Below are 54,364 nucleotides of genomic sequence, written 5' to 3'. Positions count from 1 at the left end.
AAAAAACTAAGGAGGCCAGGACTTTTGTCCCAGCCTCAACAAGTTTACTGACACTCAATGGTTAGACTGATTTTGACAATTGGCTTGCCTGGCGTCCGCTTGGTCCACCAGTCTTTTATGTGGAAATAGCTGAGCAGGGCAAGCAGGATTAGGTAGGCAGTTGACCAGACACTGATGAGTGCGTGGAGTTTTGAGACTTGAAGTACCAGCGATTCCTTGCTTGCCAGCAAGAGGCTGTTGTCACGAATATAGTCTTGAATGCTGTCAAACAAGGCTTGCACATCACCGATTTTCGTCAGAGGAGTTTCAACTATCAGAGCCTGAATGTCTGCCCCAATCATCTGAAAATCCAGTTCTTGCAGGACTTGGATATTTCTACATAAGTCCAGACCAGTTGAAAGGCTAGTCACCAAACCAAAGATAATCAATGCTATTGATCCCCAGAACAAGAGGCAGTAGCCCCCAAGAATGAGCTTATTAACCTTGCCATCCATGAGCTTGAAGGTCTTGATGAGCTTGCCAGTTAGGAAATAGAAGAGAATGATTTCTACTAGGCAGATGAGGACCATGACAAGTAGGAGCAGGATTGCCCGTCGTACCCAGCCCTGGACCAGCTGGTCTTGGATCAGATTGCTGATGTTTTCTAGGTCAAACTGGAAAAGACCTTGGATTAACTTGTTAAATAGTGGCACTTGGAACAAGAAAATCAACCAAGATACTGTCAGGTAGATTGCACTCCAAGCAAATGGAGATAGAGATACTTTTTTCAAATGTTCAAAACCTTTCTAAATGGTAACGTTTGCGTACGAGGTATTGTAGCATAGACTGCTCGAAAATTCAACCCAGTCAGTCTGAATAGACTTGAATATCTTTGTCTAATTTGATATACTAAATTTATCAAAAACTAGGAGGGTCTTCTATGGAAAAGACACGGATCATTCAGGATGTTTTGGCTCTCATTCAAGACTTGGATCGGGCCTTTCAAATAGAAAAAATAGGAACAGCAGATGAGCAACGACTCCAGCATAACCTGACAGAGACAACACGCATATTGTCGGAGGCCAAGTCGGTTACCAACTCTGAGCTGATTGCGATTGAGAAATTTTATCGTTCGACCAGCTTTTTGGTCGGACTGGGTGATCTGCGATTGGGTGAGACTAGCAGGCAGGCATGGCGGGCATTTGATCGCTATTACTACCAAACAATCAGAGAAGAACTCAAACTCTATGGTGGCTCTGCCATTGCTCAAGTGTAAAAGATGAAGGAGAGGGTGAAAACCCTCTTTTGTGCTATAATAAGTAGTAAGAATACAGTTGTTAGGAAGAGAAGAAGCGAGGTGTACCATGTCCTATATCCAAGTCAATCAGTCTTCAAAATATTATCAGATGGGCGATGCGACCATTGTGGCCAATGACAGCGTGTCCTTTGAGATTGAGCAGGGTGAGTTGGTCATCATTCTAGGCTCATCTGGTGCGGGCAAATCCACTCTGCTCAATATCTTAGGTGGCATGGACAGCAACGATGAGGGGGAGGTCTGGGTTGACGGTGTGGACATCGCCAAGTTGTCTAGTCATGAACTGACCAACTACCGCCGAGACGATGTGGGCTTTGTCTTCCAGTTTTACAATTTGGTTGCCAACCTGACTGCCAAGGAAAATGTAGAATTAGCTGCAGAAATTGTCAAGGATACCATGGATGCTGAAGAAGTCTTGACTCAGGTCGGTCTGGGGCACCGCCTCCATAACTTCCCTGCCCAGCTTTCTGGCGGAGAGCAGCAGCGGGTTTCCATTGCCAGAGCGGTTGCCAAGAAGCCCAAAATCCTCCTCTGTGACGAGCCGACAGGTGCTTTGGACTACCAGACTGGCAAGCAGGTCTTGAAAATCCTGCAGGATATGTCCCGAGAAAATGGAGCCACCGTCATTATCGTGACCCACAACAGTGCCCTGGCCCCCATTGCAGACCGTGTCATTCGGATGCGGGATGCCCGTGTGCATTCGGTCGAGCTCAATCCAACACTGCAGGACATTGCCAGCTTGGAGTACTAGGAGGAGCCTATGAAACGAAAAATCTACTGGAAAGATGTGGGGCAAGCCCTCCTGTCTTCCAAGGGGCGATTTTTGTCTATATTTAGCCTGATGATGTTGGGAGCTATTGCCTTGATTGGCCTCAAAGTTACTTCGCCTAATATGGAAAAAACGGCCCAGGCCTATCTGGGAAAAACTCAGACCATGGATTTGGCGGTTATGTCAGACATGGGCTTGGATGAGGAGGACATAGCAGAGCTGGACAGTATCGAGGGAGCCCAAGTTGAAACGGGGTACTTCAAAGATGTGACCTTAGAAAAGAACCAGCAAGCAGTGCGTGTCTTTTCCAAACCGAGCAAAATCTCCCTCTACCAAGTCCAGTCAGGCCGCCTTCCCCAATCAGATGATGAAATTGCCCTATCGCCCTCCTTGGCTCTGGGCTACAAACTAGGGGACCAGATTAAGCTGACCGATCCTGATAAGACCGGAACAATCCTGACCAAGACCAGTTTTACCCTAGTCGGCATCATCACCTCGCCAGAAATCTGGGACAATGTCACCATGGGTCTAGCTTCCAGTGGCAATGGTCAGCTAGCAGGTTATGCCCTGGTGGAGCCGACCGTCTTTGACTCCGAGGTCTATATGATTGCCCGCCTGTCTTATGACGATTTGGATGACCTAGCCTACTACCAAGACAGCTATGAAGTCAAGGTGGCAGCCTATCAGAAGGAGCTGGACCAGCTCTTAGCCGATAATGGTCAAGCTCGTTTGACTCGTATCCAAGCACAAGGCCAGGATGAGATTGCGACAGGTCAGGAGGAGCTAGACACAGCTCAGACTGAGCTAACAGAGGTTGAAGCACAGTTGGAAAAAAGCAGAGCAGACATCCAGTCAGGTCAGGAGCAGTTGGAGAATGCTCACATCCAGCTACGAGAAAAAGAAGTCGAATTGGCTCGGGCAAAATATACCTTGGACCAGACAAAGGAAAGTCTTAACCAGACCAAGAGCCGCTTAGAGACTAGCCATGCTGAATTAGAGCGATCAAGGGCTTTCTTAGAAGCCAGCAAAGCAGAGCTTGATCAGGCAGCAAGCGAGTTAGAGCAAGCCAAGTCCATTCTGGCATCCAAACAGACTGAACTTGACCAATGGGCTGGCAAAATTAATCAGGCGCAAGCAGACTGGTTCCAAAAACAGGAAAGTTTGAAGCAAATTATTTCCCAAACATTGGGCCCAAGTCAGTCTTTAGCGGACTATCCAGATTTACTAGCCCAGCAGACCGGATTGGACCAGGTCAAGGCAGGCATTGACCAAGAACTTCAAGCCTATAATCAGGCCCAGTCGGATTATGAGGCAGCAAGAAAGCTGCTGCAAGAAAAAGAAACAAAGTACCAGACAGGTTTACAAGATTATCAAACAGGTCTGACTCACTACCAAACAGGTCGTAGTCAATATGATGAAGGCTTGGCTCAATACCAAGCAGGGCTTGCCCAATATGAAGCAGGCTTAGACCAATATCAAGCGGGTCAAGAACAGCTGACAGCAGGTAAAAACCAGTTACAGGTCGAATCGGCTCAGATTTCCCAAGCGGAGAGCCAACTAGCTCAGGCTCAGACAGACTTTGACAAAGAAAAGGCCAAAGCAGAAGCGGAAATCAGCCAAGCCCAAAGCGACCTAAGTCAAGCCCAGTCAGACCTAGACAATCTGGAAGAGCCTAGCTACCAGACCTATACCCGCTCAACCCTGCCAGGTGGCGACGGCTATATAACCTATAAGAATGCCACAGGCAGTATCGCTGCGGTTGGAAACATCTTCCCAGTCGTACTCTATCTGGTCGCAGCCCTTGTCACCTTCACCACCATGACCCGCTTTGTTGACGAAGAGCGGACTAGGGCGGGTCTCTTTAAGGCTCTAGGCTATACCGACCGTCAGATTATGACTAAGTTTGTCCTCTATGGACTGGGTGCAGGACTAGCAGGAACCATAGTGGGCATTCTGGCAGGGAACTTTGTCCTCTCGCCCATGATTGCTACCATTATCACGGAAAGTACCGTCATCGGTCAGGCCCAGCTCCACCTCTATCCCCTCTGGATTCTACTGGCTCTGGTCTTTGCCCTGCTTTCAGCGGTCCTACCAGCCTATCTGGTCGTCCGTAAGGAACTAAAAGAAAAGCCAGCCAGTCTCCTACTTCCCAAACCTCCCGTCCAAGGCTCCACCATTCTACTGGAAAGACTTCCATTCATCTGGAACCGCCTCAGCTTCACCCACAAGGTGACCGCCCGCAACATCTTCCGCTACAAGAAGCGGATGTTCATGACCATTTTCGGCGTGGCGGGCTCCGTCGCCCTCCTCTTTGGAGGTCTGGGCATCCGTTCCTCCATATCAGGCGTGGTAGATAGCCAGTTTGGCGACATCATGCAGTACGATATGATTGCGGTGGACAATAGCAGAGCTTCTGAGGCAGAAAAGAAAGCAGTTGACGACATTCTCACTTCTAAGGCAGTTGCCTCCCATCTCTCTATCACCTATGAACAGCTGACAGAGGAGATAGACGGGCTCAACCAGCCACTGACCGTCAGCCTCTTGGTCACTGAGAAAATGGATGTGTCCGACTATATCCAACTCCGTCAGGCAGAAAGTGGAGAAAAGCTGAGCCTGACCAATACAGGCCTTATCCTGTCTAAGAAATTAGCCAGTCTCTATGGAGTTACTGCAGGGGATAGCTTTACCCTGACCATCGACCAGCAAACTGTCACCGTTAAGGTAGCAGGAGTATCGGAACTCTACGCAGGTCATTTTATCTACATGACAGCGGCTTATTATGAGGAACTCACAGGTCAGGCCTATCAAGCCAATGCTAGCTTGGTCAAGGTCTCACAGTCTTCTGCCAGCAAGAGTCAAGACTTGGCAGCTCAGCTTTTGTCCCAAAAAGGTGTTGCAGCCTTGGTGCAGAATCGCTCCTTGATTGCTATGCTGGAGACGGTGGCCAGCTCCCTCCAGTCCATTATGGTTATTCTGGTGGTTCTGTCCATTCTGTTGGGGCTGGTTATTCTCTATAATCTGACCAATATCAATGTGGCTGAGCGGATTCGGGAGCTGTCGACCATTAAGGTGCTAGGCTTCCATAACCGCGAGGTGACCCTTTATATCTACCGCGAGACCATTGTCCTGTCGCTGATTGGCGTTGTGCTGGGGCTGGGTGGTGGTTTCCTCCTGCACCGAGTCTTGCTGGAGATGATTGGCTCGACCGCCATTATCTTTAATCCAAGTGTGACGGTAGAGGTTTATCTGATTCCTATTCTGGCAATCGCAGGTATCTTGACAGGTCTGGGCTGGTATGTCAACCGTAGCTTACGCAAGGTGGATATGCTGGAAGCACTCAAGTCAGTTGATTAAAACAGCCTAGGGATAGGCTGTTTTAACCCGAGCCTAGAAATGCGAAAGCGAGGCAGCCTGGGGATAGGCTGTTTTAACCCAATCCAAAGAACGGATAAGCAATGATAGAAGGATTTAGTTTTGTATCGTCAAAGCTAGATCCTTTTTTTCTATGACTAAACATTGTAATTCTTAGATGGGATGTGATTTTTTCTGTTTTAGAATAGGATATTGCTTGAATTTTTGTAAGAAAACAAGTAAAATTAGTATAATGATATACTGCGAATAAAGGAGGATAATATGGTTCCACATCCATCCAAAGAAAAGGTCCAGCGCTTCTCATTTCGGAAGTCGTCTTGGGGACTTGTCTCTGCTACAGTTGCCTGCTTGTTTCTGGCGATTCCCTACCTACCCAAAACGAGCGTTGCTGCCCAAGGAAGTGAGGTTCAAGTTGACTATCGCTACGTAACAGAAGCCGAGTTAACCAGTCAAGAGAAGAAATTGGTGACGGAAGCCTTACCAGGCTTGGCTAAGGAAGGAGATAGGGTCTACTACCTCATCTATCGTCCGACAGCCCAAAGCCTGCCGAAGACTGGACAGAATGGTGTACTTGCCAGCGGTTTGGTCCTAGCAGGAGCTAGCCTCTTGGTCTATGCGGTGAAAACAGGTCGAAATGGTAAGAAGGCCTTGTTAGGCTTCTTTATCTTAACAGCGACAGGTGCGGTAGCAGTGTCGCCGACTGGTCTTGCCATTACTAGTCAAATTCTTTCTCATTACAACCATACTTTATCTGTCAGTCAGGGACAAGAATTACCAAAACCATTGGATATTGCTGGATATAGCTATTTGGGTTACATTGAAGAGGAAGTGGCGTCACCATCAACTGGTCAGTCTGTGGAAGACTCGGCAAAAGATGTAGCACTTCCAGAAAAAGAGGGTCAGACTGAATTAGCAGAGCTGCCACAAGAATCAGCTTCAACTCCTGGTCAAGAGGCTGGGGAAGTGGTGCTTGAAGAGGAGCAGCCAACGACTCCGACAGAAGAAAAACAAGAAACCAAGCCAGAAGCAACTCCATCAGTACCACCGGTTTTACCAGTAGAAAATCCAGCAGATGAGCCGGTGGGAATCGAACCAGATCCATCTAAGGTAGAGGATGTAGTGGAGGAAACTCCCGCCCAATCTGTGGAAACTGAGGAAGAGCAGCTTCCACCGGTCGCAGGAGACCAGACAAGTCCTGACACAAGTGGTGCGGAAGGAGTTCCAGACACAGCTTCAGAACTGCCCGTAGACAAACCAGTTGACGAGCCTGTGGGTATCGAACCAGATCCGTCCAAGGTAGAGGATGTGGTGGAAGAAACTCCTAGCCAACCAGGGACGACTGAGACTAACCCAGATCAACCAGAGCCAACGACTCCAGATCCAGTACCAGGAGAGGTTACTCAACCGGTTCAACCAGAAACGACAGAGCCCCAACCAGTCCCAGAGGCGCCAACACCTGTTCCAGACGAGGTTACTCAACCGGCTCAACCAGAAACGACAGAGCCCCAACCAGTCCCAGAAGCGCCAAAACCAGCACCAGAGGAAGAAACTCCTCCAGTTCAGCCAGTAGACCCTGGAACGATGCCCGAACCAGTTGAACCAAATCAGCCAACTGAGGGAGAGGAAACTCCTGTGCAACCAGTTACTCCATCAGTAGAAGCAGAGCCAGTCACTTCCAAGCCGGACAAGTCGATTTACCATTCGGTACCGAGTCTCGAAATTGTGGAAACTGAAACCAGTCGTCTGGAGTCAGTGCCTTTTACTGTCGAAGTGGTGCAGGATTCCAGCCTACCAGCAGGTCAAAGACGGACCCAGCGCCAGGGTGTCAATGGACAACAACGGATCCGCACAAAAATTTACACCGTAAATGGTCAAGAAATCAAGCGTCAGGATCTTGACCCAGAATTGATAACTGCTCCAACCAAGCAGATTGACCATGTAGGAACAGGTGTTTTGACTGTTCCAAGTTTGACCATTACAGAAGTTCGTCCTGATGCACTTGGACGAGATGCAGACCTGCATTTTTCTTTGATAGACAGCAGCTCCACCTTCCGTTCTGCCAAAGCCTTCATCTATAAGGATGGTCAAAAAGTAAAAGAAGTTTCCATTACAGACCCGAGTCAGGCTGTGACGGTGACGGGCTTGGAACACTTTACAAATTATCAGGTGCGAACAGAAATTACCTATGACATTGGTCAAGGTAATCAGACTAAGCTAGAAGAATCAACTAAGAACTTTATCCTTGAACTCAAGAAAATTGAAATTAAAGATGTCGATTCAGTTGAATTATACGGAGTAGAAGATCGCCGTTACCGCCGGTATCTGTCACTTTCTGCTCGACCTGAGCGCCTAGAAGACTACTTTGTGAAAATCAAGTCCGACCGCTTCAAGGAAATCCTCTTGCCGATTACGACTATCGAAGAGGTCACAGTTGATGGACAGGAGAAATTCAAACTAACCGCGAACTTGGATCAGTTGGTCCAAGATAGTCAAACTGGTTACCAGGAAAACTTTAGCTTCTATATTGACAAGGTACCAACTAGCCAAGCAGGAATTTACACCTCTTTCAAGACTTTGTTGACAGCCATGCAGAACAACCGAACAGGACATTTTGTCATTGGTGCAGACTTGACGGCAGATGAGGTGCAGTTGGATGCTAGTGCTACTTCGTATCTGACAGGAGAATTTAAAGGTAGTCTGACAGCAGAACATAATGGAAAAAAATATGCCATCCATCATCTAACTAATCCATTATTTGATACCTTGAACGGTGCAACTATTCAAAAACTGGACCTAGTAGATGTGAACATTAAGTCAGAGCAAGACCGTGTGGGAGCTCTGGCAAAATCAGCAATTAATACTAGTTTGACTGATGTGGCGGTTCAAGGTTCGATCACGGCTGCTGCCAATATTGGTGGCGTGGTTTATGAAGCTAGTGCAGGCAGTAAGTTACGCAACACTAGTTTTGATGGAAGCATTACAGCTACCAATCCAGCCGTCGCCCTATCCAATATCGGTGGATTGGTTGGACACTTAACTGGAACAGGATCGCAAATTCTTCAGTCACAATCACTCGTTGATCTAACTGTGTCAGCTCCAAACCCATCTTATCGCACAGGTGGTCTTGTCGGAATGATCACAGATACAGCTTCAGTTGAAAAAGTATATGTCAAAGGCAAGGTGACCAATTTTGGCAACAGTGGGCAAACAGGAGGCATCATTGGTTCAACTTGGAGCAATGGCCGTGCCAAGGACTTGTTAGCAGATGTTACGGTAACCAATGGCAATCTTGTTCATGGAGATACCAACCATGTGAATGCAACGATTCAACAAGCAGCTGTGACAAGCCAATCAAAAGGTCGTCTAGATCAGTGGTCTAGCATCTTGCAGGGACCAGAGTTCACCAGTCGTCTGACAAGTTATGGTATTTCTGCGACAACAACTGACAGTCAAGTTAAGCATGAAGGCAATAAGTATAGCGTTGATTATAGTCGCCTGTCCAAAGCAGATAGCAATAAGGCAGTTGCCTATGCAAACTTGGAAAAACTGATGCCATTCTACAATAAGGAATACATCCTTGAGATGGCGAAACACCTGCCAGCCAACCACAAACTCAACAGTAGCCTGTTAGTGGATGTGGTACCAATGGTAGGCGAGCAGGTTGTGACCGATTTGAACAATCAAAAAACGGCGATTAACCGCCTCATGTTACATTTTGCAGATAAGACCGTAGCTTATGAAAGCCTACGCTTTATGCAAGATTTTGCCAACAGACAAATCGCTGAATACCAGCTTGGCAATACAGGACTTATCTATACTCCGGAATCATTCCTGTCTGCATTTACGAATCCAATTACAACTCTAGTCAATGAACTAAGTCGTGTAAGTTTCCAATCAGATGAGGTCCGACGGGTCTTAGGAACGGATCGTTCGTCAGTAGCAGTTACCATGAAACCAGAAGATGATAATTCTTCTCGTTGGGCCATGGATTTGGGTGTTAAGCAAACGGATGAACAAAGACCGCTTTGGGCCTTGTATTTGGAAGATAGTTTCAATCAGGTACAGTCAAGCATTGGTGAGCAATTGCGGAAACTATTGAGTTCGGACAAGGCCATTAATTCCGTAGGTCTGTCGGTTGAAAATTACTTGATTGACAAGATTTCGAAAAACAAGGAAGCCTTCTTGCTTGGCTTAGCCTATCTTAATCGTTGGTATGATGTCAATTACGACAAACTTAACATTAAAGATTTGTCCATCTTTAAGCTAGATTTCTTTGGAAACACAGAAGCTTCTGCCCTCGATACCATCATCGCTCTAGGACAGTCAGGTTACGACAATCTTCGTCCTAAGAATAATGTTACAACCTTTGCAGGTTTCTTGGCTGACGCCAAAGCACAGTTGGACCTCTTTACCTACCTTGAATCCTATCGCCAACTCTTCTTGCCAGGCTTGTCCAACAACCAATGGTTCAAACAAGCCACAAGAGCCAAGATTGAAGAAGTGGAATCTGGTATTGAGGAAGTTGCTCAATTGCAGCGAACTGCAGAAAAACATAGTAAGTACAATCTTGGTGTATATGACCGCATCACCAATCCAAAATGGCAGTACCGTAACATGGTTCTCCCACTATTGACCATGAAAGATCCAAGCGTCTATGTTTTGTCTACCATGTCCACCCTTTCCTTTGGAGCCTTTGAGCGTTATCAGTTTGATTCCAAGGATAAGGAGCAAACATTTGAGCAGTATATGGCCCAGAAAGTTGCTCAAGCAGGTCGTTGGCAGGCAAATTACTTTGACTTCTGGTACCGAGTTTTGGACAAGGAAAACAAAGAGAAACTCTTCCAGAGCTTTATCAACTATGACGGCTTTAATTTCCAAACACCAAATAAAGGCGTGACTTGGGTGAGTTTGAAAGATACTCAATACAAGTCTATCAAAGACTTCTTTGGACCAGTTGGAAAATGGTACAACTTCATGGGTTCTGGAGCTTATGCAACGGGGCATTACACTCATTTCGAAGTGGATAGGATTCTTGACCAGTACGGTAGTTCCATCTTTACCCATGAAATGGTTCACAACTTTGACGGAAATATCTATCTGATGGGCCACGGTCGTCGTGTTGGCGAAGGGGCGGAAGTCTTCTCAGAAGGCTTATTGCAAAACCCAACTGGACTGACATCTGCTATCTTGGGAATCAACACCATGTTCACAGGTGATGCAAATGCCACAGACCGCTTCCACACAGCAGATCCAACCAATCGCTTTAAATCAGTAGAAGATTTGGAACAATACATGCGTGGTATGATGGATACGGTATACTTCTTGGATTACCTTGAAGCAAATAGTGTCCTCAAGAAGAATGCTAAATTCAAGCAGGATTGGTACCGCCAAATTGGTAACTGGTATGATTTGGACAAGGATCAGAAAGTAACTACTGCTCTGGCAGGAAATTCCATTCAACCTCTAACAGGTGATATTGCCAGCCGATTAAATACAATCGGAGACTTGGTTGACAACAATATTATTACGAGACGAAATTATTGGGATCAAAAGGATAAGTTAGAACGAAATTCCTACTACACTATCAAACTTTTCTCTCCAATTTACGCAGCCCTATCCAATGAGGTAGGTGCACCAGGTGATATCATGTTCAAACGGATGGCCTTTGAACTGCTAGCTGAAAAAGGCTATGTTCATGGCTTTATCCCATATGTAAGTAATCAATTGAGTCAAGTAGCCGCAGATCAAGGCTACAAGTATTTTGACAATTGGTACGGAAGAGAAGTAGGTTTGGTAACGGATAAGATTGTCTTTGACCATGTCTTTGAAAAAGACAACTATCAAGATTGGGCTGCCTTCAAGAAAGCTATGTACCAACGCCGAATCGATCAGAAAGATAGACTCATCGACATCACGATTGAATACAAGTTAGGAGAACGTTATTCAAGCGAGTCAGTTCATATTCAATCCTTTGAACAATTGGAAAGACTGATGACTGCTGCAGTAGATTATGACTATGCAAACCGTGAAAAAGTAGAAGCGGATCCAAGTCATAGCTGGGTCAATATCCTCAAAGAACGAGTTTACAATGCCTTACTACGGCAGACTAATGATTTCAGAACCTCTATTTTTGAATAGGCAAGAGCATCTCCGTAAGGAGATGTTTTTGTCATAGACTATCCATGCAGAATCGTTAGAAATTTGTGATTTTCAGTCCAAAGCCATCTTGTTTATGCTCATCCATGCTATAATAGACCTTTATATTCATTTGTGAAATTTTGTTGTCAAAAATGCCTGTATTAAAGCAATCTTGTTTGTGAAAAAACTGTTTTTAAAAAAATACTACCCCTTTAATTACCCTAATTTTAGCATTTCCATCTTCTGTTCAAATATGGAAGCAGTCTGCTTTAGCGTTTCCTCTGACAAATGGGCATAAATATTCATGGTTGTTTCAAGCTTTGCATGGCCCAATCTGAGTTGCAGTTGTTTGTATTGCACACCAGCATTTAATAGCAAACTTGCATGCGTATGACGAAAAGCATGGAATCCAGCTTTCTCAACTCTTATTTCATCAAGCATTTTATATAGTCGAGTTCTTAGTGTCGCTCTAATTGGATATGGTCTGATTATTGTAGAGAATACTGTCCGTTCATTTTTCCCAAATTTCATAGCTTCTATTTGTTGTGCTTTTTTGAATAGAGCGAGCATTGAAATTGTAGAGTAGTCGACATCGACAACACGATTACTTGATGTCGTTTTTGGAGCGTTTACTTCTCCCTTGCTATTCAATGTTTTATTGACTGTTATTGTCATAGCCTCAAAATCAATATCAGTCCACTCTAAAGCACAAGCTTCACTAATTCGCAATCCTGTAGCTAGTAAGAGTTTAACTAAGACGTTGAATAATTTTTCGATGTAAGTGCTATTATGGTTCTCTAAATAGTTAAGTATTTTTTTTAATTCTTCATCGGTGAAGAAGAATTTCTTACTACTTTCTAACTTTGGTATCGATGGGACCTCAACAGTATCAGCAGGGTTATCTTGCAAAAGGTTCAGCTTAACTCCATATTTCAAAATCTTTCGTATGTATGAGAAGATGAGAGCGTAGTTCTGGTAGACACCAGTAACTTTTTGATTGCTGAACCGCTTTTCATGGGCTTTAATTGCCCATTGATTGACAGTTGTTTGGATCATGATAGTAGATATTTTATCAATCCTGACATTGCCAAAATTTGGTAAGATATAATTCTTTTTGATATTATTGAAGACACGGATAGTGTTATCTTTTTTTCCTAATTTGTAGGTATCGAACCACATTTCAACAAGTTCGTGGTAATAGGTTATTGTGACCTCTTTATAGACTGTCCCTCCAGATTGTTCAAACTCTGCTTTCTTTTGTTTGGCTTTTAGCTGCACTCCCTTCTTGGTCTTAGCAGTTATAGTGGTACGGACTTTCTTGCCTGTTACGCTATCAACTCCCAGATATAGACTTGTCTGGTAGACAATCTGACCGTTTTTCTTTGTTTTTTGTGTGATTTTCATTTTATTCCCTCCATTTTTTGTTCATTCGGCAGGCAAGATGAATTTACAAAATCTGTGAGATTTGATAAAATGAGTATATTAAAAACTGTTCAAAGTACTTACTTTGAATGGTGGTAATGTACCCTACACTCAAGGTTTGGCGACGGAGAGTGTGGGGATTTTTTTAGGCTCTTTGTCAACTGTAGAAATTATAGAGCCTTTTTTTATTTGTTTTTTTGAGGGAGAATTCATAGAAAAAACCTCTGCTCGATGAACAGAGGTTTCAAATTGTCCTCAAGGGACGAAATCATTTATTTTGTCGTCTAGCGACCTTATGATTCAATTGTAACCTTTGTTCTTATTTTTGTCAACAGATATTATAAAATATTTTTGAGTGCATCGTCGATTATGTCAAGAGTTTCAGCAGACAAGGTTATATCTGTCAGCAAAGATTTCTTGTTAATTGGGTCCAATAGTCTTAATTTGCTGATTGTTGTTACTTGGTTCAAAAGAGCAATACTTCCCATTTTTAAATTTTTGATTTTGTTAATCAATTTTTCAAGATATTCTGATTGTGCAGTCATATCTCTGACGATTTTATCTACCTCTTGTTGCTCAGAAGTCACATTGGATAGTTCGTTCTCGAAGTATTCTTCAAATCTTGGGTTTAAATCCTCTGAAACTACCTGATCTTTTAATATTGACTTGAGTTCGGCGATTTTCTGATCTATTTTTTCTTGCTTTTCTTCAAAAATAATCTTTTTTTCAGCGATTAACTTGATATTATTCTGTGCTTTCTGAATAAGCAATCGATGGATTTCATTAGATAATGATAATTGGTAGTATTTAAGATTGTCTACATCTGTTGTTTCTTTTATTGAAGTAAGCGGAAGAATATGTAAGAGGGTGTTATTTCGTGAATCTTTCTTGTTTAACACAATGGCGTAGTGAATGCCGCCGTATTCGGTGCCAACATTGAAACCTAAATCTACGTAAACAATGCTACCGCGTTTAAAAGCGGGGATGCTTCTAGGATTGAATTTCTTTTCCTGTTTCAAATATTTTGTCCAAGACTCAACCCATTGACTGATTTTGTCTGCTCGAGCATCATCCGGATCACCATTCTTAGTCAAATGATGAAGATACTCCTCTAATTCTGTAATCGTTTGTGCGACATAAAGTGCAATTTCGTCATTTGTTCTGCCGCTAGCCATCTGTTTCTCCTTTCAATTAACTAAATCTAAATATTCTTCCATCACCATGGTCTCATTGACCGTGGTTTTTAAGTCGTATTTTTCCATGAAGCGGACATAATTAAATTCGCTAATATCGTCCATTAGGGCTAGTTCTTCTTTGACCAGGTAGTGGATCATATTTCTGTCTGCTTGTAGCTCATACTGTTCGCGTCTGCGGTCGTATTGGGACGGGTCGTGGTCTTCATGGCCCATTTCATGGTAGATAACTTTCTTATGCTGGATTTCATCCAAATAGGCGTCAACTGCAATCATGTTCGCACGCTTGTTGTATATGCCTTTCTTGTCCGTATCTCTACCGTCAAAATAGACCAAATCAATGCCACGCTCGGCGCAGACTGATTCTGGTGTCATCATAGGCAATTATTCCTTATTTCTACTCTTCATCCGTGTTTCTAGGATAGAGGCAATGAGGTCAATATCTTCATCGTTTAGAGGTTTCCCATCGTAGGACATGGACTCGGCTGCCATTTCCTTGAAGTCGATGGTAGGGGTTGGTTGGTTTGTGGGGGAGTTTCGAGGTTCGACAAGGTCTGACTTTGAAACTCCGAAATAATTCGCTAAAAGCTCGATTTTATCAATCCTTGGATAACTTTTCGCATTTATCCAATCAGAGACGGTCATATACTTCAAATCCAAATCAGCACACAACTGATTACGGTCAACGCCCTTCTTATCCATGAAATGTTTTATATTTTCAGCCATTATTTCTTTGTTTCCTAAAGCCATGGTTTTCTCCTCCTTATATAGTACATTTTACGCTTAATCCGTAAAAAAATCAAGAAAAAACAAAAAAAACACGAAAAAAACAAAAAAAGTTATTGACAACACGGAAAAACCGTGATAACATATAGTCAGAAATACGAAAGGAGGCGATGCCATTGAAACAATGGACCTTAAAAATGCTACGAACAAGAAAAGACCTCACTCAAAAAGAAGCTGGGAAACTTGTTGGTGTAACAGGAGATACTTGGGCTAATTGGGAAAATCACAAAACATTCCCTGATGTCCAAAAAATTGTTGAAATTGAAAAAGCGTTTGATGTCTCTTATGATGACATTAAATTTTTACCAGAAATCACGGTTTAAACGTGAATTTCTGAAACTACCAAAACCGAACTAGGAAGGAGAAGGGGAATTGAACGCAAAGGTAAAAGTAGAATATGAGTTTTTCATTCAAAAAGAGGATGAAGCTATTGATATAAAAAACAAAATCATCGCCAATACACTTGACGATGAGGACGTTATTATTCGATTTCGCCATACCAAACAGTATTGATGTGACTAAAACTTATGGTGGTGATGTAGTCGCTATTTCATGTTACGAAGTAGGGCTGCTGTGGACTGACGGATTGCGCTAGCAGTGTCATTTTCGTTGCTTGTATCTGGTACTTGGTACAAAAGGGAAGCATAGATGTCAGGGTCTAATTTGAAGGAATCTTTGTATTTCTTTTGGTGTTGGTCATGGTACTCAATGGTTAGGGTAACTATACCGTGGAAATCCTTCTGAATGACAGATGTAATAGATTGTCCAGGAGCTAGCATATTGCCGATTAGAGATTGAAATTTTAGTTTTCTATGATTTTCATCTAAGGTTCCATCTATCATTATTTTATCAATATAAGCTGGCGAATTTCCAAAGTTTTTGAAAACATAAACTCGATAATCAGATTTTATTGCATAGGCATCGACATAAACATTTACATATGGCTTTGCCATATCTTCGGTTGCTTTCTTCGTTTGCCATAGAGATATGATGTTGAAAATAAAGCCTAGTATGGCGATGATAACAGTTGCGTAAAGTGTCAAAAGTTGAATTTCTAATTCGGTTAGTTGTGGCACAATCTTACTCCAATCGTTTTTTGTTTTTATTATATCAAATTTTAGAAAAGTAGAAAGGAGGAGGGGATGAGACCAAAACGGTATCCGTATAGCGGACAAATGAAAAAGTCTATCGGAGCATCGATAGACTTGTCAATAGACTCAAACGCTATTCTTCAATCGGCTGTTCGTAATTGCCAATCGAAACACCAAGGATTTGATCTAAAAATAAGCAAACATAAGGCATTTTGAATGGACCAGCAATTGAAGAGGTCCGAAGTTCAACGTCTACCATAGAGATTGCTGTTGGATTTTTTTCATCGTACTTAGATAGACGACTATCATTAATAATTTGCCCAATCTGCGATACATATTGATAATCCGTATCTGAGGGATTGTAGAGTTTACCAACGTACTGTCCAGCTGCTGTTTGGATTATCAACTTGTAGTCTGTTTCTTTGGTTATGATGTCGTGTGCAACTAGAATATCAAGTTTTGCTAAGTTATTGATCATGTATTATTCTCCTTTCCTTACTATTTGACGCACAGGAGAAAATCACTAGATTTGGTAGTTAAAGTTGGATTCATTTTCCTGATTGTCATAGGTAGATGGTATCAAATATATATAGAAAGGTCTATATATAGAAAAAATATCAGTCTAAAGACGGATATAAAACTATATGTAGTGGTTGTTGAAGTGTGGGGAAAAATTGAAGAGTTGGCTAATCTCAAAGGATTAACTATTTATGCTTTAGCAAAGAAAGCAGGTGTGAATTATCAGATGCTGGCTGAGTTGAAGTCGGCAAGAAAGAAGGACATGATGTTTAGCAACGTCGTTAAGATCGCTGATGCTTTGGGTGTCAGCACAGAGGAATTTAGATAATAAAAAAGCGGCTGAAAAATCAGTCGCATACCAAAAATATCAATTAATTATACCAAAAGTGAATTCGGCAGGCAAGATGAATTTACAAAGGAGGGGAAAATGAAAGTTTTTGAAAAGGTAGTAAGAATTAGTGCCAAGGCTTATGAATTTGTTGTTGACTTTGCCAACAAGAACGATATTAAGATAAGCGAGGCAGTTAGTTATTTGATTGAATACTGTGCGACTAAAAATCTCCAGTTGAAGCAGGCTCATGTTGAGGTGGTGGAAGTGCAGAAGATGGTGGAGGATGTTCATGAATGATATGTTTCGTTTCCAGGGGCAGGTTGTTCGTACTGTAACGATTAACAATGAGCCTTGGTTTGTTGGTAAGGATGTGGCTGATATTTTAGGTTACTCAAAATCACGAAATGCGATTGCACTTCACGTTGACTCAGAGGACGCCCTAAAACAGGGCATCCCTACAAGCGGTGGAATTCAAGAAATGATTATCATCAACGAATCTGGTCTTTATTCGTTGATCTTATCTAGCAAGCTTCCACAGGCAAGGGAGTTTAAGCGCTGGGTGACCAGTGAGGTATTACCTCAGATTCGGCTTCAGGGCGAGTATGTGCCAGAGAGTTTATCTGATGAGGCTTTTATCGCTTTGTTTACTGGTCAGAAGAAATTGAAAGAGCAGCAGTTGGCTTTGGCTGAAGATGTGGACTATCTCAAGAATGAACAGCCAATTCATCCTAGTATTGCTCAGGCGCTTCTGAAGAAGCGTAAGGCTCGTGTTGTGGCTTGTTTGGGTGGGATGGAGAGTCCAGCCTATGCGGACAAGCTTTTTGCTCAGTCGGTCTTTCGTGAGGCTGAGATTGATTTTAAGGACCATTTTACTATTAGTCGGTATGACATGCTTCCAAAGAAATTTGAACAACAGGCTTTTGCTTATTGGTTGACCTGGGAACCATGTACCAATACTAAGATGAAGATTTTTGAATTAAATGCTATGGATGGTGTTTGATATGGAAGAACAAGGTTTTTTATCCAGATGGTTTGAATTGAACTTGTTGGACAAGATTGTAGCTGTGGTCGAGAATTACTTGACGAGACGGCTTGAAAAGGAATTTGAATATCATACTTGTGGTTTGGTTACTCGTCAGAAATTGATGAAGGACTTGGACCTAAGGGATGAAACGTTGAAAAGGTGGGAGGATGCTGGTTTGAGACGGTATCAACCTCCTTTTGAAAAAACATCCAAAATTTACTACAAGGAATCTGATGTGGAACGGTTTTTGACAATGTAGGAGGTTGTTATGTCAGAGGAGTTACTATTGTCGACTGAGCAGGTGCTGGTTGTGATTGCGGTTATGGTGCCCATTCTCATCTGGTTGATTCGAAAGCCAGTTGTGGTTGAACTGGATGTCGTCGAGAAGGCACCTGTTGAAACTGTGCCTGAACGGAATCTACGGTATTTGCAGATTCATCGGTATTACGGAGGGTAGAATGAAAGTTTGGGAATTGATGAAAAAGTTTTTGGGCATTGACGAAGGTGACTACGTCCCTCAACATCAGCCTGAGTTTGAACGTGAGCTTGCTACTGCACGGCATACTGCCAAAGAATACAAGAAGCTGGCTTTGCTGAAAAATCAGGAATGCGTTGGTCAGGCTAGATTGATTGATGAGCTCCGGAGACGGATTGATTACTTAGAAAGTGTCAACAAGTGCCAGGCTGAGCTGTTGGCAGATAGGGAGGTCTGAGATGGTTCGTCGGCATGTTTTTGCTCATAAGGTGCCTAATCGTGTCGCTGATCAGAAAGCGAATACTGGGATTGATTATGCTATTTGGGTGCAGAATTCTGATATTGGGAACGAGGAATTGGCTGTATTGCTGGGGATTGATGTCAAGTATGTCAAGCGGATGCGGAAGCTTGATTGGATGCCTGGCAAGGCTGTGAGGGACAGGATTGATAATTTGATCTTGACAAGGAGGGAATGATGGCTAGTGAAATCAAATGGATTAAGATTGTCACGGATATTTTCGATGATGAAAAAATTCTGTTGATTGAGTCTTTGCCAGAGGCTGACACGATTATTGTGGTTTGGTTTAAGCTGCTGACCTTGGCTGGTAAGCAGAATTATAGTGGTGTCCTTATGATGAATGATCGTGTGCATTATACAGATGAAATGCTGTCTACCCTTTTTCGTCGGCCTTTGAATACTGTGAGGGCTGCTCTTCAGACATTTGAGCAATTTGGGATGATTGAGATTATCAATAATGCTATTGCCATTCCTAACTGGGAAAAGCATCAAAGTGTTGATGGTATGGATAAGGCTAGGGAACAGGCTCGGAAGCGTGTTGCGAGGCACAGGGAAAAGCAGAAATTATTGGCAAGTGGTAACGTTACATGTAACGTTACAGTAACGCAGGGTAACGCTCTAGAAGAAGAAAGAGAAGAAGAAAGAGAAGAAGAAATAGATAAAGATATATCTAGTAGTTGTTTAGATAATAAATACGACCTACAATCTTTGTTTTCAGATTTTGAGTCTTCTTTTGGTCGTTTGCTGAGTCCGTTTGAAATTGAGGATATTCAGAAGACTGTTGTGGAAGATGGTGTTTCTGAGGATTTAGTTCGTGAAGCTCTCAAAGAAGCTGTATTCCGAGCTAAACCTTTCTGGAACTATGTCCGTGCTATTCTGAGGAATTGGAAGAAGGAGAACATCCATACGGTTGAGCAGGTTCGGGATAGGAATAAAGAAATAGATATATCGAAGGAAGTTACGGCATCGCCTGAATTTTTTGATGCGATGGATCTATGGAAGGAGTAGCGATGTTTATTTTAAAGCATGGTCTTAGGGAGAAGTTGCCTTATGTTAAGGAGATTCGGATTGGTGCTACTGGTTTTGATTTGAGTTACACGGACAAGCCAGAGCTTGGTTTCTATCTTGCAAGTAGGGCTGTTGCGATTGGTGTGGCTCGGGCATTGCAATCCTATGGGAATTTTTATGCGGTTGAGGTTTCTGAATGTTTGAAGTGAAATTTATTGCGAATGGTTATTTTCCAATTAAGCTTGGGAGTTTTGGCCAGATTCAGGATGCGGTCGCTGCTATTAAGGAACATGTCAGGGTCCATTCGGCTATCTCGGTTCCTAGGTATGCTAAGTCCTGGCATGACAATCATATTCGCATTGATTATGGTGCTAAGGATTGTTATTACTTGATTACTAAGAAACTAACGGAGGAAATACAAAATGACTAGAGAACAAACGATGACATTGCCAATCAAGGAGGGAAACTTGATGATGGCCAAAGCTGAGGCACTTGATGCCCTGATTGAAAATAATATTGTCTGCAAAGAACAAATCATTGCCATTGGTAATGACGATTGGTTTGGAGATTATTTATCAAATAGATGGGGGATTGAAAATGAGTAAAACACTTGATGAAAAGGTTGAACAATGGTTCATCGACCGCAACTTACATGAAGCAAATCCAGTTAAGCAGTTCGAGAAATTGATGGAGGAAGCTGGTGAGCTGTTTGAAGGAGTTGCCAAAGGCAAGTCTGATCTGATTAAAGATGCCTTGGGTGATATGCAGGTTGTCTTGACTGGTCTTGAGTTACAAGTCAAGAATGGTGCTGACATTCGAGCTACTCCAGAAGAGCTTGAACTGTTGTTGATGGTTGCTGGTTTGGGAAATCTTGCGAACAAACTGCACAAGCATGTTTTTCATAATGAAACACAGATTCCGCTTATTCAGCCTGATTTGATGATGTTGCACAGCAGCATTCACTCGGTGGCTATTCACAATTGCACAACGGCTGACACTTGTCTAAAGATAGCCTATGACGAAATCAAGGACCGAAAAGGCAAGATGATAGACGGGGTGTTTGTGAAGGAGGGGGATTTGTGATGGAAAACTGCAAATTTAGTACATATATGGAGGAAGTTGAGTGAAAGAGGCTATTAAATTTTTGATGATAATGCTGGTTTTGACTTTTGCTATAAGTATGTCTGCTATCTACAAGTTAAAAAAGCAAGTTGAGCAACTAGAGGCAAGAAAACCAGTCATCATCTACCAAGTAGACAACGCTGGCACGGAGATGTTCGGCAAGGTCACCGCTAAGGATGTGCTTGACGGACGATACTATGTCGAGGTCAAGCCGTATGGGAAGTTTATGGTGACCAGGAAACAGTTTCACGAAATCGAAATCGGGCAGGAGATGCCTGAGTATTTGAAAGGGCGGGGGAGCTGATGACAGATAAAATGTGCATTAAGTGCCACAAGGATAACCAGTGGTTTCGCTCAGAATTTTGTTTTTCTTGTATGAAAGATGAAAATGAGAAACAACTCACTGACCGCATCCTTTCTGGAGTAGTAGTTGAAACTGAATATGAAGACGATATTGTTTGCCCTTGGTGTGGCGCTCGGTATGATTCGTTTGATGTGGATGAAAACCATTCATTCATGGATGAGGGAGAGCACGAAACGCATTGTTATGAATGTGACCATGATTTCACATACCAAGCTGATGTATCTATTACGTTTTCGACAAGGAGAGAGTAATGCCGAAAGTTATTTATAAAAAAGAAATTGGAGTGAATATGTTGGGTGAGCTGGAGTATTCTGTTACCCCAACATGTCCAGTGTGTGGTGAATGGACTTATAGCGAAGACACCTGTCCATTTTGTCGTATGAATGGAATGCTGACCGAATTAGAGTATAACGGTGCTAAAGCTCCAGAGTTTTTTGACGAAAAAGGAAATAAGGCTAAATGCCATTGCGGAACTTGCGGAGGAAACAGATGAATATACAGGAAGCGATTGAAGAATTGAAGAAGTACAAAGTGGGATTTGGAGAGGCTGCCGCGGTAAGATTTGACCGAATTGTATCGGTTATCACCCAAATCCACGAACCGCAGAAGGTTGTGGTGCCGAAGTTTGTGGCGGAGTGGATTGAGGAGTGTAAACGCTCTGGCTGGCACTTGCAAAAAGTTCTTTCTAACCTGGATGATGATGAGAAGGTCGGTGATTGGGCATATGATGGGAATGATGACTTGATTCCTGAGAAGGTTGAAATGATAGCCCGTGCCTGGCTGGACGGCTTTGAGATTGAGCAGGAGAAACTGTACACGGTGGAATTGTTTAACAGGCAACCGCTTGTTGAAGCGAATAATGTTTTGTATTTTAGTTCGAACTTGGCCGCTTCAAATGCCCATGTGAGTAAAGACAAGCTTGAAAAAGCTGGCTTTGGTTGGGTATTTGATTGCAGTGGTGTGAAGGTTGTGGAGGCGGACTAAATGCCAGAATTTTATACTACAGAAGACTTTACAAAACCTATTGAGTGCTTAACAATGGCGCTAGAGTCCATACAATGTCTTTACGATGAGAAACGCATAGAAGACATAGAAAACGCTGAACAACTTATCGATTCGCACAAATACGCTATTGAATTGTTGAAGAAAGCAGAGGCGGAACTATGAAAAAATATCATATTATTTTTCCCAACCCGAACGGAGAAGGGAATAGGATTTATGGACTAGTAAGAACGGAGACTATGGGTCTTAGAATGGCTCGAATGGGCAGGAAAGCGTTTTTCTTCTCACACTTAACAAAACTCACCGAATCCGAAATCAAACAGGATTTTGATTGGGCTTGGGATGCTGGGTTTGCGAAAGAGGTGGAGTGATGAAACAATTATTAAGGTCTTTTGGATTTATCCTGATAATTTATTTGTTTCTTCCTAACATCATCCACGAGATGACGCTTGCTCAAAAGATAATGTTTGGATTAGGCGCTAGTTGGCTATTTTATGAAGGAGGAAGAAAATGATTAAGAAATATCATCGGGTTAAATGCAAACTTAATGACTGGCTAAATTGCTATTACGATTATGACCAAGATAAATTTTCGCCCGTCGAAGCTATTAGCGATTTTATTTATTCAATAATTGACGATTTTAAAATAAAAGCAGAAGATGTCACGGTTGAAACAGTTGAACGGTCTGAGGTGGAGTGATGGCTAAAGACATTGAGCTACTTAAAGAATTAAAAAAGCAATTCGTTGAGGCGATGACGATAGAAAGCCAAAGACCGCTATTGGATGTAAATGCCATAAATAAGTGTGGCGGGTATATCAGAGCTTTATCAAATGCCATAGAAACGATGAAGGAGGCAGAAAATGATACCGAAAATTGAGACCTGCGAAGAATGCGGGTGTAAGTACAAAGAGGGCACATTGGACTATGGCAGTATCTTTCAGACAGGTTACTGTGGTGATTGTTTGGTCAAGCGTGTAGAGAGGTGAAGAATGGTAGTACCAAAATTTAGGGCGTGGGATAAAATGCACAATGAATGGTCTCATGGTTTCTTTATATATTCCGAAGGCGGATTATATACACCGAATTACGGATTTAATCGAAAACATTTAAAAAACCGGACAGATGTTTATCCAATTGTCAAGCAAGAACGTTTTATCCTCATGCAATCCACAGGGGTGGTCGATAAAAACGGTAAGGAGATTTTTGAGGGCGATGTGGTTAGAATGAACTCAGGCGAGCTTTTACCAGTAAAGCTACACCACGGCATGTTCGAACCTGTTTGTTATTACATCAGCAATGTCTATGAAGGGGTTGGGAATGTTTTTGAAAATCCTGAGTTGTTAGAACATCCAGATTTTAGGGAGGAAACCAATGACTAAAAAACTAGGCGTGCTACTGGTCGATGTGCCAGAGCCAGCGTACTGGAAATATACTTTTTTAGAATACGGTCAAGGGACTTACGGTGTATTTTACACTAACGATTTTGATTTTTTAGAGTATATGGCTCATAAATGCACCAAAGAAGAAGCAAAAAAATACCCACAATTTAAGTGGGTAGCGTTGGAGGAACTTAAATGACATTTGTTGAGCACAATAACAGAAAGCGTGCAAATAAATTTGCCGAGTATATTACCAGTCCTGTTTTACGGCAATATTTAGCTGATAAAGTAAAGAAGTATTGCGGCGATAGCGTGTCAGTGTTTGATGGTGCGGCAGGTTCTGGGCAGCTGGAACAATTTATCAATCCATCAGAATTTCATGCTGTGGAAATCCAACAAGAGGCCTGTGATGCTCTGAAAGAAAACTATGAACACGCCATCGTCCACCACATGAGTTTCTTTCAATACCAACAAGATATTCTTGTGGATGCCATTGCGATGAATCCGCCTTATTCTATCAAATTTAAGGATTTACCAGAAGATGATAGACAGGCAATCCGCAATAAATTCCCTTGGAAGAAGTCTGGTGTGGTAGATGATATCTTCTTGCTGAAATCACTCGAGTACACTAAGCGTTATGGTTTTTACATCATGTTTCCCGGTATTGCCTATCGTGGAACAGAGAAGATTATGCGTCAGACTATTGGAAATCAATTGGCAGAGTTGAACGCTGTTCGAAACGGTTTTGAGGATACTGGTATTGAAGTTCTTTTCTTGGTCATTGACAAGGAAAAGACGAACCCAGAGGTATACAGAGAAATCTATGACGCTAAATTGAAAAAGGTAGTATATACGGATGGTTGTCAACTATCAGATGACTACCACTGGGAAACACCTCGTGAGCCTCAGGTCAAGGAAGAGATAGACATTGATGCGGTCAATAAGGAATTGGATGATTTAGCGGTTAATCATTTGGAAAAGCATTTGATGAGCAATCTGCTGATTATCCAGCATTTTCAAGCAGACATTGACTATCTCGCTTTTATCCGTAGGTGTAGGGACTTGCTAGACCAATACGAAACTTATTATCGATTTGGAGCGCCTGCATGATGCCGAAAGAAGTAAAGAAATATAAATTGCTTGAGGTTTGTGAACTTGTAGCAGGAAGTCGAGCGACGAAATCAGAAACAGGCATCTTTCCGATTTATGGCGCTGGTGTAAACCCAACAGGAATGAGCGATCGTTCAAATTGTCCAGCTGGCAGTATTCGGCTGACCAGAAAAGGAACTATTGGAAATGTTTACTTGCATGCTGAGTCATTTTGGGCAGAGGCTGATTGTTTTATCGTTGAACCTAAAAAAGTGATTGACAAGGTGTATCTATTTCACTGGCTACTGATGAAGCAGAAGGAGTTAGCTGCGTGTGCTGAAGGGACAATTATGCCCGGACTAGGTTTGCATAGGCTGAGTCAATTGGAGATAGAGGTGCCTGATATGGAATACCAAAAGCAAGCTGTGGCTTTGCTAGAGGAGATTTTGGATAGGTCAGAATGGTTTATCCAATCCATTCCAGCAGAAATCGACTTGTTACAAAGCAAATCACAAGGTTATTTTGAGGAGTACATGAATAAATTGAATAATACCCACAATTTCGGTGGGTAGCGTTGGATGATTTGTCTTAATTTAAAATACAAAAGGAGTAGAATATGATTTACAAAATTAATGTTGATGGGAACGAAATTGAATACGGAGCGTTGGTTGAAAAATCAAGCTTTACAGAGAAAGAGTGGTCAGCAATCTATGCAGAGGTTGTAAAACAAAATCAACCAGGAGTTTATGAGCAGAAAAAAGATGATGCTGATTATATCAATGTATTCGGAGCGCTGATTTCACTCGAAGAACGCTATGAAGCCTTGCTGGACTTACTGCCGCAGGAGGAATTTTCATACGCTGGGACACATCCAAAATGGGTAGCTGATGCAGTTGAAGAAAATACTCTCGATAAAGAAACAACAAAGGATGATGTTGCCTCTTTGCTAGAACAATGTGAAACGCTTGAAGATTTGAAAGAGGGGTTGGTTGACTATTTCGAGCTGGAGGACATGAATGACTAAATTCGGAATACAAACGGTCCGACTGCCTGGCCCATCTAAATATATCTATGTCTTGTGCCTGGATGATGAGGACAACTACCGCATCCGAGAGATTGAGCGGTCTAGGTTGCAAGACCTTGTCAAACTAGGGCAGGTAGTATTCAGACGGTACGAGGAGCGGTTGGAAGGTTATGATTGGTACGATGTGGAGGGGATATGATTAAGAAGAAGTGGTTAGACAAACACGCACCGAAACTCGAGTCAGAACCGTATGCAGAAGGTACGGTCAAAGACTTACGGTTGAAACTTGGTATGACACAGAAAGAACTCGCAGAGCTGTTGGGAGTGCCAAAGACGAATGTAGGCAATTGGGAGTTCACTGGCTATAATCCGCCTGAGGTCCTGCAAAAATTGCAGAAGATATACGATGACACAAAAGCCCTTGCCAAAGACGACGGTATAGATATCATCGAAAAAGTCAGCTATATCAGACATCGGCTAGGCATTTCGTACGATAAGTTGGCTCAATTGATAGGGTCTAGACATGGTACTACGGTTAAAGGTTGGATGGAAGGCAGAAAACCACAGATGAAATACATGGCTGAAATTAATCGCATGTACTATGAACTGAAAGGTCAACATAAGACGACACCGCAGAAGCGTAGACCCACTTTCTGTCAGATAAACCAACTGGACAAAGCTTCGTGGAAAGTGAAAATTGAAAATCCGGTTATTGTTTGGCGATGAGTTAGAAAAAATTACCAAGGAGTAGTTGAAGGGCTTGTTGGCGCAAAGACATCAAAGGCTACTTACTTGTGACAAGCCGCTCTGTGACAGATGTTCCAACAGATTTCACGGTATGGATTTATGTAAAAATCACTTTAAAAAAATTACAGGAGGTATTAAATGAGTTTTAATGGAATTAGATTGTTACCAGATTATGGATGTAAGATTGAAATTGATGTAGTTCAGTTGCTCAAAGAAAATGAGTTCCTGAAAGATGAACTTTACAACCGTGCATACAAAGACATAGAGCGTCAAGAAATTGAAATCGAGACCCTGAAGGACAAATGCGTGGACCTCATGCTTGAAAATGCTGACTATGTCTGGGACGAAATAGCTAGAGAAACAGCCAAGGAAAGAGCTAATACGAGAAGATGGAGGGTGAAATGATTTTACTTGAAATTATTAAATTTTTAGCAGCAATGATTGTGATTGCATTCCTGTCGATAGTGCTAATTGCTATCATCATGGGAGCTTGGGAGACCTACAAGAAACAATCAGATAAGAGGTGATGCAATGCCATTATTTCCAGAGGTAGATGTCAGTAAGACGAAAGAGAATGCAAAGAAAATACTACGTGGTTATCCTCGATGGAGAAGAATAGCTAATGATTTTGATGGACAGAAAGTAACCCAGGAATACACATTTATGCCACGAAACATGTCTAGTGCTCCATCGAAGCCGGTAGAGAAGTTGGCGATACGAAAAGCAGATGCATTGCTAGAGCTTGAAGCTATCGAACAAGCCGTAAGTAATCTGTTGGATCCTTACAGTAGGGTGGTATTATTCGAAAAGTATCTAGCCAGAATTCCTAACAAAGACTATACAATTTACTCTGACTTAGGCATATCAGAAAGCTCATACTATGATTTGCTTGACAAAGCCCTGCTAGAATTTGCTGAGATTTACCGAAATGGGGAACAAGTAGAAATTGTGGAGTAAGTTTGGAGTAAAAGGCAAGTAAAACCAAAGTAAATATACATTTTTCAATGCTAAAATAGTACTATGAGACAACAGGAACTAGACAGGCATTGACCTGTCTATTTATGTTATGAGGTAAAAAAACATGAGGAAAGTCGAACCGATTCGTGATGTAGATGATATAGAGCGGATGAAAGACTTCCTTTTCGCTCAAAGTCACAGAAACTACATTCTAATAATGTGTGGTCTATATTCTGGTTTAAGAATAAGTGACATCGTCAAGTTACAAGTAAGAGATGTTCTGAGAGACCACATTGAAATTGTCGAACAGAAAACAGGCAAAAGCAAAACGTTTGCAATTAATAATGAGCTTAGAAAAGCTCTTGATAAATACATAAAAGATAATGTTTTGAAATCGTATGATTATCTATTCCCTAGCAGAAAGAGAGTTAATTCAGATGGATTAAGAATCACGCATATTGGCCGAGTTGCTGCTTATCAAATATTCAAAACGGCAGCTAATCACATAGGTCTGTACAATATTGGTACTCACACAATGCGTAAGACCTTTGGCTATCACTTTTACAAAAAAACACAAAACATTGTACTCTTAATGGAAATCTTTAATCATGCAACTCCAGACATAACTCTTAGATATATTGGATATAAGCAGGACGAATTAGACAAAGCCATGCTCGATTTTAGCTATTAAAAAGCTATGTATTTCACATATTGAGAAATTGTAAATTGATTTCCGAGAAAAATGGTTGAAACCGTTGGTATGATTGGGATTGATTCAAGTTGTCCCAATTTAACAGAATATAAGATATGTTAAATTCAGAGAGGGAACAGGAATGGAAAAGAGACCAGATAGACATGGGCCACATAGAGTAGCATTCGAGAAGAACAAGAAGATAATTCTCAAGACAAGAAGCACATGTGGTATCTGTGGGAATCCAGTTGATAAGTCATTGCGATACCCACATCCACTCAGTCCAGTCATTGACCACATCATTCCAATCATCAAGAACGGACATCCATCTGATATTAACAACCTACAGCTTGCGCATTGGCAATGCAATCGACAGAAGTCGGATAAGCTATTTGCAGATAATCACGAAAATGGCACAAAAACAATAGGAAATAGGAACCTTCCACAAAGTTTGGATTGGTCAAAATATCGTAGCTAGCGAGCTGAAGTAGGGGGCATAGACCCTCCCCCTCGGCTCGCCAGCCCTTCACGCCGTCACTGTGCATTTTTTTTCGCGCCAAATTATGAAAGGAGAACGAATAATGGCATTAAGAGGTATGGGCTACTTGAGGAAGAAATTAGCTCTGCACAAGCCTAGGGTGGATACTAGGTATAAGCAGTATGCGATGAAAGCTCAGGAGCCTGATGTTGGTATCGTTATTCCAGCTGCTATCCGTGAGCGTTATAGGTCAGTTCTTGGTTGGACGACCAAGGGTGTGGATAGTTTGGCTGATCGTTTGGTCTTTCGTGAATTTGGTAATGACGAATTTGAGGTTAATGAGATTTTTGAGCGGAATAATCCAGATGTATTTTTTGATAGTGTTGTGCTGTCGGCTCTGATTGGGTCTTGTAGTTTTGTCTATCTGTCTAAGGGTGCTGATGGAGAAGTTCGCTTGCAGGTCATTGAGGCTAGTAATGCGACTGGTGTTATAGACCCTATCACAGGCCTTCTAACAGAAGGGTATGCGGTGCTTTCTCGTGATGACTATGATAATCCGACCTTGGAAGCCTACTTTATGGCTGATGTCACTTGGTTTTATCCGAAAGGTAGTCAGCCTTATTCTGTTAAAAATCCGAGTGGTCAACCTTTGCTGGTGCCCATCATCCATAGACCTGATGCGGTGCGTCCCTTTGGTCGTAGTCGTATCACCCGGTCGGGGATGTACTATCAACAGTATGCCAAGCGAACGCTGGAACGGGCTGATGTGACTGCAGAGTTCTACTCTTTTCCACAAAAGTATGTCCTAGGTACTGATCCAGAGCTTGAGTTTGATACTTGGAAGGCGACGGTTTCGAGCATGCTTAACTTTTCTATGGACGACCAGGGGAATAAGCCTAGCGTGGGTCAGTTTACAACATCGTCAATGTCGCCGTTCACGGAGCAGTTGCGGACGGCAGCGGCTGGCTTTGCTGGTGAGATGGGCTTGACATTGGATGATCTAGGCTTTGTGTCGGATAATCCATCATCGGTAGAGGCTATTAAGGCGAGTCACGAGAACTTGCGACTGGCTGGACGAAAGGCTCAACGGTCTCTGGGGGCTGGTCTGCTCAATGTTGCCTATGTGGCAGCGTGTTTGAGGGACTCTTATCCTTATTTGAGGAGTCAATTCGTCAAAACGGTGGTCAAGTGGGAACCGCTCTTTGAGGCGGACGCAAATATGTTGACCATGATTGGTGATGGGGCTATCAAGCTTAATCAGGCAATTCCTGGCTTTATGGACGGTGAGACTATCCGTGATTTGACGGGTATACGTGGTAAGGCAGGGGCTGTTGCTCCAGCTCCTCTAGCGCTTGAGAAGGAGAAGGGCGATGGTACATGACATCCTGCCTGATCTCCTAAATGAGGTCAAGGATAAGTTTGAAGCTGAATATGGTAAGAGCGTGGTTATCAGCTCTGCCATTGACCAGTTAAAAAAGAATAAAGCTAACTATGGGTCTGCTAATGCCTTTGCCATTGAGGTCGGTGAGATACTGGCTGAGGCTCTTAGCTCGTCTGTGACGGGCGATAAGTTGCCGGACGGAAAAATGTATTACAACATCGGTCAGCGTTTGCTGACGGACGTGCTGTGGCGAAATCATGAGCTTGTCAGCGACTACACTAGCCAGGTGCAAAAGCAGTTGAATCTTGAGGCAGAAATTGGGCTTAAGGTTCAAGTGCCTGGTCTTAATCAGGATAGGTTGTCAGGAATTATCAACCGACTATCTTACGAAGAGTCTTTTGAGGAAGTGGATTGGCTACTATCAGAACCAATAATAAACTTTACTCAGGCTATTGTTGATGATTTTGTTAAACTAAATGTTGATTCGCAAGCAAGTGTCGGCTTAAGTCCTAAAATCATTAGGAAGCAAGCTGGGAGGTGCTGTAAGTGGTGTTCTAACTTGGTAGGGACGCACACCTATGGCGAAGAACCTGAAATGGTTTGGCATCGTCATAGATATTGTCGTTGCACGGTTGAATATTTTTCAAAAGGTCTTAAAAGTAAGTACAAGTCCAATGTCCATACGAAGAATAAAGAGCTGGTCAATCGTTCTGACCGAATTCGAATAAAACGTAGCGAGACAAAGGAACGAAGCTTGAATAATGCTCGATTGAAACGGATTGCAGTCGCTAAAGCGAAGGAGTTGGGATTGAAGCCAACAGCTGATAATCGGATTGTTGATGTAATGAGACGTGAGTCTGATAAATGGATTGAGAAACTTAATGAGTTCGAAAAACGTTCAATTTCTAAATATACCGATAATGGAATAGATAGTGATGGTCTTAAATTGTTTCAAAAATTAAATGGTTACATCGATGGTTACTATAATCCTCTAAATGATACTGAGGAAGAAATGATATTACAAAATATCGAAAATATTCAACTTAGTTTATTGAAAAATAAAATCGAGAAGGATATAATTGTATATAGAAACGAAGTACTGCCAGAGAAACTAACCGATTATAATAGATTTTTGAGTACTTCGGTTACTCAAACTGGAGCCCTTGGTAAGAAACCCAATGTAGCAATTATAGTCCCTTCTGGTCATACTGGTGGCTATGTAGAAAAACTCAGTAATTATCCGAAACAAAGAGAATTTTTATTGCCTCAAGGAACTCAACTCGAGGAAGTGTTTACTGACTCAGAACTTAAGATTTTTGTAGCTAAAGGAGTGGAATAAGCAATGACAATGACTGAATCACAACGTAATTTTTTAGAGCGAATGGAATCGCAGTCCTATAATTCTCACTTAACTCCAGAGCAACTTGAACAAGGAAAAAGAAACAGGCAAAAAATTAGCGAGAGACTTTTAGCAAAAGCAGAACAAGAGGGATTAGATGTTCCTCGACGCTTTTTAGATATTACGTAAGCACCCTCGTCGGTGCTTTTTTTGTCCTGCCGTATGACGTTAAACTAGGTGACGATTGAAAGGAGTAGATATGGCAAGGAAAAAACTTGGCAATCAGAATCCAACGCAATCGGTAATTCTTAAATACGTTAAGAAACGTTCTAAGGCTCATGAGGCCATTGATATTTATCAGCGGACGGGTTTGTCTTGCTATGCTTGGCAGGTCAATATGTTGCAGCATGTCATGGCTACTGATAAAAATGGTCTCTGGGTTCATCAAAAGTTCGGTTACTCTATCCCTCGACGTAACGGTAAGAGTGAAATACTCTACATGCTGGAGTTGTGGGGCTTGGAGAATGGAATTAACATGCTCCATACCGCCCACCGTATCAGTACCTCCCATTCGTCCTTTGAAAAGGTCAAGCGTTATCTGGAAAAAATGGGCTATGTGGACGGTGAGGATTTTAACTCTATTCGTGCCAAAGGTCAGGAAAGGATTGAGCTTTATAAGTCGGGTGGGGTGGTGCAATTCCGTACCAGGACCTCAAGTGGCGGACTTGGTGAAGGTTTTGACCTGCTCATCATCGACGAGGCGCAGGAGTACACCACGGAGCAGGAATCGGCTCTCAAATATACGGTAACGGATAGTGATAATCCCATGACGGTCATGTGCGGAACACCTCCGACGCCAGTTTCAAGCGGAACAGTCTTTACTAAGTACCGTGAGGCTTGTCTCTTTGGCAAAAGTAAGTATTCTGGCTGGGCTGAATGGTCTGTTGATGAAGAAAAGGAAATCGACGATGTGGCGGCTTGGTATAACTCCAATCCATCGATGGGATATCACTTGAATGAGCGCAAGATTGAGGCGGAGCTTGGCGAGGATAAATTGGACCATAACGTCCAGCGTTTGGGTTTTTGGCCAACCTACAACCAGAAGTCTGTCATTTCGGAAACAGATTGGGAGAGTTTGAAGGTGGAGGATATGCCGAAATTCTCTGGTAAGCTCTTTGCTGGTATCAAGTATGGTCAAGACGGGACCAATGTTGCCTTGTCTATTGCCGTAAGAACCATTGATGATAGGATTTTCATTGAAACGATTGATTGTCAATCAGTCAGAAATGGTAATCAGTGGCTAGTATCCTTCTTGCAAAGGGCTGACGTGTCGCAAGTCGTTATTGACGGGGCAAGTGGTCAGCGGATTTTGGAAGAAGAATTAAAGGTTGCTAAGATTAAGCCTATCGTCTTGCCTACTGTGAAAGAGATTATCACTGCTAACGCTCTTTGGGAACAGGGAGTTTTCCAAAAAACTCTCTGCCACAATGGGCAACCGTCTTTGCAACGTGTCGTGACCAACTGTGATAAGCGAAACATCGGCTCAAACGGTGGTTTTGGTTATCGCAGTCATTTTGATGATATGGATATTTCTTTAATGGATAGTGCCTTGCTGGCACATTGGGCTTGTCTAACGACTAAGCCAAAGAAAAAGCAAAAAGTGAGTATGTAAGCGCCGAGAGGTGCTATTTATTTGCTCGAAATTACCGAACGCACGGGAAATGCGGAAGAAAGGAGACATTATGTCTACATTTACACCAATTACTACACAGGAAGAGTTTGACTCTGCTATTAGGGCTCGTATCAGTCGTGAGCGTGAAAAGTTTGCTGACTATGATAGTCTTAAGGAACGTGTGGCACATCTTGAGTCGGAAAATGCGACTCTGAAAGAATCGGTCGAGGTTGGTAAGCAGTCTAAGGCTGATTTTGATAAAAAAGTTGCTGAGTTGCAGTCACAGATTGCTGGTTTTGAGTCTGAGAAGTTGCGAAATCGTATCGCACTGGAACATGGTCTGCCTCTTGAAATGGCTGGGCGCTTGCAGGGTGATGACGAGGCTAGTCTAGTGGCAGATGCCCAAAGTCTAGCTGGCTTTATCAAGGCGACAGAGCCAGTAGCACCGTTGAAAAACGAAGAACCAATCGTTGACGGCAAGCATGCTGGGATCAAACAAATGCTACAAAATCTTAAAGGAGAATAATTATGTCATCATTTAATACAGGAACACTATTTTCACCAGAACTGGTAACTGATCTTATTTCAAAAGTCCAAGGCGCTTCCGTTTTGGCCAAGCTATCTAACCAGACACCTATTCCTTTTGCTGGAATTGAACAATTTGTCTTTAACCTTGAGGGAAATGCACAGATTGTTGGTGAGGGCGAACAGAAAAAGGCTGGAGAAGCTACTCTATCAAGTAAGGTTATCAAACCTTTGAAGTTTGTTTACCAGGCTCGTATCACTGAAGAATTCAAAAACGCTTCTGAAGAAAAACAGATCGCTTACTTGCAAGCATTTAACGACGGTTTTGCAAAAATCATTGCCAAAAGTTTTGACATCGCTGCTATTCATGGTCTTGAGCCAAAATCAATGACTGACGCTTCATTCAAGGCTGAAAATTCATTTGATGGGCTGATTACTGGAAATGTTGTTACCTTCAATGCTGGAACGATTGATGAAGATATCGATGCAGCCGTAGCACAAGTTACTTCAAAAGGCGGTGAAGTGACTGGGTTGGCTCTTTCTCCAGTTGCTGGTCAAGCCCTTGCCAAAATTAAGGTTAATGGTGTTGCTCAATATCCTGAGTTCCGCTTTGGTCAAAATCCAGATACTTTCTACGGCATGAGGTCTGATGTCAACAAGAATTTGACTACTGTAGGTGGTACTGCCAAAACTGATCACGCTATTGTTGGTGACTTCCAAAACCGTTTCAAATGGGGGTATGCTGAAAATATTCCACTTGAAATTATTGAATATGGTGATCCTGACCAAACTGGTCGTGACTTGAAGGCCTACAATGAAATCTGTTTGCGTACGGAAGTTTATATCGGTTGGGGTATTCTTGATGTGGATGCCTTTGCTCGTGTTCAAGCTTAGGAGGGTATATATGGAATATAAGGATAAGAAAACAGGGCAGATTATCGTAACCGATAGTCTGCTTTCTGGTGATTGGGAACCAATTCAAAGAGACTCAAAAGAAAAAACTCCGTCTAGCGATGAATTAAAATCATTGTTGACGGAACTTGGAGTTGAATTTAACCCGAAAGCTAAGAAGGCTGAATTGCTGGAATTGTATGAGGCAAACAAGCCTGATTAGTGGTGCTGAGAGAGTGATTCTAGGGCTTTCTATGGTGTTTTTGTGGGTGGTTATTTACGAAAATGCATTAGAATCGCCGTAGTAGAAAGGAAGTCATGGGAGAAACGGAACTAAAAAACTTGGCCACCCTGGATGATTTGGAACTTTTGTGGCGTCAACTGAAATTTGATGAAAAAGAGAGAGCCAAAGCTCTTCTTGAGGTCGTATCCAATAGTCTTCGGGTGGAGGCTGAGAAGTTTGGCAAGGACCTTGACCAGATGGTCGCTGAAAATTCTGCCTATGCCAGTGTGGTCAAATCGGTGGTGGTCGATGTGGTCGCAAGGACCTTGATGACTTCGACTGACCAAGAGCCGATGACCAGTGTTACGGAGTCTGCCTTGGGCTATTCTTTCAGCGGTTCTTATTTGGTACCTGGCGGAGGTCTCTTCATAAAGGATAGCGAACTCAAACGGTTGGGTTTGGTCAAAAAACAACGATTTGGGGTGATTGAGCTGTATGACTAAGATTAAAGGCGTACCTGTGGTCTTGATTGACAAGCAAGTCATTGGCAAGGATTCGTTTGGTCATCCAAAGACTGCAGATGTGGAGATTTTGGTTGAGAACGTCTTGATTGCGCCTGCGACAACCGAGGATATTACCAATCAAATCAATCTGACAGGAAAGAAAGTGGTCTACACGCTAGCTATTCCTAAAGGAAATATACACGACTGGACGAACAAAGAAGTTCGTTTTTTCGGTCAGCGGTGGCGAACAGTTGGTGAACCGCTGGAAGGTCTTGACCATCTGATCCCGCTTGAATGGAATAAGAAAGTGCAGGTGGAACGGTATGGCTAGAATGAAATTTAAGTTGAACCGTGCAGGTGTTCGTGAGTTGATGAAGTCGCCTGAGATGCAGGCAGTTTTGACTGACAAGGCAAATGCTATCCGAAACCGTGCAGGCGATGGGTATGAATCGGATATCTATGTTGGTAAGACTCGTGCCAACGCTATGGTCTATGCGGATAGCTTCCAAGCTAAACGGGACAACAAGAAGAATAATACCTTGCTTAAGGCGGTGAAGTCATGATTGAAGTCATCGCATTAACTTTTTTGACTGAACACCTGTCGGTGCCTGTCTATACGGAACATCAGGAGAAAATGCCTGAGCGTTTTGTGATCTTTGAAAAGACGAGTGGTGGCAAGAAGAACCATCTGAATCAAGCGACGTTGGCGATACAATCTTATGGGCAGTCTTTGGAAGAGGCTGCTATTTTGAATGAAGAGGTCAAACAAGCTGTTGAGAAGATGGTGGCATTGCCGTCTATCAGCCGGGTTGAGTTGAACTCGGACTATAATTTTACAGATACGGAAACCAAACGCTATCGCTATCAAGCGGTGGTGGATTTTATTTATTTTTGAAAAGGAGAAAATTGAATGGCAGATGCAAAACTTGTGTCATCGGCAAAGCCTGATATTGCTGGGGCGATTTCCTCAGCTCCAACGGGAACGAGCTTGCCGACCAATGCGACTACTAAGCTAAACACGGCTTTTAAAAACTTAGGCTACATTTCAGAGGATGGCTTGACTAACGAAGATACTCGTGAATCGGAAGAACTGAAAGCCTGGGGCGGTGATGTGGTTGATACTCCTCAAACAGGAAAATCAGACAAATTTACCTACACACTCATTGAGGTGTTAAATGTGGATGTCTTAAAAGAGGTCTATGGTCCTGAAAATGTGAAAGGCGACCTTGAATCAGGGATTACTGTGGAGGTCAACTCTAAGGAATTGCCTACGCATCCATTGGTAGTGGATATGCTATTGAAAAATGGCGCGAAGAAGCGTATTGTTATTCCTCATGCAAAGGTATTGGAAGTCGGGGAGATTACCTACGCTGACAGTGATTTGGCTGGCTATGAGACGACTATCCAAGCCTTACCAGACAGCAAGGGCAATACACACTACGAGTACATCAAGGGAGCTAGCGAGTCAGCAAGCACTAGCTTGCCGTCATCATCGTAAGGAGGTTTAAATGTTCGAAGTAAAAACTAGTACAGGTCTTGTGCTTAGCATTGACCAAGACCGTTTGGAGAATTACGAGCTATTCGAGGCCATCACAGACGAAGAAAATGGTGTTAGCGGGGCCTTGATTCGGATTGTCAATTTATTACTCGGTGACGAAGCGAAGAAACTCAAAGACCATGTCCGTACAGAAAAAGGGCTGGTGCCTATATCTGCTCTTGGTGCTGAAATCAAGGATGTCTTTGAACAAGTCAAAGACCTAAAAAACTCGCAATCCTCGCCAGAATGATTGCGGTAGATGAGGATGCTCTTGTCTGCGATTTGGCCGAAACTTATGGCATATATGATTATCGACAGCTACCTCTATCAAGGGTAGCTGTTTTTGCTTGCGGTCTAAGTGAAAAATCACGGATTAAGAAGGTCTTGTCTGGTCAGAAGGAAGACCTAGATACTCTGTTACTTGCAGGTATCTATGATACGGTGCGTTTGCTCTTTTGGTCTAAAACCAAGGACGGACAAGCTGGACGGAATCGTCCAAACTCTGTCACTCAAGCCTTGGAAGGGTCGAAAGTGGAACGTGAGGAACGTGTCTTTTCTTCTGGTGAGGAGTTTGATCGTGCTATGCGTGCCCTAGAAATAGAGATTGGAGGTGAGGAGCATGGCAACTGATTTAGGTTCTGCTTATGTGCAAATAGTCCCGTCTGCTAAAGGCATTAGTGGGTCAATTTCAAAAATATTAGATGGCGAAGTTGGTAGTGCTGGTAAGTCCGCAGGAATCTTTCTGGGCGGAGCATTAAAGACAGGAATACTAGCAGTGCTTGGTGCGGGAGCGCTAGGATTAGGAGCTATTCTTAAAAATGCTATACCTGCTGGCGCTGATTTGCAACAATCTTTTGGTGGTCTGGACACTATTTATGATGGCGCTCAAGAGTCTGCCAAGAATTTTGCTAAGGAAGCCTATAAGGCTGGCATATCGGCAAATACCTACGCTGAGCAAGCGGTGTCCATGGGGGCTAGCCTGAAACAAGCTCTTGGTGGTGATTCGACCAAGGCCATCAACATGGCCAATATGGCTATCATGGACATGACGGACAATGCGGCTAAAATGGGTACCGATATCGGTGTCATCCAACAGACTTATCAAAGTTTAGCTCGCGGAAACTATGCCATGCTAGATAACTTGAAGCTTGGTTTTGGTGGTACAAAAGCTGAAATGGAGCGATTGCTGACGACTGCTGAGGGCTTGCCGTCTGCTATGGGACGCAAGTTCGATATCAGTAACTATGCGGATGTTGTCGAAGCTATCCACCTTGTCCAGGAAAACATGGGCCTGACAGGTGTAGCAGCTGCAGAGGCTGAGAATACCTACACGGGTTCGCTTGCTGCAATGAAGGCAAGTTGGGCTAATTCACTTGCAGGTTTGTCTTTGGGCGAAAATATAGCTCCGCAACTACAAGCCTTGGCAACGACGACATCTAATTTTTTATTCGGAAACTTTATTCCGATGGTCGGGAATATCTTCAAAGGGTTGCCATCTGCGATTGGAACGTTTATCGCTGAAGCAAGTCCCTTGGTTGCTCAACAGTTTCAGGGCATGTTTTCTAGTCTTGGAATGAGTGTTGATTTAAGCCCAATTACTTCAAAATTTCAAGAGATTCTGACAGCATTTCAGCCTGTCATAGCAGGGATACAGACGGCTTTTGGGCAATTACCTGGTTTCTTTTCTACGATTGGTGCGGCAATTGAACCGGTGATAACAACTATCATGGATGGTATTGCTCGGTTGGACTTTTCGGGTATCCAAACCTTAATCGAAGCAATATTGCCAGCGGTTGAAAATGGTTTCCAGAGATTTATGGAAATCGTTTCGCCGGCCATAGAGACAGTAGTGGACTCTTTTGTCAACATGTGGAATGCGGCACAGCCACTAATTAGTATTTTGAGTGAAGCTTTGATGCCAGCTTTCGATATATTCGGTTCATTCTTAGGAGGGGTGGTAAAAGGTATTTTGGAAGGTGTTAGCTTTGCGTTTGATGCCCTAAAAGTTGCCATCGAGTTACTAACGCCTGTAGTTGATTTTTTGGTGCAAGCATTTAATTTCATTCAACCAGTTCTAAGTGTCATAGCTGAGTGGATTGGTGTAGCCATTGGGATGTTTGGTAATCTGGGTTCGGCTGGGGAAGGTTTGAGTTCCTTTATCAAATCAGCCTGGACCAATATCCAGTCAGCTATTCAGACAGCTGGGAATATTATCCGAACGGTCATTGACTGGATTAAATTGGCATTTTCGGGAGCTGGAAACGCTGTTGGTGTGCTAAAAAATGCATTCTCGCTAGCCTGGATGGCTATTCAAGATGTTGTCAAGGTTGCTAAAGGAATTATTGACAATGTTATCTCTGGAATCAAAGGGGCATTTAAAAGTTTTGAAGGTGTTGTATCGAGTGTTGGTGGTGCTGTTCGAGGTGTGATTGACAAAGTCATATCGACAATTAAAGGCATTGCTAAAATCGATATTTCCGGTGCTGGCGCTGCCATCATGAATGGATTTTTAGGCGGACTAAAATCTGCTTGGGAGGGCGTTAAGAGTTTCGTAGGCGGTATCGCTGGCTGGATTGCGAAACACAAGGGTCCTATCTCTTATGACCGAGTTCTTTTGAAGCCTGCTGGTCTTGCCATCATGCAAGGTTTAAATACTAATTTAAAAGTTGGTTTCAAGGATGTGATGGGAACCGTTTCTGGTATGGCTGGGGCGATTGCCAAGCCTTTTGAGAATCAATCTTTGGCCTATGATGTGACCTCAAGTGCATCGGTTGATGTACGTCGAAATTTGTTATCATCATCTGGTGATTTAGCTGGAAATGATGGCGGAAATAGTTTAGCTGCTCGTCTGGCGAACATCGAGCGATTCCTATCTGCTTTGGTGGATAAGGAGTTGGCAGTCTATTTGGACGGTGAAAAAATGGCTCAAAATAGCTATATGCATCAAGGCGCCATTATGGCAAGGGAGGGGATTTAATGGATTATATGATAATCAATGATCTAAACACCTCCAATTTCGCAGATTGCCATGTGTTAGACTTTGGTAAGGCTCAGGCATCGATTGAGCGGTCTGAACAAGTCGAGGTCTTCGGTGCCAATGGGCAACTACATGTCAGCGAGGGTGCGTATGATGGCTACAACAGGACATTTACCATCACATTGAGACATTTGGCAGATGCTATGCGACTGATTGAGACATTTCGACCTGATAATAACATAGTGGAATTTGGCTATCTGAGGGATAGCCTTTTCTACTGTGATTTAGTATCCAGTAGCTACGTACCACTTGGTCCACATCGTTGGAAGGTGGAAATTACTGTGTCCATGCATCCGTTTCGCTATATCAAAAACCCAGCCGATGTCGTTTTGACTTCATCTGGTTCTATTCAAAATCCTGGTACGGTCTATTCTGAACCTATCATCATCATAGAGGGTTCTGGACGGGTGACCTTGACCATTGGTCAACAATTGATGGAATTGGAATTGGATACTCGAGCGACCATCGACTGCCGTCACAAGCGACAAAATATCTATGACAAGAATGGTGCTGTGAAGAACACCATTCGAAAACGTGGTCCGTTTTTTGAGATACCTATTGGAAGAAGCGGTATTTCAACAAGTGGAACGGTCACGAAAATCACAATTAAGGGGAATTGGAGGTATACGGTTTGATCTATCTTAAAGACGGGAACATCCCGCTCAATCTTGCTTATGATGATGACATCGTGCAGGAAGCCAATAGTACCTACCAACTGTCCTTTAAATTTCCATTGACTGATGGGAAGTGGAATCTGCTCAAAAGAGAAGTCTTTTTATTGTCGGATGACTTACATGGTGAGCAGGAATTTTTCATTTTCGAGGCGAAGAAAGCCAATGGCTATGTGCAGGTCTATGCTAAGCAGGTCGCAACGCTCTTGAATTACTATTCTGTCAACACTATCTCTGTTGATAGGGTCCCAGGGCAGACTGTCATGACTGCCTTAGCTGGTAGTATCAAGCGGAACTGTCCATTTACCTTTTTCAGCGACATCATGGATCGTCATACTTTTAACGAGTCCAATGTTTCGGTTATGGATGCTTTGGCCAAGGATAAACACTCTATTGTCGGTCAGTGGGGTGGTGACTTGGTACGAGATAAGTACCAGGTCAAGTTGTTAAAAAATGGCGGTATCGAGAACGAGTCACTGTTCATGTACAAAAAGAATCTCAGTAGCTACGAAGAATCTGAGAACATTAACAACTTAAAAACACGACTGCATCTCAAAAAGACAATCCAAGGACAGTCTGAGGGTGAGGCAGACCGTGTACTTGCTGTTACGGTGGATAGTCCGTTGATTGGGCAATATCGTCAAATCTATGAAACAGATATCGAGGTTAACGACCAGGATGTGACAGACGAAGCTAGCCTTTTAGCTTATGGGCAGAGGTATTTTAGCTCGACTCTTTGTGATTTGGTAGAAAACTCTATCAATCTAGATGTCAAGGGTAGGTCCGATGTATCTGTCAAGATGTTTGACACGGTAAGTGTATTCCACGAGCAATTCGATGTTGATTTGCGTTTGAAAATTACTAGCTACCATTTCGGACCGATGTCTAAGCGATTGAAGTCAATCGGATTTGGTAAGGTGTCGCAGACATTTGGCTCGACGGTCGCAAGCATGGTCGCAGGTAGTGTTGATAAAGCAACTGGAAGATTGTCAGCATCCTTTGAACAGAAACTGCAGAAGGAGATTGATAATGCTAACCGCCATTTTGACGCTGAATTCGAAAAGCGTGCTGAGGAAATCAATGATGGTATCGAGCAGTCTAAGGCAGAGGCGGAGCGGTATGCGGATAATATCAAGCAAGCTATCGATACCGAAATCGCCCAAGTCAATCAATCCATGCAAGCCCAATCCGAGGAACATAATAGGCAGGTCGCGGATATATTGTCCAAGACCCAGTCTGTAGAATCGCTTGCCAACCAGGCCAAGTCGGATGCAGCAAGCGCCATCGCTAGGGCTAACCAAGTTAAGACAGAAGCTATCGCAGATGCGAGGGCACAGGTTGCGACCGTTAGTCAAGTGTTAAATACTGCCAAGTCTGAGCTACAGACGGCAATCGCTAGTGCTGATCAAAAGGCTAGAGATAGCCAAGCGAGTGCTTCAGCTTTGCGAAACGATCTTGACTTGCAAGCTAGTAAGATTTTGGAGCAAGCACGAGCACAGACGGCATTGGCTAGCCGTGTATCAACTGTTGAAACCCTGGCCGATGGTACGAGGTCAACAGTCGCAGAGCTGTCTAAAACCGTTTCTAAGGCGACTGGAGACATCGCTAGTGTTACCAGTCGAACCAAGACTGTCGAAGACACTCTGGGTCAAACGAGGACGCAGTACGAAGCTCTGACGCAGACTGTCAATGCACAAACAGGTCAGATTGAGAGTGTTAATCGAAAGACAGCTGACTTGCAGAGTGGGATTGATGGGATGAATAATCGATTTGAGACGATTTGGGTCAGCGAGAAGAATCTGTTATCCAACACTGAGACATTATCGACCTATTCCCCACTAGCTTACCCAGCTGACAATTACCTTGGTCGCGCCATCAAGCGAATCACCAAATCCGCAAACGCTAGTGCATTAGCAGAAGGTTTGGTCATGCAGACGAACGAGACATTAGTCAATCCTAAAGAGATGATTTTATCATTTTACGTTAAGGCCAATCGAGATGCTAGAATCAGATGCTTTATGTACAATCCGAACGCGAGCAAGGATGTAGTGACATCCGATGGCTATACTGCAAAAGGTTCTGTCGATGGGATGGCAGTGTTAAATGTCACGACATCCTGGCAGAGGGTATGGGTTAAATGGACCTACCTTGTTAATTACTCGGCCAAACCTTGGGTCATCATCGGGAGAATTACCGAATCCTATGACACGGATGTCGCTGTTGATATTTCGGCCCCAGCTCTTTATCATGGCCATCATAATAAAGAGTGGAGTCCAGCTGATTTAGATTTAAAGAACGAACTAGCCATTTACGTGCAGAACGCACAAGAGAGTAGTGCAGAACTATCTAGACGGATTGAAACGGTTGACAGCAAGGCTGTTGAAGCCAAGACCTATGCTCAGCAAACCGCAGATGGCTTTAAGACTCGTATAGAGAGTCTAGAAACCTACAAAGATGGCGAAAGTACACGAGCTAGTCAGTATTTATCAGCTAGTCGGACCGAAACTGCCAAACAGTTAACTGCCGAGCGTACTGCAATTGCTGCTAACTATTTGGCTAAATCGGTTTACGAAGAGGATGTCCGTGGAACGACTCAAAAACTCAATGAGATTAAGACGACCGCTGACACTGCAAAGCAAAATCTAGCGACTTATCAAAATACAGTCGATAGGAAGCTGGAAGAGTTAACCTCAAGTACACAGACACTTGATGGGAAAGTCAACACTGCAAGTGCCAAGGTCGACACAGTTGCTGGTCAGATACGGACGGAATTAACTCGAGTTGAGGGTAAGATTCCGAGCGACTTGGGTGGAAGGAATTATATCTTGAAGAGCGATGTCTATGCGACATCCGGAAGTAGGTATTTTGATACTTCATCAGATTTTATTGATTACGCACGAGGCGGAAAATATGTCACTATTAGTCTAGATATTAAGGGAGAAAACCTAGTTCCTGATTCAAGAGGACTGTCACGTATTGGGTGTGAGATAAGGCTTAATCTATCAGACGGTAAAGTCTTGTATCTGCAATGTCAAAAGATCGTATCAGGCACCCAACCACGAGAGAGGATCTCTGTTACTAAACAAATTCCGCAAGGAGTTAGCGTTGTTAGTGCAAACAAGGTCAATATGTATATTCAGGTCGGAGGTACTGCCTTAGCTGGTCGTCCAAAATTCGAACTGTCGTCTATTCCAAGTGATTGGTCGGCAGCTCCAGAAGATATAAATTTAGAACTAGTATCCACCAAAACACTTATCACTCAGACCGCGTCCGGCATTGAACAGTTATCGACCAGTCTGGCTACGACTGATAACAAGGTCACGACTGCTGAGACTAATATCCGACAGTTAATCAATGATGTATCCAGCAAAGTATCTCAGACCGATTACAACACTCTAACAGGCAGAATGGCTAGCGCAGAGACCGCTATTACTCAAAATGCACAAGAGATTAGTAAGCGATTGACCAGTACACAGGTTGAGTCGGCAATCACAGGCAAAGGATATCAGACCAAGGCTGATGTTGATAGCAATATCACAGGTCGTGGGTATGCAACTACAACTGTACTCGAAAATAAAGTGAGAGAGACTGCAGATAGCTTTAGTCGGTCCATTACAGAAACTAGAGCATTAATACCATCAGTCGAAGGGCTTGCCACAGTCACGGCCCTACACGCTGTTAACGACAAAGTCGATAGTCACACACGGGCCATTGGGGCTGTTGGTACAGCTGGCAGTATCTTGGACAATGTCAGCCGTGTCACACAGACTGCAAATGGGTTGGTCCAGGAGGTGTCTGGCTCCAATGGGCTGAAGACGCAGGTTAGTCAATTGGCAGGGTCTTATGCAATTCAAAATCTGACCAACTCAGGCACTGTACTCAATCAGCTCAATCTAAACAAGGATGGGTCGGTCAAGATTGACGGCAAGTTAGTGCAGATTACTGGTACGACTTACATACAAGATGGTGTGATTACATCAGCCAAGATTGCTGGCTTAGATGCTGGAAAAATTACGACTGGTACGCTGGATGCTGCACGGATAGCAGTTAATAGCATCGACGGTAGTAAGATGGTCTTTGACCAAGCGTTCGTCAACAAGATGACCGCCAACGAGGCATATTTGCAACAGTTATTTGCTAAAAATGCTTTTATCACACAAGTGCAGGCTGTGACCTTGTCGGCCAGTCAGATTGTAGGTGGATTGATGAGAGCTACGAACGGGGCTATGGAAGTCAATCTTAATGCAGGCCAAATCCTGTACTATACCGACCAAGCAGCACTCAAGCGTGTTTTAACCAGCTATCCGACCCAATTTATCAAATTTGCAACTGGTACATACAGTAACGTACCTGTTGGCAATGTTGTGATTGGTTCAAACCGTTGGGCATCGAGTGGTGAGAGTCATTGGGACGGAGGATTTGCCGGTTTTAAAATTTGGAACGGAATGAATGCATCCAAAGAAATCGACATCATCGAAGCTGTCGGAGATGAATTTATTATGAGAGCTGGGTCAAACGAAAGCAACGGCTTTATATTTAACACAGCTGGCTTCGGCTTTGTGCCAAGGGTTGGAAATAGGGCGTTTCTCGGTGATGCAAGTAGATATTTTAAGACAGGCGACTTTGAAAATATCTACCTACACCAAAAAGGCATTAGAGTAAACCTGGTCCAACTTTTGAGAGACATGGGAGGAAATATTTAAAATGAACCAAGAACAAATCAACCAAGCGCTACGCTTGACCAATAACGACCTCGTGACAAAACTGTCCGAGGAAATGACGACGAAAAACTTGCTCGCTGTCCAATTGACCGAAGCGCAGCAGACGATTGCTAATCTGCAAGCAGAAATTGCGGACGTGACTAAGCAATTGGACGAAGCTACGAAACCAGAGGAGGTATCTGAATGAGAGCTTGGAAAGTGGTAGGAAAGTATCCGTTTTCTTCTGACGGAGAAATCACACACACAGAAATTGCTATTGCGTCCACAACAGGAAGCTACGCAACCTATACCGAGAAAGTAGTCGGTAATCAAATGGACAAGACTGAGGCCGAGTTAGTCGAATTGGCTCGTGAGGCCCACTTTAAGTCTGAGTACGCTGACCGTGCCATGGCTGAATCAGTCCAAAAAATTGATGAGATGGAAGCTGTTGTAAAATCAGCCAAATCGTTTATGGCTCAATCCGCCGAAAAATTCGAGGCAATGCAGTCTGTTCAGGAAGGTCTAATCGAGCGCTTAAGCAAGGCTGAGGAAGAGCGGAACAGCCGATTCCAAGCGGTCGAGGATAAATTTAGAATTCTGAATGGTTCCGTAATGGAAATTCTGACAGAGGTTTATGCTAGCTTTGAAGAAGGCGAGGTTCCAGAAGATGAAAGTATTGAAAACGTTGATACAGTCGACGGTAGCGACAATTCTACCGATAACACAAATACAGAAACGGAGTAATAAAATGATGGTAATGTTAATGGCAATGAATATTGTAGATGAGCACTTTGATTTTGCATTTAAGGATGTTCCGCGCATCTTTAAAAAGAAGGTGAAGGCGCAGTTGGAACTGATGGGACATCCGGAACTTGCGAATGAGAATGTGGTGAACTATACTCCGAAAGGAGAATAGCCTATGTCAGTATTTTTAACCAAAATCCCACCGAATCCAAACGGCATGTTTGATTTTTTGCGCGCACTCATCGCAACAGAGGACGGTCTTGTCCTCTTTTTGCTTGGATTAATCGTCGTTATGGAAATCGTTGACTTTCTGTCAGGTACTTTTGCTGCTATGATCAATCCTGATATTGAGTACAAATCTAAAATTGGCATCAATGGTCTAATCCGTAAGATGATGGGTATCATCCTACTGACAGTCTTAATTCCGATGTCGGTACTTTTACCAGAACAGACGGGCGTGGCATTTCTCTATACAATCTACGTAGGCTATCTCATCTTGACTTTCAAGAGTTTGGTCGAAAACTATGGCAAGGCCAAAGGTGACACATCGATTTTCGAAAATGTGACGGCAGCATTCGAAAAGCTTATCGGTAAAAATAAATGAAATTAATCAAAGCAATTTTGCTCATCATTATCTTGGGAGCTTTAACACCCTTTGTTTGGGTGTTAGCTCCTTTCTATTTTGAAAAGGAGGACTAGTATGGTCACAAAATCAGCCTACCTGGCCGATGTTCGTGCATCGGTTGGCAAATCTTATGATACAGATGGTATGTACAATGCCCAATGCGTGGACCTCATCACACATTTTCAACGTAAATACTGGAATTACCGAGCTTGGGGGAATGCGATTGACTTTGTTCGCAATGGCATGCCTGCGAATTGGAAACGTGGGACAGTAGCACAGATGGGCGTTCAGCCAGGAGATACCCTAGTATGGAAGTGGGGGTCTACGGACATCTACGGGCATATCGGAATCTGTGTCGAATACGCAAACGGGCAAGCCACGTCCGTTGAGCAAAATGTGGACGGCACATTCGGTGGGCCAGCTCGCTATCGCACTCGAGGTCTTGGTCAATGTGTTGCCGTACTTCGGCCAAATTTTGAGCCTGAAACTGGCAAAGCAACCACGGTAGCGCCTGTTGCTAGAAAAGAGTATGCGGAGTCTGGTACATTTACTGTGACGGTGCGGTCAATCAATGTCCGTCGTAGCCCAGATACCAAGTCAGACCCTGTAGCTGTGTATTACCAAGGCCAGGCTATCAAGTATGACCGTGTTATCGTAGATGTTGATGGCTATGTCTGGATTAGCTACATTGGTGCTAGCTCTGGCAAGCGTAATTACATTGCAACTGGCGTGACTCGGAACGGTGTTCGCTTTGGCCCTGCTTGGGGAACATTTAAATAGATTTTCAGCCCAGCGTTTGCTGGGCTTTTTTGTTTGACGAAAATTGCCGTTTTGCAGACATGCGAAAAACCCTGTTTTGATTTAGGGTCTCTTAGCTCAAGATACAGTTGGAAAAAGTAAAATACAGAAAATCAATTAGGGAGTTAGATAATTTCAAAAAATGCCGTTTTTGGGGAATAAAAAAAGACCTTTAATAAAGGTGCTGTTTTATAAATTCATCTTGCCTGTCGAAAAATACTACCCTTTTTGTGATTTTTACTACCCCTTGACCGTTTTAGAACAGGTTATTTCGGAATGTTGAATTTCTCTAAAACGTTGATTTTATTGACTTATAGGGGCATAACTTGATTAAACAGTATGTATCAATTATAATAGACCTATGAAAAAAAATAGATTACTTCTTATCGACGGCTCTTCTGTAGCCTTCCGTGCTTTCTTTGCACTTTATAATCAAATCGACCGTTTCAAGAATGCCAATGGTCTACATACCAATGCCATTTACGGCTTCAATCTCATGTTGGACCACATGATGAAGCGGATTGAGCCGACCCACATTCTCGTGGCTTTTGATGCTGGAAAGACCACCTTCCGTACGGAGATGTACGCTGATTACAAGGCGGGCCGGGCCAAGACTCCAGACGAATTCCGCGAGCAGTTCCCTTTTATCCGTCAGATGTTAGATGCCATGGGGGTTAAGCACTATGAGCTGGCGCAGTACGAGGCAGACGATATTATCGGTACCTTGGACAAAATGGCAGAGCGGACAGACATTCCTTTCGATGTAACCATTGTCAGCGGTGATAAGGACTTGATCCAGCTGACAGACGAAAACACCGTAGTTGAGATTTCCAAAAAAGGCGTTGCTGAATTCGAAGAATTTACCCCAGCCTACCTCATGGAAAAAATGGGTATCACACCCACTCAGTTTATTGACCTCAAGGCATTGATGGGAGATAAGTCCGATAACATACCTGGCGTGACCAAAATCGGTGAAAAAACAGGCCTCAAACTTCTAACAGAATTTGGTTCTTTGGATGGTATTTACGAAAACATCGATAGCATGAAGGCGTCCAAGATGAAGGAAAACCTGATTGCTGACAAGGAACAAGCCTTTTTGTCACGCACCCTTGCCACCATTGACACCAATGCTCCAATCGAAATAGGACTGGATGACCTTATCTACGAGGGACCAAAAGTCGAAGAACTAGGACAATTCTACGATGACATGGGCTTCAAGCAGTTGCGAGCTCAATTGGGAACTAGCGCTGAGGAAGAACTTCCTGCAGTCGAGTTCCAAACAGTTACCGAACTGACAGAGGGCATGCTGCATGCAGATCAATTTTTCTATTTTGAAATCTTGGGTGAAAACTACCACCGAGAAGACTTGGTGGGGCTTGTATGGGGTGACAAGGAGCAGATTTATGTTGGGGGACCAGAACTCCTCGACAGCCCAATCTTACGCCAGTTCTTGGAAAACAATACTATCAAAACTTATGATTTCAAGCGTGGAAAAGTTCTCCTAGCCCGTCAGGGCATTGACTTGTCATTAGCTAGCTTTGACAGCCGTCTGGCCAAATACCTCCTGTCAACAGTCGAGGACAATGCCATTACCACCATTGCCAACCTCTATGGTCAGACCCGTGTGGTACCAGATGAAGTAATCTATGGCAAGGGGGCAAAACTGGCTCTTCCAGAGCGGGCAGATTTCTTCCCGCATCTTGCCAACAAACTTCAAGTTCTTATTGAAACAGAAGCAGTCATGCTCGAAAAATTGGAAGAAAACCAGCAGGTTTCATTGCTCTTTGATATGGAATTGCCTTTGGCCAATGTCCTAGCCAAGATGGAAATCACAGGGATTAAGGTTCAAAAAGAAACTTTACAAACCATGCAGGCTGAAAATGAAGTTTTGATTGAACAGCTGACCAAGGAAATTTTCGAGCTGGCAGGTCAGGAATTCAATATCAACTCGCCAAAACAACTTGGCACCATCCTCTTTGAAGACATGGGCTTGCCTTTGGAATACACCAAGAAAACCAAGACAGGCTACTCAACTGCAGTAGACGTCCTAGAACGCTTGGCCCCAATTGCCCCAGTTGTTTCCAAGATTTTGGACTACCGTCAGATTACCAAGCTCCAGTCAACTTATGTCATCGGCTTGCAGGATGCGATTTTAGAAGACGGAAAGATCCATACTCGTTATGTACAGGATTTAACCCAGACCGGTCGTCTGTCCTCAACAGATCCAAACCTGCAAAATATCCCTGTCCGTCTAGAACAAGGTCGCTTGATTCGTAAGGCTTTTGTGCCGTCGCTTGAGAACAGTGTACTCTTGGCATCGGATTACTCACAGATTGAATTGCGCGTCTTGGCCCATATCTCCCAAGACCAGCACCTGATTGAAGCCTTCCAGAAGGGCGTAGACATCCATACCTCGACTGCCATGCGGGTCTTTGGCATTGAAAAGGCTGAAGATGTGACAGCTAATGACCGCCGCAATGCCAAGGCAGTCAACTTTGGAGTGGTTTACGGCATTTCCGACTTTGGCTTGTCCAACAACTTGGGCATTACTCGTAAGGAAGCCAAGGACTATATTGATACCTATTTTGAACGATTCCCAGGTATCAAGAACTACATGGAAACCATTGTCCGTGAAGCCAGAGATAAGGGCTTTGTAGAAACCATCTACAAGCGCCGCAGAGAATTACCAGAGATTAACTCACGAAACTTCAATGTGCGTAATTTTGCGGAACGGACTGCCATCAACTCTCCTATTCAGGGTTCGGCTGCAGATATTCTCAAGGTAGCCATGATCAACTTGGATAAGGCGATTGAAGAAGCAGGCTTGTCGACACGTATGCTTTTGCAGGTGCACGATGAGATTGTTTTAGAAGTACCGACAGCAGAATTGGAAACTGTAAAAAAACTAGTAAAAGAAACCATGGAATCAGCCATCGCCCTGTCTGTCCCGCTGATTGCGGATGAAAATGCAGGTGAGACTTGGTATGAAGCCAAATAGTCACTGAACAATGGAAGAAAAAGAAAGGAGTTCCATGAAAAAAACGATTTTAGCCCTAGGAATGACTAGTCTCCTCTTGGCTGCATGTGGATCAACGGACCAAGCAACAGATGGGACAACTAGCTCAAGCAGCGAAGCCCTATCCACTACTTTGCCGATTTTGGAAGAAAAGAAAGATACAACTAATGAAACTTTTGATGCTCTTGCCAATGCAGAATACCAAGTGGTCAATACCAATCCCCCTGCAGACCAAACCCAAAAAGGGCACAAGCTTCTTTCAGCCAATAACTGGGTAGCAGAAAAGGATGCAAATGGTGAAATTATCTACCATTACCGTTACTATGATGTACCTTCTACCTGGACGATTAGTCAGGAAAATACGGAAGATGAAACTTTGGCAGCAGTCTATGATGTCAAGGATGGTCAAAACCAATTTATCATCCAGCTTTATACCCTGAATGCCTTTCAGACTTCTCCTTTAGATGGTGGAACCATTATGACAGACGACCAGTGGGCTGCTCGTATGACGGAAACTAACCATACCTTCACAGAGACTGGCACTGTAACCATTCAAGGACAGGAATGGAAGGTAGGGCGGCAGATTTTAGCCGATAAGAAAATGGGCCGAATCACCTTCTACCGTTTGGAAAATACTGGTGGATACGATGATTCCGTTGTGGTGGGGACTGTTGTCTATCCATTGGAAGCCGTCTATGATAGCGATCGAGCTGTCTTGAAGAAGACGATCGGACAACTCAAGGACGTTCTGTATCAAGTTTCAAAAAAATAAGACCTGAAAACCAATAGGAGTAAACTGATGATGAACTGGTTGAAGTCAAGAACCTTTGGAGAACAGTGGTGGTTGGGCTTTGCATCTTGTTTGCTAGGAATGATTCTAGCTTGGTTAACCAAGATCAATTATTTGGCAAACCTCGGCTGTGCCTCTTATGCCATGTTGATATTGGCTTTTCCAAAAATGCCCAATCGGACACGATTGACAGAGAGAGAAGAAAAGACCATTCGATTGGTTGCCATCCTAGCTCTTGTCTTATTTCTATTTGTATTTCGATTTGATGTATCCTAAGGGAGGAACCTATGACCTATTCATTTCAAAATCCCAGTCAAGAAGTTATTTTCGATTATCTGAAAGTAGCAAAAACGATTGCCGTAGTAGGACTTTCCAGCCGTGAAGAAACAGCTGCCTATCGCGTGTCTAAGCTTATGCAAGAAGCGGGATATCAGATTATCCCAGTCAATCCAAGAGCAGAAGGTGAAACCATACTCGGAGAAAAGGTCTATGCTAGCCTTTTGGACATTGACCAGCCTATCGATATTGTCGATGTCTTCCGCCGCTCTGAGTTTCTGGCAGATGTGGCGCGTGAGTTTGTTCAAACAGAAGCTAAGATTTTTTGGGCACAACTTGGTTTGGAAAGCCAAGAAGCAGAAGAGCTCTTGCGCCAGGCCGGTCGCAATGACATTGTCATGAATAAGTGTATTAAGATTGAGTACCTTGATATGCTGAAAGCAAATGATTCAAGCAAATGAGATAGTTAGGACCAGGTAGCTGGTCCTTTTCTTAAACCTTTCTTAAAACATTTTTAAAATAGCTACAATTGGAGGTTTCTGACTTGCCTTACAAACTTCGAGCATGCTATAATTGTAAATTATTGTTTGAAAATATAGTGAAAAAACAGTGATTTTCAATAAAGAAATGAGGTAGAACATGAAGAAAAAAATCACAGCCCTTGTCCTCTCTTTTGTGGCACTTGTTACAGCAGCATATAGTGGATTTTTACTATTTTTCCAGTCAAATAGTCAAGAGGCAACAGACACAAATGTCAGTCAGCAAGCAAGCTCTTCAACACCAACTGCATCAAGCACATCCGCAACCAGTAGCAGTGCTTCGGCTGAAAGCAATGGCAGTATGACAGACGGCACTTACACGGGTGCAGTAACTTCAACTGATCGTGGTGATTACCAAGTTCAAATTACTGTATCTGGTGGTGTGATGATGGATATCACGATCTTGGCATACCCAAGTGATAACCCAACTTCAGAGTCTATCAATGCAGGTGCCCTCCCAACCTATGAAGCAGAGGCCTTGGAATCTCAATCAGCAGATGTCAATGCTATTTCAGGTGCAACTGAAGCTTTCAAAGGCTTTACAGGCTCCCTTCAAGATGCCTTGGATCAAGCCACAGCCTAATGGAGATTGTTAGAAAAACGCTGGAAGCCATGACCCTTCCGTTTACCATCAGCATGGTTGGAGAAGACAGGATGGAATTGACAGCATATATGGAAGAAATCAGTCCTAAAATCGCCTTGGAATTGGAGCGCTTGGAAGAAAAATTTTCTGCCTTTCGTGAGACTTCTCTGGTTTCCCGATACCAGGCAGGTGACCAGTCCATTCTGTTGGATCCTGAGTTTCAAGAGGTCTATGCCTTGGTCTCTGTTGCCGTCAAGGAAACAAAGGGAGCTTTTGATCCCTACTATAAAGGAGTTTATGATCCGACCGGTTTGGTCAAGGGTTGGGTGGTTGAGAGGATTTTCCATCAGCTCCTAAAACCCTATCTTGCTAACCCAGCTATCGAAGCAGTCAGCCTGAATGGTGGAGGAGATATGCAGTTTGCGACCAAGCCAACTAGTCAGTTTACTTGGAAGGTCGGAATTGAGAATCCACACGATTTGCAAGCCTTGATCGCCAAGCTAAGCATAAAAACTGGGGCCATTGCGACTTCTGGTTATAGCAAGCGGGGCAGTCACATTGTAGGCAAGAGTCCTATTGAACAGCTGACCATTATCGATATAGGCTTGACCAGAGCCGATGTCTGGGCAACAGCTGGTTTGGCCATGGATTTACCGACCTTTCACCAAGCAATTGCAGACAATCGGCTGAGTGGCCTCTATGTCTTGGACGGTAAGGTAATACATTTTCAACACGGAGAAATGAAAAATGATAAAAAAAAAGGGAACTATATACCAGTTTACACCAATCACAAGATATAGTATTTCCGATAATATTAAAAAAGGCGACTTCCAAGCAGAAATCGTCTTTTAATAATGTCTAAATTCTTCTGGATGTTCGGTCATATACTCTGCCAACCATTCCATACCATAGGCTATTTCAAACACTTCTAAAACCATTGAAATATCAGGTTGAAATCCGTATTCTTTGAGTTTATTGATAACATCTTTTATAGAACGAATTTTCACTAGTTTAATAATTTCCCCAGCATCTTGTCTATCCCTATCTCGTCCACTTTCTAGCTTCATTCCGAGAATGTAAGATAGTGGTGATACAAGAATCGTTAGATTTGAATAGTTAAATGCCTTCTCACAAATAGACCGTGGCGGTATTTTATTCAAATTTGCAACATTGTTGTTCAGCCATAATTCATCAGGTTCATTCACACCAAAATCATCACCAACTTTTGCAATAATACTTCTGATTTTAGCATCTTCTTGATAAAAAGCATCGACATCCTGTGTTCCTCGAAGATTATAATACTCAAGGACAAAACCACCAACACAAATGATTTCAAGGTCTATATTTTCCTTGGATAATTCTGTGTTGAGAGCTTCAAATAAAACTTTCTTATCCATAATTCCCCTCTCTAAACAGCTTCAGAATATCTTTTGGTTGGCTCTTACGATTGGCTTGTAAGACGTGTTCCCTTGTATGCGTACCGTCTGTTAAGGCATCTTGAAGGGTTGTCTTTTGAAAAGGTGACAGGGTAGGATTTTTTAATAACTGTTCAACATCTTCAGCTGTCAGCTTGGTCTCTTCGTCTTGAATAACCTTATAAAGGTAACGAAACCATAAATCGCCATCACTTCCAGCATGTTTGCTGGCTCTTACCATGTAATCATACCATGTTGTCATTATTCTTCCCCCTTATCTTCTCTAGGATTATAGTGCATGGCTATCCAGAGTTTCTTATCAAAATCAGATAATTCTTTTTTCTTCTGATATATACAATCCTTCAAATCAGGGAATTTGAGACTATACTTTTTCTCAAAAAAGTTTTGAAATTCCTCTTTATTCTCTGCGACATCAATCAAGGCTTCCAGCTCTGCCATGTGTTTAGCGATTGCTTTTCTATCTACTTTTTTGAGACTTTCTTTCAACGCATCATAGACACAAGT

76 protein-coding genes and 1 pseudogene are annotated in these 54,364 nt (G+C 43.0%); 67 read left to right on the top strand and 10 right to left on the bottom strand.

The window, feature by feature from the left end:
* Positions 1-44: 44 nt before the first annotated feature.
* Entirely contained in the window at positions 45-770 is a 726-nt protein-coding gene (locus tag J5566_RS07865; RefSeq protein WP_208562824.1) for a hypothetical protein, read from the bottom strand.
* A 149-nt stretch (positions 771-919) separates the two neighbouring features.
* On the opposite strand from J5566_RS07865, the gene J5566_RS07860 reads away from it, so the two are divergent.
* The 4 genes from J5566_RS07860 (at position 920) to J5566_RS07845 (ending at position 11,573) form a co-directional block, all read left to right on the top strand.
* Positions 920-1,255 carry a helicase BlpT gene (locus tag J5566_RS07860; RefSeq protein WP_208562823.1) on the top strand — a complete coding sequence of 112 codons (336 nt, stop codon included), beginning with the start codon at positions 920-922 and terminating at the stop codon, positions 1,253-1,255.
* 88 nt (positions 1,256-1,343) lie between these two features.
* Positions 1,344-2,045 carry an ABC transporter ATP-binding protein gene (locus J5566_RS07855; RefSeq protein WP_208562822.1) on the top strand — a complete coding sequence of 234 codons (702 nt, stop codon included), beginning with the start codon at positions 1,344-1,346 and terminating at the stop codon, positions 2,043-2,045.
* 9 nt (positions 2,046-2,054) lie between these two features.
* On the top strand, positions 2,055-5,417 hold the full coding sequence (locus tag J5566_RS07850; protein WP_208562821.1) for an FtsX-like permease family protein: 3,363 nt from the start codon (positions 2,055-2,057) through the stop codon (positions 5,415-5,417).
* A 279-nt stretch (positions 5,418-5,696) separates the two neighbouring features.
* A complete protein-coding gene (locus tag J5566_RS07845; RefSeq protein ID WP_208562820.1) occupies positions 5,697-11,573 on the top strand; it encodes a ZmpA/ZmpB/ZmpC family metallo-endopeptidase in 5,877 nt (1,958 codons plus the stop codon).
* A gap of 216 nt (positions 11,574-11,789) precedes the next feature.
* On the opposite strand, the gene J5566_RS07840 is transcribed toward J5566_RS07845, so the two are convergent.
* From J5566_RS07840 to J5566_RS10805, 4 genes are all read right to left on the bottom strand, one after another.
* Positions 11,790-12,977 carry a tyrosine-type recombinase/integrase gene (locus tag J5566_RS07840; protein WP_208562819.1) on the bottom strand — a complete coding sequence of 396 codons (1,188 nt, stop codon included), beginning with the start codon at positions 12,975-12,977 and terminating at the stop codon, positions 11,790-11,792.
* Between the two features lie 356 nt (positions 12,978-13,333).
* Positions 13,334-14,170: a type II toxin-antitoxin system PemK/MazF family toxin gene (locus J5566_RS07835; RefSeq protein ID WP_208562818.1), complete on the bottom strand. Its 837-nt coding sequence runs from the start codon at positions 14,168-14,170 to the stop codon at positions 13,334-13,336.
* Positions 14,171-14,182: 12 nt separating this feature from the next.
* Complete coding sequence (locus J5566_RS07830) at positions 14,183-14,566, bottom strand: ImmA/IrrE family metallo-endopeptidase (RefSeq protein ID WP_208562817.1); 384 nt, start codon at positions 14,564-14,566, stop codon at positions 14,183-14,185.
* A gap of 6 nt (positions 14,567-14,572) precedes the next feature.
* Entirely contained in the window at positions 14,573-14,938 is a 366-nt protein-coding gene (locus J5566_RS10805) for a helix-turn-helix domain-containing protein (RefSeq protein ID WP_208562816.1), read from the bottom strand.
* 146 nt (positions 14,939-15,084) lie between these two features.
* On the opposite strand from J5566_RS10805, the gene J5566_RS07820 reads away from it, so the two are divergent.
* Entirely contained in the window at positions 15,085-15,297 is a 213-nt protein-coding gene (locus J5566_RS07820) for a helix-turn-helix transcriptional regulator (protein WP_244228989.1), read from the top strand.
* 49 nt (positions 15,298-15,346) lie between these two features.
* Complete coding sequence (locus tag J5566_RS07815) at positions 15,347-15,487, top strand: hypothetical protein (RefSeq protein WP_172091127.1); 141 nt, start codon at positions 15,347-15,349, stop codon at positions 15,485-15,487.
* 32 nt (positions 15,488-15,519) lie between these two features.
* Here the strand turns inward: J5566_RS07815 and J5566_RS07810 are convergent, their stop codons facing one another.
* Both J5566_RS07810 and J5566_RS07805 read right to left on the bottom strand, forming a co-directional pair.
* Positions 15,520-16,050 carry a hypothetical protein gene (locus J5566_RS07810; protein ID WP_208562815.1) on the bottom strand — a complete coding sequence of 177 codons (531 nt, stop codon included), beginning with the start codon at positions 16,048-16,050 and terminating at the stop codon, positions 15,520-15,522.
* 148 nt (positions 16,051-16,198) lie between these two features.
* A complete protein-coding gene (locus J5566_RS07805) occupies positions 16,199-16,543 on the bottom strand; it encodes a hypothetical protein (protein WP_208562814.1) in 345 nt (114 codons plus the stop codon).
* Positions 16,544-16,594: 51 nt separating this feature from the next.
* On the opposite strand from J5566_RS07805, the gene J5566_RS10555 reads away from it, so the two are divergent.
* From J5566_RS10555 to J5566_RS07505, 61 genes are all read left to right on the top strand, one after another.
* Positions 16,595-16,912 carry a helix-turn-helix domain-containing protein gene (locus J5566_RS10555; protein ID WP_244228988.1) on the top strand — a complete coding sequence of 106 codons (318 nt, stop codon included), beginning with the start codon at positions 16,595-16,597 and terminating at the stop codon, positions 16,910-16,912.
* Between the two features lie 99 nt (positions 16,913-17,011).
* Entirely contained in the window at positions 17,012-17,212 is a 201-nt protein-coding gene (locus J5566_RS07795; protein ID WP_208562813.1) for a hypothetical protein, read from the top strand.
* Positions 17,205-17,915, top strand: coding sequence for an ORF6C domain-containing protein (locus tag J5566_RS07790; protein ID WP_208562812.1), 711 nt, complete (start codon positions 17,205-17,207; stop codon positions 17,913-17,915). The genes J5566_RS07795 and J5566_RS07790 overlap by 8 nt, the downstream gene beginning before the upstream one ends.
* Position 17,916: 1 nt before the next feature.
* Positions 17,917-18,198, top strand: a complete 282-nt coding sequence (locus J5566_RS07785) for an XRE family transcriptional regulator (RefSeq protein WP_208562811.1) — start codon at positions 17,917-17,919, stop codon at positions 18,196-18,198.
* Positions 18,199-18,207: 9 nt separating this feature from the next.
* Positions 18,208-18,396, top strand: a complete 189-nt coding sequence (locus tag J5566_RS07780) for a hypothetical protein (protein WP_208562810.1) — start codon at positions 18,208-18,210, stop codon at positions 18,394-18,396.
* 1 nt (position 18,397) lies between these two features.
* A complete protein-coding gene (locus tag J5566_RS07775) occupies positions 18,398-18,652 on the top strand; it encodes a hypothetical protein (RefSeq protein WP_208562809.1) in 255 nt (84 codons plus the stop codon).
* 1 nt (position 18,653) lies between these two features.
* A complete protein-coding gene (locus J5566_RS07770; protein WP_208562808.1) occupies positions 18,654-18,890 on the top strand; it encodes a hypothetical protein in 237 nt (78 codons plus the stop codon).
* Positions 18,890-19,720: a phage replisome organizer N-terminal domain-containing protein gene (locus J5566_RS07765; RefSeq protein ID WP_432215592.1), complete on the top strand. Its 831-nt coding sequence runs from the start codon at positions 18,890-18,892 to the stop codon at positions 19,718-19,720. The genes J5566_RS07770 and J5566_RS07765 overlap by 1 nt, the downstream gene beginning before the upstream one ends.
* A 2-nt stretch (positions 19,721-19,722) precedes the next feature.
* Complete coding sequence (locus tag J5566_RS07760; protein WP_208562806.1) at positions 19,723-19,929, top strand: hypothetical protein; 207 nt, start codon at positions 19,723-19,725, stop codon at positions 19,927-19,929.
* Positions 19,917-20,150 (top strand): hypothetical protein, encoded by a 234-nt coding sequence (locus J5566_RS07755; RefSeq protein ID WP_208562805.1) that lies wholly within the window; start codon positions 19,917-19,919, stop codon positions 20,148-20,150. Before J5566_RS07760 ends, J5566_RS07755 begins: the two co-directional genes overlap by 13 nt.
* Positions 20,151-20,160: 10 nt before the next feature.
* Positions 20,161-20,325: a hypothetical protein gene (locus J5566_RS07750; protein ID WP_208562804.1), complete on the top strand. Its 165-nt coding sequence runs from the start codon at positions 20,161-20,163 to the stop codon at positions 20,323-20,325.
* Complete coding sequence (locus tag J5566_RS07745; RefSeq protein ID WP_244228987.1) at positions 20,318-20,803, top strand: MazG-like family protein; 486 nt, start codon at positions 20,318-20,320, stop codon at positions 20,801-20,803. The genes J5566_RS07750 and J5566_RS07745 overlap by 8 nt, the downstream gene beginning before the upstream one ends.
* A gap of 64 nt (positions 20,804-20,867) precedes the next feature.
* The gene (locus J5566_RS07740; protein ID WP_279630968.1) at positions 20,868-21,146 is read left to right on the top strand and encodes a DUF1372 family protein; all 279 of its coding nucleotides are present in this window, start codon (positions 20,868-20,870) and stop codon (positions 21,144-21,146) included.
* Positions 21,146-21,457, top strand: a complete 312-nt coding sequence (locus J5566_RS07735) for a hypothetical protein (RefSeq protein WP_208562801.1) — start codon at positions 21,146-21,148, stop codon at positions 21,455-21,457. The genes J5566_RS07740 and J5566_RS07735 overlap by 1 nt, the downstream gene beginning before the upstream one ends.
* Complete coding sequence (locus J5566_RS07730) at positions 21,457-21,699, top strand: hypothetical protein (protein ID WP_208562800.1); 243 nt, start codon at positions 21,457-21,459, stop codon at positions 21,697-21,699. Before J5566_RS07735 ends, J5566_RS07730 begins: the two co-directional genes overlap by 1 nt.
* Positions 21,696-22,190 (top strand): DUF1642 domain-containing protein, encoded by a 495-nt coding sequence (locus tag J5566_RS07725; RefSeq protein ID WP_208562799.1) that lies wholly within the window; start codon positions 21,696-21,698, stop codon positions 22,188-22,190. Before J5566_RS07730 ends, J5566_RS07725 begins: the two co-directional genes overlap by 4 nt.
* Positions 22,191-22,373: a hypothetical protein gene (locus J5566_RS07720; RefSeq protein ID WP_208562798.1), complete on the top strand. Its 183-nt coding sequence runs from the start codon at positions 22,191-22,193 to the stop codon at positions 22,371-22,373. It abuts the gene before it with no gap.
* On the top strand, positions 22,370-22,579 hold the full coding sequence (locus J5566_RS07715) for a DUF1642 domain-containing protein (protein ID WP_208562797.1): 210 nt from the start codon (positions 22,370-22,372) through the stop codon (positions 22,577-22,579). The genes J5566_RS07720 and J5566_RS07715 overlap by 4 nt, the downstream gene beginning before the upstream one ends.
* Positions 22,579-22,722: a hypothetical protein gene (locus tag J5566_RS07710; RefSeq protein ID WP_208562796.1), complete on the top strand. Its 144-nt coding sequence runs from the start codon at positions 22,579-22,581 to the stop codon at positions 22,720-22,722. The genes J5566_RS07715 and J5566_RS07710 overlap by 1 nt, the downstream gene beginning before the upstream one ends.
* Positions 22,719-22,907: a hypothetical protein gene (locus J5566_RS07705; protein WP_208562795.1), complete on the top strand. Its 189-nt coding sequence runs from the start codon at positions 22,719-22,721 to the stop codon at positions 22,905-22,907. Before J5566_RS07710 ends, J5566_RS07705 begins: the two co-directional genes overlap by 4 nt.
* Positions 22,907-23,086, top strand: a complete 180-nt coding sequence (locus J5566_RS07700; RefSeq protein WP_208562794.1) for a hypothetical protein — start codon at positions 22,907-22,909, stop codon at positions 23,084-23,086. Before J5566_RS07705 ends, J5566_RS07700 begins: the two co-directional genes overlap by 1 nt.
* Positions 23,087-23,198: 112 nt before the next feature.
* On the top strand, positions 23,199-23,588 hold the full coding sequence (locus J5566_RS07695; RefSeq protein WP_208562793.1) for a YopX family protein: 390 nt from the start codon (positions 23,199-23,201) through the stop codon (positions 23,586-23,588).
* Positions 23,581-23,787 carry a hypothetical protein gene (locus J5566_RS07690; protein WP_208562792.1) on the top strand — a complete coding sequence of 69 codons (207 nt, stop codon included), beginning with the start codon at positions 23,581-23,583 and terminating at the stop codon, positions 23,785-23,787. Before J5566_RS07695 ends, J5566_RS07690 begins: the two co-directional genes overlap by 8 nt.
* Complete coding sequence (locus tag J5566_RS07685) at positions 23,784-24,698, top strand: N-6 DNA methylase (RefSeq protein ID WP_208562791.1); 915 nt, start codon at positions 23,784-23,786, stop codon at positions 24,696-24,698. Before J5566_RS07690 ends, J5566_RS07685 begins: the two co-directional genes overlap by 4 nt.
* Positions 24,695-25,249, top strand: a complete 555-nt coding sequence (locus tag J5566_RS07680) for a restriction endonuclease subunit S (RefSeq protein ID WP_208562790.1) — start codon at positions 24,695-24,697, stop codon at positions 25,247-25,249. The genes J5566_RS07685 and J5566_RS07680 overlap by 4 nt, the downstream gene beginning before the upstream one ends.
* Positions 25,250-25,293: 44 nt before the next feature.
* Positions 25,294-25,701, top strand: coding sequence for a hypothetical protein (locus tag J5566_RS07675; RefSeq protein ID WP_208562789.1), 408 nt, complete (start codon positions 25,294-25,296; stop codon positions 25,699-25,701).
* On the top strand, positions 25,694-25,900 hold the full coding sequence (locus tag J5566_RS07670; protein WP_208562788.1) for a hypothetical protein: 207 nt from the start codon (positions 25,694-25,696) through the stop codon (positions 25,898-25,900). The genes J5566_RS07675 and J5566_RS07670 overlap by 8 nt, the downstream gene beginning before the upstream one ends.
* Positions 25,876-26,427 carry a helix-turn-helix transcriptional regulator gene (locus J5566_RS07665; protein WP_208562787.1) on the top strand — a complete coding sequence of 184 codons (552 nt, stop codon included), beginning with the start codon at positions 25,876-25,878 and terminating at the stop codon, positions 26,425-26,427. The genes J5566_RS07670 and J5566_RS07665 overlap by 25 nt, the downstream gene beginning before the upstream one ends.
* A gap of 159 nt (positions 26,428-26,586) precedes the next feature.
* Positions 26,587-26,853, top strand: coding sequence for a hypothetical protein (locus tag J5566_RS07660; RefSeq protein ID WP_208562786.1), 267 nt, complete (start codon positions 26,587-26,589; stop codon positions 26,851-26,853).
* On the top strand, positions 26,850-26,975 hold the full coding sequence (locus J5566_RS10705) for a hypothetical protein (protein ID WP_279630966.1): 126 nt from the start codon (positions 26,850-26,852) through the stop codon (positions 26,973-26,975). Before J5566_RS07660 ends, J5566_RS10705 begins: the two co-directional genes overlap by 4 nt.
* A gap of 4 nt (positions 26,976-26,979) precedes the next feature.
* Entirely contained in the window at positions 26,980-27,405 is a 426-nt protein-coding gene (locus J5566_RS07655; RefSeq protein WP_208562785.1) for an ArpU family phage packaging/lysis transcriptional regulator, read from the top strand.
* Between the two features lie 124 nt (positions 27,406-27,529).
* Positions 27,530-28,096 carry a site-specific integrase gene (locus tag J5566_RS07650; protein ID WP_208562784.1) on the top strand — a complete coding sequence of 189 codons (567 nt, stop codon included), beginning with the start codon at positions 27,530-27,532 and terminating at the stop codon, positions 28,094-28,096.
* Between the two features lie 142 nt (positions 28,097-28,238).
* A complete protein-coding gene (locus tag J5566_RS07645) occupies positions 28,239-28,574 on the top strand; it encodes an HNH endonuclease (RefSeq protein ID WP_208562783.1) in 336 nt (111 codons plus the stop codon).
* Positions 28,575-28,677: 103 nt separating this feature from the next.
* A complete protein-coding gene (locus J5566_RS07640) occupies positions 28,678-29,955 on the top strand; it encodes a phage portal protein (protein ID WP_208562782.1) in 1,278 nt (425 codons plus the stop codon).
* Entirely contained in the window at positions 29,945-31,294 is a 1,350-nt protein-coding gene (locus J5566_RS10550) for an ADP-ribosyltransferase (protein ID WP_244228985.1), read from the top strand. The genes J5566_RS07640 and J5566_RS10550 overlap by 11 nt, the downstream gene beginning before the upstream one ends.
* A 3-nt stretch (positions 31,295-31,297) precedes the next feature.
* Positions 31,298-31,483, top strand: coding sequence for a hypothetical protein (locus tag J5566_RS07630; RefSeq protein WP_208562781.1), 186 nt, complete (start codon positions 31,298-31,300; stop codon positions 31,481-31,483).
* Positions 31,484-31,553: 70 nt separating this feature from the next.
* Complete coding sequence (locus J5566_RS07625; protein WP_208562780.1) at positions 31,554-32,966, top strand: terminase large subunit; 1,413 nt, start codon at positions 31,554-31,556, stop codon at positions 32,964-32,966.
* Between the two features lie 70 nt (positions 32,967-33,036).
* Positions 33,037-33,492 (top strand): phage scaffold protein, encoded by a 456-nt coding sequence (locus tag J5566_RS07620; RefSeq protein WP_208562779.1) that lies wholly within the window; start codon positions 33,037-33,039, stop codon positions 33,490-33,492.
* Positions 33,493-33,494: 2 nt separating this feature from the next.
* Positions 33,495-34,385, top strand: a complete 891-nt coding sequence (locus J5566_RS07615; RefSeq protein ID WP_208562778.1) for a phage major capsid protein — start codon at positions 33,495-33,497, stop codon at positions 34,383-34,385.
* Positions 34,386-34,395: 10 nt separating this feature from the next.
* The gene (locus tag J5566_RS07610; RefSeq protein ID WP_208562777.1) at positions 34,396-34,605 is read left to right on the top strand and encodes a HeH/LEM domain-containing protein; all 210 of its coding nucleotides are present in this window, start codon (positions 34,396-34,398) and stop codon (positions 34,603-34,605) included.
* 95 nt (positions 34,606-34,700) lie between these two features.
* Positions 34,701-35,108 carry a phage Gp19/Gp15/Gp42 family protein gene (locus J5566_RS07605; protein WP_208562776.1) on the top strand — a complete coding sequence of 136 codons (408 nt, stop codon included), beginning with the start codon at positions 34,701-34,703 and terminating at the stop codon, positions 35,106-35,108.
* Positions 35,101-35,439, top strand: a complete 339-nt coding sequence (locus J5566_RS07600) for a hypothetical protein (protein WP_208562775.1) — start codon at positions 35,101-35,103, stop codon at positions 35,437-35,439. The genes J5566_RS07605 and J5566_RS07600 overlap by 8 nt, the downstream gene beginning before the upstream one ends.
* Positions 35,432-35,671 (top strand): hypothetical protein, encoded by a 240-nt coding sequence (locus J5566_RS07595; RefSeq protein ID WP_208562774.1) that lies wholly within the window; start codon positions 35,432-35,434, stop codon positions 35,669-35,671. Before J5566_RS07600 ends, J5566_RS07595 begins: the two co-directional genes overlap by 8 nt.
* On the top strand, positions 35,668-36,003 hold the full coding sequence (locus J5566_RS07590; protein ID WP_208562773.1) for a hypothetical protein: 336 nt from the start codon (positions 35,668-35,670) through the stop codon (positions 36,001-36,003). The genes J5566_RS07595 and J5566_RS07590 overlap by 4 nt, the downstream gene beginning before the upstream one ends.
* Positions 36,004-36,018: 15 nt before the next feature.
* Entirely contained in the window at positions 36,019-36,606 is a 588-nt protein-coding gene (locus J5566_RS07585; RefSeq protein WP_208562772.1) for a phage tail protein, read from the top strand.
* Positions 36,607-36,616: 10 nt separating this feature from the next.
* Entirely contained in the window at positions 36,617-36,895 is a 279-nt protein-coding gene (locus J5566_RS07580; RefSeq protein ID WP_208562771.1) for a hypothetical protein, read from the top strand.
* Positions 36,892-37,275, top strand: a complete 384-nt coding sequence (locus J5566_RS07575; protein WP_208562770.1) for a DUF5361 domain-containing protein — start codon at positions 36,892-36,894, stop codon at positions 37,273-37,275. The genes J5566_RS07580 and J5566_RS07575 overlap by 4 nt, the downstream gene beginning before the upstream one ends.
* Complete coding sequence (locus J5566_RS07570; protein ID WP_208562769.1) at positions 37,265-39,622, top strand: phage tail protein; 2,358 nt, start codon at positions 37,265-37,267, stop codon at positions 39,620-39,622. Before J5566_RS07575 ends, J5566_RS07570 begins: the two co-directional genes overlap by 11 nt.
* Positions 39,622-40,317 (top strand): phage tail protein, encoded by a 696-nt coding sequence (locus J5566_RS07565; protein WP_208562768.1) that lies wholly within the window; start codon positions 39,622-39,624, stop codon positions 40,315-40,317. Before J5566_RS07570 ends, J5566_RS07565 begins: the two co-directional genes overlap by 1 nt.
* Positions 40,314-45,056 carry a phage tail spike protein gene (locus J5566_RS07560; RefSeq protein WP_208562767.1) on the top strand — a complete coding sequence of 1,581 codons (4,743 nt, stop codon included), beginning with the start codon at positions 40,314-40,316 and terminating at the stop codon, positions 45,054-45,056. Before J5566_RS07565 ends, J5566_RS07560 begins: the two co-directional genes overlap by 4 nt.
* Before the next feature lies 1 nt (position 45,057).
* On the top strand, positions 45,058-45,261 hold the full coding sequence (locus J5566_RS07555; protein WP_208562766.1) for a hypothetical protein: 204 nt from the start codon (positions 45,058-45,060) through the stop codon (positions 45,259-45,261).
* Positions 45,258-45,797, top strand: coding sequence for a DUF1366 domain-containing protein (locus tag J5566_RS07550; RefSeq protein ID WP_208562765.1), 540 nt, complete (start codon positions 45,258-45,260; stop codon positions 45,795-45,797). The genes J5566_RS07555 and J5566_RS07550 overlap by 4 nt, the downstream gene beginning before the upstream one ends.
* A 4-nt stretch (positions 45,798-45,801) precedes the next feature.
* Complete coding sequence (locus J5566_RS07545) at positions 45,802-45,969, top strand: CD1375 family protein (protein ID WP_208562764.1); 168 nt, start codon at positions 45,802-45,804, stop codon at positions 45,967-45,969.
* Between the two features lie 3 nt (positions 45,970-45,972).
* Positions 45,973-46,401, top strand: coding sequence for a phage holin family protein (locus J5566_RS07540; RefSeq protein ID WP_244228984.1), 429 nt, complete (start codon positions 45,973-45,975; stop codon positions 46,399-46,401).
* 96 nt (positions 46,402-46,497) lie between these two features.
* Positions 46,498-47,202, top strand: a complete 705-nt coding sequence (locus J5566_RS07535) for a CHAP domain-containing protein (protein ID WP_208562763.1) — start codon at positions 46,498-46,500, stop codon at positions 47,200-47,202.
* Positions 47,203-47,581: 379 nt separating this feature from the next.
* Positions 47,582-50,218 carry a DNA polymerase I gene (gene polA, locus J5566_RS07530; protein ID WP_208562762.1) on the top strand — a complete coding sequence of 879 codons (2,637 nt, stop codon included), beginning with the start codon at positions 47,582-47,584 and terminating at the stop codon, positions 50,216-50,218.
* A 34-nt stretch (positions 50,219-50,252) separates the two neighbouring features.
* Positions 50,253-51,008, top strand: coding sequence for a glucose-6-phosphate isomerase (locus tag J5566_RS07525; protein WP_244228983.1), 756 nt, complete (start codon positions 50,253-50,255; stop codon positions 51,006-51,008).
* A gap of 27 nt (positions 51,009-51,035) precedes the next feature.
* A complete protein-coding gene (locus tag J5566_RS07520) occupies positions 51,036-51,302 on the top strand; it encodes a hypothetical protein (RefSeq protein WP_208562760.1) in 267 nt (88 codons plus the stop codon).
* Between the two features lie 11 nt (positions 51,303-51,313).
* Positions 51,314-51,763: a CoA-binding protein gene (locus tag J5566_RS07515; protein WP_208562759.1), complete on the top strand. Its 450-nt coding sequence runs from the start codon at positions 51,314-51,316 to the stop codon at positions 51,761-51,763.
* Positions 51,764-51,941: 178 nt separating this feature from the next.
* Positions 51,942-52,424: an FMN-binding protein gene (locus J5566_RS07510; protein WP_208562758.1), complete on the top strand. Its 483-nt coding sequence runs from the start codon at positions 51,942-51,944 to the stop codon at positions 52,422-52,424.
* A complete protein-coding gene (locus J5566_RS07505; protein ID WP_208562757.1) occupies positions 52,424-53,224 on the top strand; it encodes an FAD:protein FMN transferase in 801 nt (266 codons plus the stop codon). Before J5566_RS07510 ends, J5566_RS07505 begins: the two co-directional genes overlap by 1 nt.
* Positions 53,225-53,272: 48 nt before the next feature.
* Here J5566_RS07505 and J5566_RS07500 read toward each other — a convergent pair whose 3' ends face one another.
* The 3 genes and pseudogenes from J5566_RS07500 to J5566_RS07490 all read right to left on the bottom strand — a co-directional run.
* Entirely contained in the window at positions 53,273-53,821 is a 549-nt protein-coding gene (locus J5566_RS07500) for a DUF6036 family nucleotidyltransferase (RefSeq protein ID WP_208562756.1), read from the bottom strand.
* Positions 53,814-54,101, bottom strand: a complete 288-nt coding sequence (locus tag J5566_RS07495) for a hypothetical protein (RefSeq protein ID WP_074485105.1) — start codon at positions 54,099-54,101, stop codon at positions 53,814-53,816. The genes J5566_RS07500 and J5566_RS07495 overlap by 8 nt, the downstream gene beginning before the upstream one ends.
* Positions 54,101-54,364, bottom strand: a pseudogene (locus tag J5566_RS07490) (hypothetical protein); the annotation flags it as partial. The gene J5566_RS07495 and the pseudogene J5566_RS07490, both read right to left, overlap by 1 nt.

It is taken from the genome of Streptococcus suis, from assembly GCF_017601095.1.
In the GTDB taxonomy this organism is placed as follows: Bacteria; Bacillota; Bacilli; order Lactobacillales; family Streptococcaceae; genus Streptococcus; species Streptococcus suis_Z.
The sequence above is the reverse complement of the archived record's forward strand: the minus strand, read 5'-3'. Positions and strand labels throughout refer to the sequence as shown.

Coding starts and splice junctions, on each gene's coding strand:
- J5566_RS07765 (WP_432215592.1), top strand. CDS start 18,890: ATGGCTAGTGAAATCAAATGGATTAAGATTGTCACGGATATTTTCGAT.
- J5566_RS07685 (WP_208562791.1), top strand. CDS start 23,784: ATGACATTTGTTGAGCACAATAACAGAAAGCGTGCAAATAAATTTGCC.
- J5566_RS07785 (WP_208562811.1), top strand. CDS start 17,917: ATGGAAGAACAAGGTTTTTTATCCAGATGGTTTGAATTGAACTTGTTG.
- J5566_RS10805 (WP_208562816.1), bottom strand. CDS start 14,938: ATGGCTTTAGGAAACAAAGAAATAATGGCTGAAAATATAAAACATTTC.
- J5566_RS07515 (WP_208562759.1), top strand. CDS start 51,314: ATGACCTATTCATTTCAAAATCCCAGTCAAGAAGTTATTTTCGATTAT.
- J5566_RS07610 (WP_208562777.1), top strand. CDS start 34,396: ATGGAATATAAGGATAAGAAAACAGGGCAGATTATCGTAACCGATAGT.
- J5566_RS07835 (WP_208562818.1), bottom strand. CDS start 14,170: ATGGCTAGCGGCAGAACAAATGACGAAATTGCACTTTATGTCGCACAA.
- J5566_RS07760 (WP_208562806.1), top strand. CDS start 19,723: ATGTTTATTTTAAAGCATGGTCTTAGGGAGAAGTTGCCTTATGTTAAG.
- J5566_RS07625 (WP_208562780.1), top strand. CDS start 31,554: ATGGCAAGGAAAAAACTTGGCAATCAGAATCCAACGCAATCGGTAATT.
- J5566_RS07730 (WP_208562800.1), top strand. CDS start 21,457: ATGCCGAAAGTTATTTATAAAAAAGAAATTGGAGTGAATATGTTGGGT.
- J5566_RS07525 (WP_244228983.1), top strand. CDS start 50,253: ATGAAAAAAACGATTTTAGCCCTAGGAATGACTAGTCTCCTCTTGGCT.
- J5566_RS07505 (WP_208562757.1), top strand. CDS start 52,424: ATGGAGATTGTTAGAAAAACGCTGGAAGCCATGACCCTTCCGTTTACC.
- J5566_RS07850 (WP_208562821.1), top strand. CDS start 2,055: ATGAAACGAAAAATCTACTGGAAAGATGTGGGGCAAGCCCTCCTGTCT.
- J5566_RS07570 (WP_208562769.1), top strand. CDS start 37,265: ATGGCAACTGATTTAGGTTCTGCTTATGTGCAAATAGTCCCGTCTGCT.
- J5566_RS07740 (WP_279630968.1), top strand. CDS start 20,868: ATGATAATGCTGGTTTTGACTTTTGCTATAAGTATGTCTGCTATCTAC.
- J5566_RS07755 (WP_208562805.1), top strand. CDS start 19,917: ATGTTTGAAGTGAAATTTATTGCGAATGGTTATTTTCCAATTAAGCTT.
- polA (WP_208562762.1), top strand. CDS start 47,582: ATGAAAAAAAATAGATTACTTCTTATCGACGGCTCTTCTGTAGCCTTC.
- J5566_RS07650 (WP_208562784.1), top strand. CDS start 27,530: ATGAGGAAAGTCGAACCGATTCGTGATGTAGATGATATAGAGCGGATG.
- J5566_RS10705 (WP_279630966.1), top strand. CDS start 26,850: ATGATTTTACTTGAAATTATTAAATTTTTAGCAGCAATGATTGTGATT.
- J5566_RS07540 (WP_244228984.1), top strand. CDS start 45,973: ATGTCAGTATTTTTAACCAAAATCCCACCGAATCCAAACGGCATGTTT.
- J5566_RS07715 (WP_208562797.1), top strand. CDS start 22,370: ATGAAAAAATATCATATTATTTTTCCCAACCCGAACGGAGAAGGGAAT.
- J5566_RS07605 (WP_208562776.1), top strand. CDS start 34,701: ATGGGAGAAACGGAACTAAAAAACTTGGCCACCCTGGATGATTTGGAA.
- J5566_RS07580 (WP_208562771.1), top strand. CDS start 36,617: ATGTTCGAAGTAAAAACTAGTACAGGTCTTGTGCTTAGCATTGACCAA.
- J5566_RS10550 (WP_244228985.1), top strand. CDS start 29,945: ATGGTACATGACATCCTGCCTGATCTCCTAAATGAGGTCAAGGATAAG.
- J5566_RS07700 (WP_208562794.1), top strand. CDS start 22,907: ATGGCTAAAGACATTGAGCTACTTAAAGAATTAAAAAAGCAATTCGTT.
- J5566_RS07695 (WP_208562793.1), top strand. CDS start 23,199: ATGGTAGTACCAAAATTTAGGGCGTGGGATAAAATGCACAATGAATGG.
- J5566_RS07820 (WP_244228989.1), top strand. CDS start 15,085: ATGCCATTGAAACAATGGACCTTAAAAATGCTACGAACAAGAAAAGAC.
- J5566_RS07630 (WP_208562781.1), top strand. CDS start 31,298: ATGACAATGACTGAATCACAACGTAATTTTTTAGAGCGAATGGAATCG.
- J5566_RS07550 (WP_208562765.1), top strand. CDS start 45,258: ATGAGAGCTTGGAAAGTGGTAGGAAAGTATCCGTTTTCTTCTGACGGA.
- J5566_RS07840 (WP_208562819.1), bottom strand. CDS start 12,977: ATGAAAATCACACAAAAAACAAAGAAAAACGGTCAGATTGTCTACCAG.
- J5566_RS07670 (WP_208562788.1), top strand. CDS start 25,694: ATGACTAAATTCGGAATACAAACGGTCCGACTGCCTGGCCCATCTAAA.
- J5566_RS07750 (WP_208562804.1), top strand. CDS start 20,161: ATGACATTGCCAATCAAGGAGGGAAACTTGATGATGGCCAAAGCTGAG.
- J5566_RS07495 (WP_074485105.1), bottom strand. CDS start 54,101: ATGACAACATGGTATGATTACATGGTAAGAGCCAGCAAACATGCTGGA.
- J5566_RS07600 (WP_208562775.1), top strand. CDS start 35,101: ATGACTAAGATTAAAGGCGTACCTGTGGTCTTGATTGACAAGCAAGTC.
- J5566_RS07535 (WP_208562763.1), top strand. CDS start 46,498: ATGGTCACAAAATCAGCCTACCTGGCCGATGTTCGTGCATCGGTTGGC.
- J5566_RS07830 (WP_208562817.1), bottom strand. CDS start 14,566: ATGATGACACCAGAATCAGTCTGCGCCGAGCGTGGCATTGATTTGGTC.
- J5566_RS07775 (WP_208562809.1), top strand. CDS start 18,398: ATGAAAGTTTGGGAATTGATGAAAAAGTTTTTGGGCATTGACGAAGGT.
- J5566_RS07855 (WP_208562822.1), top strand. CDS start 1,344: ATGTCCTATATCCAAGTCAATCAGTCTTCAAAATATTATCAGATGGGC.
- J5566_RS07675 (WP_208562789.1), top strand. CDS start 25,294: ATGATTTACAAAATTAATGTTGATGGGAACGAAATTGAATACGGAGCG.
- J5566_RS07590 (WP_208562773.1), top strand. CDS start 35,668: ATGATTGAAGTCATCGCATTAACTTTTTTGACTGAACACCTGTCGGTG.
- J5566_RS07710 (WP_208562796.1), top strand. CDS start 22,579: ATGAAACAATTATTAAGGTCTTTTGGATTTATCCTGATAATTTATTTG.
- J5566_RS07790 (WP_208562812.1), top strand. CDS start 17,205: ATGAATGATATGTTTCGTTTCCAGGGGCAGGTTGTTCGTACTGTAACG.
- J5566_RS07575 (WP_208562770.1), top strand. CDS start 36,892: ATGATTGCGGTAGATGAGGATGCTCTTGTCTGCGATTTGGCCGAAACT.
- J5566_RS07735 (WP_208562801.1), top strand. CDS start 21,146: ATGACAGATAAAATGTGCATTAAGTGCCACAAGGATAACCAGTGGTTT.
- J5566_RS07510 (WP_208562758.1), top strand. CDS start 51,942: ATGAAGAAAAAAATCACAGCCCTTGTCCTCTCTTTTGTGGCACTTGTT.
- J5566_RS07860 (WP_208562823.1), top strand. CDS start 920: ATGGAAAAGACACGGATCATTCAGGATGTTTTGGCTCTCATTCAAGAC.
- J5566_RS07780 (WP_208562810.1), top strand. CDS start 18,208: ATGTCAGAGGAGTTACTATTGTCGACTGAGCAGGTGCTGGTTGTGATT.
- J5566_RS07725 (WP_208562799.1), top strand. CDS start 21,696: ATGAATATACAGGAAGCGATTGAAGAATTGAAGAAGTACAAAGTGGGA.
- J5566_RS07805 (WP_208562814.1), bottom strand. CDS start 16,543: ATGATCAATAACTTAGCAAAACTTGATATTCTAGTTGCACACGACATC.
- J5566_RS07595 (WP_208562774.1), top strand. CDS start 35,432: ATGGCTAGAATGAAATTTAAGTTGAACCGTGCAGGTGTTCGTGAGTTG.
- J5566_RS07585 (WP_208562772.1), top strand. CDS start 36,019: ATGGCAGATGCAAAACTTGTGTCATCGGCAAAGCCTGATATTGCTGGG.
- J5566_RS07770 (WP_208562808.1), top strand. CDS start 18,654: ATGGTTCGTCGGCATGTTTTTGCTCATAAGGTGCCTAATCGTGTCGCT.
- J5566_RS07555 (WP_208562766.1), top strand. CDS start 45,058: ATGAACCAAGAACAAATCAACCAAGCGCTACGCTTGACCAATAACGAC.
- J5566_RS07660 (WP_208562786.1), top strand. CDS start 26,587: ATGAGTTTTAATGGAATTAGATTGTTACCAGATTATGGATGTAAGATT.
- J5566_RS07655 (WP_208562785.1), top strand. CDS start 26,980: ATGCCATTATTTCCAGAGGTAGATGTCAGTAAGACGAAAGAGAATGCA.
- J5566_RS07745 (WP_244228987.1), top strand. CDS start 20,318: ATGAGTAAAACACTTGATGAAAAGGTTGAACAATGGTTCATCGACCGC.
- J5566_RS07565 (WP_208562768.1), top strand. CDS start 39,622: ATGGATTATATGATAATCAATGATCTAAACACCTCCAATTTCGCAGAT.
- J5566_RS07795 (WP_208562813.1), top strand. CDS start 17,012: ATGAAAGTTTTTGAAAAGGTAGTAAGAATTAGTGCCAAGGCTTATGAA.
- J5566_RS07720 (WP_208562798.1), top strand. CDS start 22,191: ATGCCAGAATTTTATACTACAGAAGACTTTACAAAACCTATTGAGTGC.
- J5566_RS07500 (WP_208562756.1), bottom strand. CDS start 53,821: ATGGATAAGAAAGTTTTATTTGAAGCTCTCAACACAGAATTATCCAAG.
- J5566_RS07680 (WP_208562790.1), top strand. CDS start 24,695: ATGATGCCGAAAGAAGTAAAGAAATATAAATTGCTTGAGGTTTGTGAA.
- J5566_RS07690 (WP_208562792.1), top strand. CDS start 23,581: ATGACTAAAAAACTAGGCGTGCTACTGGTCGATGTGCCAGAGCCAGCG.
- J5566_RS07705 (WP_208562795.1), top strand. CDS start 22,719: ATGATTAAGAAATATCATCGGGTTAAATGCAAACTTAATGACTGGCTA.
- J5566_RS07620 (WP_208562779.1), top strand. CDS start 33,037: ATGTCTACATTTACACCAATTACTACACAGGAAGAGTTTGACTCTGCT.
- J5566_RS07845 (WP_208562820.1), top strand. CDS start 5,697: ATGGTTCCACATCCATCCAAAGAAAAGGTCCAGCGCTTCTCATTTCGG.
- J5566_RS07645 (WP_208562783.1), top strand. CDS start 28,239: ATGGAAAAGAGACCAGATAGACATGGGCCACATAGAGTAGCATTCGAG.
- J5566_RS07545 (WP_208562764.1), top strand. CDS start 45,802: ATGATGGTAATGTTAATGGCAATGAATATTGTAGATGAGCACTTTGAT.
- J5566_RS07520 (WP_208562760.1), top strand. CDS start 51,036: ATGATGAACTGGTTGAAGTCAAGAACCTTTGGAGAACAGTGGTGGTTG.
- J5566_RS07640 (WP_208562782.1), top strand. CDS start 28,678: ATGGCATTAAGAGGTATGGGCTACTTGAGGAAGAAATTAGCTCTGCAC.
- J5566_RS07615 (WP_208562778.1), top strand. CDS start 33,495: ATGTCATCATTTAATACAGGAACACTATTTTCACCAGAACTGGTAACT.